Annotated in this window: 46 protein-coding genes, 1 tRNA gene and 2 pseudogenes; 30 read left to right on the top strand and 19 right to left on the bottom strand. The window is 72.8% G+C overall.

Going from position 1 to position 57,671, the window contains the following annotated elements; genetic code table 11:
• Positions 1–36: 36 nt before the first annotated feature.
• Positions 37–543, bottom strand: coding sequence for a MarR family winged helix-turn-helix transcriptional regulator (locus B073_RS0109270; RefSeq protein WP_018537809.1), 507 nt, complete (start codon positions 541–543; stop codon positions 37–39).
• A gap of 117 nt (positions 544–660) precedes the next feature.
• Positions 661–2,799: an FUSC family protein gene (locus B073_RS42705; protein ID WP_018537808.1), complete on the bottom strand. Its 2,139-nt coding sequence runs from the start codon at positions 2,797–2,799 to the stop codon at positions 661–663.
• A gap of 157 nt (positions 2,800–2,956) precedes the next feature.
• Between B073_RS42705 and B073_RS39485 the strand changes: the two genes are divergently transcribed.
• Complete coding sequence (locus B073_RS39485) at positions 2,957–3,727, top strand: TetR/AcrR family transcriptional regulator (protein ID WP_018537807.1); 771 nt, start codon at positions 2,957–2,959, stop codon at positions 3,725–3,727.
• Between the two features lie 235 nt (positions 3,728–3,962).
• On the opposite strand, the gene B073_RS0109255 is transcribed toward B073_RS39485, so the two are convergent.
• Together B073_RS0109255 and B073_RS43735 are read right to left on the bottom strand one after the other, a co-directional pair.
• Entirely contained in the window at positions 3,963–4,271 is a 309-nt protein-coding gene (locus B073_RS0109255; RefSeq protein ID WP_018537806.1) for a hypothetical protein, read from the bottom strand.
• 177 nt (positions 4,272–4,448) lie between these two features.
• Positions 4,449–4,805 (bottom strand): hypothetical protein, encoded by a 357-nt coding sequence (locus B073_RS43735; protein ID WP_078507943.1) that lies wholly within the window; start codon positions 4,803–4,805, stop codon positions 4,449–4,451.
• A gap of 24 nt (positions 4,806–4,829) precedes the next feature.
• Here B073_RS43735 and B073_RS43730 point away from each other — a divergent pair.
• A pseudogene (locus tag B073_RS43730) lies at positions 4,830–5,471 on the top strand (NAD-dependent epimerase/dehydratase family protein); the annotation flags it as partial.
• Positions 5,472–5,686: 215 nt separating this feature from the next.
• On the opposite strand, the gene B073_RS0109240 reads toward B073_RS43730, so the two are convergent.
• The 3 genes from B073_RS0109240 to B073_RS0109230 form a co-directional block, all read right to left on the bottom strand.
• A complete protein-coding gene (locus B073_RS0109240) occupies positions 5,687–6,490 on the bottom strand; it encodes a DeoR/GlpR family DNA-binding transcription regulator (protein ID WP_026247212.1) in 804 nt (267 codons plus the stop codon).
• A gap of 268 nt (positions 6,491–6,758) precedes the next feature.
• Entirely contained in the window at positions 6,759–7,640 is an 882-nt protein-coding gene (locus tag B073_RS0109235) for a class II fructose-bisphosphate aldolase (RefSeq protein WP_018537803.1), read from the bottom strand.
• A gap of 150 nt (positions 7,641–7,790) precedes the next feature.
• A complete protein-coding gene (locus B073_RS0109230) occupies positions 7,791–8,696 on the bottom strand; it encodes an SIS domain-containing protein (protein WP_018537802.1) in 906 nt (301 codons plus the stop codon).
• A gap of 387 nt (positions 8,697–9,083) precedes the next feature.
• Between B073_RS0109230 and B073_RS0109225 the strand changes: the two genes are divergently transcribed.
• Complete coding sequence (locus B073_RS0109225) at positions 9,084–10,544, top strand: sugar porter family MFS transporter (protein ID WP_018537801.1); 1,461 nt, start codon at positions 9,084–9,086, stop codon at positions 10,542–10,544.
• 94 nt (positions 10,545–10,638) lie between these two features.
• Here B073_RS0109225 and B073_RS0109220 read toward each other — a convergent pair whose 3' ends face one another.
• Positions 10,639–10,938: a YciI family protein gene (locus tag B073_RS0109220; protein ID WP_018537800.1), complete on the bottom strand. Its 300-nt coding sequence runs from the start codon at positions 10,936–10,938 to the stop codon at positions 10,639–10,641.
• An 89-nt stretch (positions 10,939–11,027) separates the two neighbouring features.
• On the opposite strand from B073_RS0109220, the gene B073_RS0109215 reads away from it, so the two are divergent.
• Complete coding sequence (locus B073_RS0109215) at positions 11,028–11,750, top strand: endonuclease V (protein WP_037811310.1); 723 nt, start codon at positions 11,028–11,030, stop codon at positions 11,748–11,750.
• Positions 11,751–11,808: 58 nt separating this feature from the next.
• Here the strand turns inward: B073_RS0109215 and B073_RS0109210 are convergent, their stop codons facing one another.
• Positions 11,809–12,996, bottom strand: a complete 1,188-nt coding sequence (locus tag B073_RS0109210) for a saccharopine dehydrogenase family protein (protein ID WP_018537798.1) — start codon at positions 12,994–12,996, stop codon at positions 11,809–11,811.
• 241 nt (positions 12,997–13,237) lie between these two features.
• Here B073_RS0109210 and B073_RS0109205 point away from each other — a divergent pair, with 241 nt between their 5' ends.
• Entirely contained in the window at positions 13,238–14,770 is a 1,533-nt protein-coding gene (locus B073_RS0109205) for a sialate:H+ symport family MFS transporter (RefSeq protein ID WP_018537797.1), read from the top strand.
• A gap of 67 nt (positions 14,771–14,837) precedes the next feature.
• Here the strand turns inward: B073_RS0109205 and B073_RS0109200 are convergent, their stop codons facing one another.
• Positions 14,838–15,572, bottom strand: coding sequence for an MgtC/SapB family protein (locus B073_RS0109200; protein WP_018537796.1), 735 nt, complete (start codon positions 15,570–15,572; stop codon positions 14,838–14,840).
• Between the two features lie 443 nt (positions 15,573–16,015).
• On the opposite strand from B073_RS0109200, the gene B073_RS0109195 reads away from it, so the two are divergent.
• The 5 genes and pseudogenes from B073_RS0109195 (at position 16,016) to B073_RS0109170 (ending at position 22,945) form a co-directional block, all read left to right on the top strand.
• Complete coding sequence (locus B073_RS0109195; protein ID WP_018537795.1) at positions 16,016–17,152, top strand: CaiB/BaiF CoA transferase family protein; 1,137 nt, start codon at positions 16,016–16,018, stop codon at positions 17,150–17,152.
• Positions 17,152–18,170 (top strand): annotated as a pseudogene (locus tag B073_RS39475) (LLM class F420-dependent oxidoreductase). The gene B073_RS0109195 and the pseudogene B073_RS39475 overlap by 1 nt, the downstream one beginning before the upstream one ends.
• Positions 18,171–18,273: 103 nt before the next feature.
• Positions 18,274–19,416, top strand: coding sequence for an acyl-CoA dehydrogenase family protein (locus tag B073_RS0109180; RefSeq protein WP_018537792.1), 1,143 nt, complete (start codon positions 18,274–18,276; stop codon positions 19,414–19,416).
• A gap of 86 nt (positions 19,417–19,502) precedes the next feature.
• Positions 19,503–20,717, top strand: coding sequence for an acetyl-CoA C-acetyltransferase (locus B073_RS0109175; RefSeq protein WP_018537791.1), 1,215 nt, complete (start codon positions 19,503–19,505; stop codon positions 20,715–20,717).
• Positions 20,718–20,749: 32 nt separating this feature from the next.
• A complete protein-coding gene (locus B073_RS0109170) occupies positions 20,750–22,945 on the top strand; it encodes a 3-hydroxyacyl-CoA dehydrogenase NAD-binding domain-containing protein (RefSeq protein WP_018537790.1) in 2,196 nt (731 codons plus the stop codon).
• 46 nt (positions 22,946–22,991) lie between these two features.
• On the opposite strand, the gene B073_RS39470 is transcribed toward B073_RS0109170, so the two are convergent.
• Positions 22,992–23,774, bottom strand: coding sequence for a MerR family transcriptional regulator (locus tag B073_RS39470; protein ID WP_018537789.1), 783 nt, complete (start codon positions 23,772–23,774; stop codon positions 22,992–22,994).
• A 133-nt stretch (positions 23,775–23,907) separates the two neighbouring features.
• On the opposite strand from B073_RS39470, the gene B073_RS0109160 reads away from it, so the two are divergent.
• Both B073_RS0109160 and B073_RS0109155 read left to right on the top strand, forming a co-directional pair.
• Positions 23,908–25,752 carry an AMP-dependent synthetase/ligase gene (locus B073_RS0109160; protein ID WP_018537788.1) on the top strand — a complete coding sequence of 615 codons (1,845 nt, stop codon included), beginning with the start codon at positions 23,908–23,910 and terminating at the stop codon, positions 25,750–25,752.
• 126 nt (positions 25,753–25,878) lie between these two features.
• Positions 25,879–27,330, top strand: coding sequence for an amino acid permease (locus tag B073_RS0109155; protein ID WP_018537787.1), 1,452 nt, complete (start codon positions 25,879–25,881; stop codon positions 27,328–27,330).
• A 103-nt stretch (positions 27,331–27,433) separates the two neighbouring features.
• Here B073_RS0109155 and sph read toward each other — a convergent pair whose 3' ends face one another.
• Positions 27,434–28,420 carry a sphingomyelin phosphodiesterase gene (sph, locus tag B073_RS0109150; RefSeq protein WP_018537786.1) on the bottom strand — a complete coding sequence of 329 codons (987 nt, stop codon included), beginning with the start codon at positions 28,418–28,420 and terminating at the stop codon, positions 27,434–27,436.
• Between the two features lie 174 nt (positions 28,421–28,594).
• Between sph and B073_RS43725 the strand changes: the two genes are divergently transcribed.
• The gene (locus tag B073_RS43725; RefSeq protein ID WP_234025029.1) at positions 28,595–29,092 is read left to right on the top strand and encodes an oxygenase MpaB family protein; all 498 of its coding nucleotides are present in this window, start codon (positions 28,595–28,597) and stop codon (positions 29,090–29,092) included.
• Between the two features lie 70 nt (positions 29,093–29,162).
• Positions 29,163–30,038 carry an oxygenase MpaB family protein gene (locus B073_RS0109140; RefSeq protein ID WP_199788121.1) on the top strand — a complete coding sequence of 292 codons (876 nt, stop codon included), beginning with the start codon at positions 29,163–29,165 and terminating at the stop codon, positions 30,036–30,038.
• A 53-nt stretch (positions 30,039–30,091) separates the two neighbouring features.
• On the opposite strand, the gene B073_RS0109135 is transcribed toward B073_RS0109140, so the two are convergent.
• The gene (locus B073_RS0109135; protein ID WP_018537783.1) at positions 30,092–31,579 is read right to left on the bottom strand and encodes a M1 family metallopeptidase; all 1,488 of its coding nucleotides are present in this window, start codon (positions 31,577–31,579) and stop codon (positions 30,092–30,094) included.
• A 177-nt stretch (positions 31,580–31,756) separates the two neighbouring features.
• On the opposite strand from B073_RS0109135, the gene B073_RS0109130 reads away from it, so the two are divergent.
• Positions 31,757–33,718 (top strand): Xaa-Pro dipeptidyl-peptidase, encoded by a 1,962-nt coding sequence (locus B073_RS0109130; protein ID WP_051093967.1) that lies wholly within the window; start codon positions 31,757–31,759, stop codon positions 33,716–33,718.
• A gap of 77 nt (positions 33,719–33,795) precedes the next feature.
• On the top strand, positions 33,796–35,139 hold the full coding sequence (locus tag B073_RS0109125; protein WP_018537781.1) for a M14 family zinc carboxypeptidase: 1,344 nt from the start codon (positions 33,796–33,798) through the stop codon (positions 35,137–35,139).
• A 79-nt stretch (positions 35,140–35,218) separates the two neighbouring features.
• Here the strand turns inward: B073_RS0109125 and B073_RS0109120 are convergent, their stop codons facing one another.
• Positions 35,219–36,274 carry an FAD-dependent oxidoreductase gene (locus tag B073_RS0109120; RefSeq protein WP_078507940.1) on the bottom strand — a complete coding sequence of 352 codons (1,056 nt, stop codon included), beginning with the start codon at positions 36,272–36,274 and terminating at the stop codon, positions 35,219–35,221.
• A gap of 251 nt (positions 36,275–36,525) precedes the next feature.
• On the opposite strand from B073_RS0109120, the gene B073_RS0109115 reads away from it, so the two are divergent.
• A complete protein-coding gene (locus B073_RS0109115; RefSeq protein WP_018537779.1) occupies positions 36,526–38,481 on the top strand; it encodes an FUSC family protein in 1,956 nt (651 codons plus the stop codon).
• Positions 38,482–38,533: 52 nt separating this feature from the next.
• Here B073_RS0109115 and B073_RS0109110 read toward each other — a convergent pair whose 3' ends face one another.
• From B073_RS0109110 to B073_RS0109100, 3 genes are all read right to left on the bottom strand, one after another.
• A complete protein-coding gene (locus B073_RS0109110) occupies positions 38,534–39,727 on the bottom strand; it encodes a Cmx/CmrA family chloramphenicol efflux MFS transporter (RefSeq protein ID WP_037811284.1) in 1,194 nt (397 codons plus the stop codon).
• A 403-nt stretch (positions 39,728–40,130) separates the two neighbouring features.
• A complete protein-coding gene (locus B073_RS0109105; RefSeq protein ID WP_018537777.1) occupies positions 40,131–42,575 on the bottom strand; it encodes a Tex family protein in 2,445 nt (814 codons plus the stop codon).
• A gap of 140 nt (positions 42,576–42,715) precedes the next feature.
• The gene (locus B073_RS0109100; protein ID WP_018537776.1) at positions 42,716–43,588 is read right to left on the bottom strand and encodes an SCO6745 family protein; all 873 of its coding nucleotides are present in this window, start codon (positions 43,586–43,588) and stop codon (positions 42,716–42,718) included.
• A 144-nt stretch (positions 43,589–43,732) separates the two neighbouring features.
• On the opposite strand from B073_RS0109100, the gene B073_RS0109095 reads away from it, so the two are divergent.
• Positions 43,733–44,692, top strand: coding sequence for a GlxA family transcriptional regulator (locus B073_RS0109095; RefSeq protein ID WP_018537775.1), 960 nt, complete (start codon positions 43,733–43,735; stop codon positions 44,690–44,692).
• A 50-nt stretch (positions 44,693–44,742) separates the two neighbouring features.
• The gene (locus B073_RS0109090) at positions 44,743–45,414 is read left to right on the top strand and encodes a DJ-1/PfpI family protein (protein ID WP_018537774.1); all 672 of its coding nucleotides are present in this window, start codon (positions 44,743–44,745) and stop codon (positions 45,412–45,414) included.
• 75 nt (positions 45,415–45,489) lie between these two features.
• Here B073_RS0109090 and B073_RS0109085 read toward each other — a convergent pair whose 3' ends face one another.
• On the bottom strand, positions 45,490–46,260 hold the full coding sequence (locus B073_RS0109085) for an enoyl-CoA hydratase/isomerase family protein (protein ID WP_018537773.1): 771 nt from the start codon (positions 46,258–46,260) through the stop codon (positions 45,490–45,492).
• A 53-nt stretch (positions 46,261–46,313) separates the two neighbouring features.
• On the opposite strand from B073_RS0109085, the gene B073_RS0109080 reads away from it, so the two are divergent.
• The 4 genes from B073_RS0109080 (at position 46,314) to B073_RS0109065 (ending at position 49,555) form a co-directional block, all read left to right on the top strand.
• The gene (locus B073_RS0109080) at positions 46,314–47,966 is read left to right on the top strand and encodes an ABC-F family ATP-binding cassette domain-containing protein (protein WP_018537772.1); all 1,653 of its coding nucleotides are present in this window, start codon (positions 46,314–46,316) and stop codon (positions 47,964–47,966) included.
• A gap of 81 nt (positions 47,967–48,047) precedes the next feature.
• Positions 48,048–48,121, top strand: a tRNA-Met gene (locus B073_RS0109075).
• Positions 48,122–48,262: 141 nt separating this feature from the next.
• Positions 48,263–48,850 (top strand): HdeD family acid-resistance protein, encoded by a 588-nt coding sequence (locus tag B073_RS0109070; protein ID WP_018537771.1) that lies wholly within the window; start codon positions 48,263–48,265, stop codon positions 48,848–48,850.
• Between the two features lie 213 nt (positions 48,851–49,063).
• Complete coding sequence (locus B073_RS0109065; RefSeq protein WP_018537770.1) at positions 49,064–49,555, top strand: ATP-binding protein; 492 nt, start codon at positions 49,064–49,066, stop codon at positions 49,553–49,555.
• Here B073_RS0109065 and idi read toward each other — a convergent pair.
• Entirely contained in the window at positions 49,530–50,141 is a 612-nt protein-coding gene (gene idi / locus B073_RS0109060) for an isopentenyl-diphosphate Delta-isomerase (protein ID WP_018537769.1), read from the bottom strand. The two genes, B073_RS0109065 and idi, sit on opposite strands and share 26 nt — an antisense overlap.
• A gap of 431 nt (positions 50,142–50,572) precedes the next feature.
• Between idi and B073_RS0109055 the strand changes: the two genes are divergently transcribed.
• The 7 genes from B073_RS0109055 to B073_RS0109025 all read left to right on the top strand — a co-directional run bounded on the left by B073_RS0109055 (position 50,573) and on the right by B073_RS0109025 (position 57,670).
• Positions 50,573–52,393 (top strand): DUF5941 domain-containing protein, encoded by a 1,821-nt coding sequence (locus B073_RS0109055; RefSeq protein WP_026247208.1) that lies wholly within the window; start codon positions 50,573–50,575, stop codon positions 52,391–52,393.
• On the top strand, positions 52,390–53,133 hold the full coding sequence (locus B073_RS0109050; protein ID WP_018537767.1) for a sugar phosphate nucleotidyltransferase: 744 nt from the start codon (positions 52,390–52,392) through the stop codon (positions 53,131–53,133). The genes B073_RS0109055 and B073_RS0109050 overlap by 4 nt, the downstream gene beginning before the upstream one ends.
• On the top strand, positions 53,121–54,182 hold the full coding sequence (locus B073_RS0109045) for an iron-containing alcohol dehydrogenase family protein (protein WP_018537766.1): 1,062 nt from the start codon (positions 53,121–53,123) through the stop codon (positions 54,180–54,182). Before B073_RS0109050 ends, B073_RS0109045 begins: the two co-directional genes overlap by 13 nt.
• Positions 54,160–54,939 (top strand): CDP-alcohol phosphatidyltransferase family protein, encoded by a 780-nt coding sequence (locus B073_RS0109040; RefSeq protein WP_051093966.1) that lies wholly within the window; start codon positions 54,160–54,162, stop codon positions 54,937–54,939. Before B073_RS0109045 ends, B073_RS0109040 begins: the two co-directional genes overlap by 23 nt.
• Positions 54,940–54,953: 14 nt before the next feature.
• Positions 54,954–55,844: a glycosyltransferase family 2 protein gene (locus B073_RS0109035; RefSeq protein ID WP_026247207.1), complete on the top strand. Its 891-nt coding sequence runs from the start codon at positions 54,954–54,956 to the stop codon at positions 55,842–55,844.
• A 76-nt stretch (positions 55,845–55,920) separates the two neighbouring features.
• The gene (locus B073_RS0109030; protein WP_018537763.1) at positions 55,921–56,850 is read left to right on the top strand and encodes an ABC transporter permease; all 930 of its coding nucleotides are present in this window, start codon (positions 55,921–55,923) and stop codon (positions 56,848–56,850) included.
• A gap of 16 nt (positions 56,851–56,866) precedes the next feature.
• Positions 56,867–57,670, top strand: coding sequence for an ABC transporter ATP-binding protein (locus B073_RS0109025; RefSeq protein WP_078507948.1), 804 nt, complete (start codon positions 56,867–56,869; stop codon positions 57,668–57,670).
• Position 57,671: the final 1 nt, after the last annotated feature.

Genomic DNA, 57,671 nt, shown 5'->3' with positions numbered 1-57,671 from the left:
CCTCGCGCCCTCCGGCCGTTCCAGCAGCCCCCGCCGTCAGTCCATCAGGCTCGCCAGTCGCCCCTCCAGTACCACCAGCAACTCGCTCAGCGCCGTGGAGAGTTCTTCCCGCCGTGCCTCCCCGATTCCCTCCAACAGTGCGGCCTCGTACCGCAGTTGCTCGGGCAGCAGCCGGTCGATGGTCTCCCGCCCCTCGTCGGTGAGCGAGAGGTGGGTGACCCGGCGGTCCCGGTCGTCCGGCCGGCGGCTGACCAACCCGCGCTCCTCCAACTGCCGGACGCGCTTGGTGACCGCCGCCCCCGAGGCGAAGGTCTCCCGCGCCACCCGGCCGGGCGTCAGCTCACGGTCCATCCGGCGCAGCGTGCCGAGGATGTCGAACTCGGGCCGGGTCAGCCCCGCCCGCCGCAGTGGCGCGTCGGCAGCCTGCTGCAGCAGCGCGGAACAGCGGTTGAGCCGTCCGATCACCGCCATCGGGCCGGTGTCCAGCCCGGGGTGCACCTGCTGCCACTGGCGCAGCACCCCAGCGACGATGTCCTCGGTCACCCGCACACTCCTCTCGGCCATCCCTCCGCCGGTATCCCGGTCGCCTACCGTCCTCATTGTGCCTGCTCAGGGCGGGGCCGAACCGTGCCCGCCCAGGGCCGGGCCGAGAGGCGTGTGTCAGGCGGCCAGGGCGGGCGCGGCCAGCCGCCGGACCAGGGCCGCCAGCGTCCGATGGCCCTCCTGCTCGGCGCGGGCGATCTGCTCCTCGGGGAGTGCCCGCTGCCACCACTCACCGGCCGCCACCTCGACGGCCTCCCGCAACTCGACCAGGGCCCCGCCGAGCCGGTCCCGCGCCCAACCTGCCTCATGCGCCCAGCGGACCCACTCGCCCTCGTCCGCCCAACGGGTCCCCTCAGCCCACCGGGTCTCATCTGCCCAACCGGCATTGCCCGCCCAACCGGCATCGCGGCCCTCGACTACTTCCTTCATCGCGTCGGCCCCGTCCGCCCCACCGGTTCCGTTCACCCCGTCCACCGTGTCCACGCCGGACCGCCCGGAGTGCCCGAACCGCTTCCCGGACCGCACCCCGGGCCCCGTGGCCAGCAGCCGGGATGCTGTCGCCTCCGCCTCCGTCACCCGCTCCAGCGCCAGATCGATCCGGTCGGCCGCCCGCCGGTTGGTGACCAGTACGCAGCAGACCAGCCCGACCGCCGCACCCACCACGGTGTCCAGCCACCGGTCGGCGATCAGCGTGCCGGCCGGCAGCGGTCGGCCGAACTCGGTCAGCAGCAGCGCCATCGGCGTCACACACACCGAGCCGAGCCAGTAGTTTCGGGTGATCGTGGCCTCCGCACCGAGCTGGAACGCCAGCGCCAGCGCGATCATCACGCCCGGCCCGATGTGGATCACCGGCAGCAGCGCGGTGAACAGGACCAGTCCGAGCAGGTTCCCGAGGGTGCGCTGGAAGGCGCGTTGCCAGGAGAGGGTGGTGTTGGCCTGGTAGATCGACGCCGCGGTCACCACGGCCCAGTACGGATGACCGACCCCCGCAGCCAACGAGGCCCAGCCCGCCAGGACGCACCCCACCGCGACCCGCGCCCCGATGGGCAGCAGCGGCGAACCGGGCCGGAGCCGTCCGACCACCGCCCGCACGCCCCGCGGCCGCCCGGGCACCGGCCGCCGCAGCCCTCGCGCGTCCGCCGCCCCCCGACCCCGTAGGTCGCCACGGGGTTCCACTCCCGTCCGCGGATGGCACCCCTCGACCTTTGCTGCATGCGACACACGCGACACAGTGGTCGTTGCACTCGGCTGCCGCAGCGCCGTGCCGGGCTCCAGCGCGACCCCGAACTCCCAGGCCACACCGGCCAGTTCCGCGGCCTCCGCGGCGGTCAATGTCACCTCGGGCAGCGGTCGTCCGCTCCGTAGCTCGCGCGCCCAGTCGCCGAACCGGTCGGCCTCTGCCGCCGCATCCCGAGGGACCCCGCCCAGCGCGGACTCCGCCCGCACCAGCAGCCGCTCCAGCCCCGCCCGTGCCGCGGCCTTCTCCGGCGTACGGGCCGGAACGAGGAACAGCGCGTGCCAGGCAGCGTTCACCGCCGCCGCGGTGGCGTGCCGGGCATGCACCACCCCGGCCACCTCAGCCGGCTCCGGAGCCACGGCGGGCTCCGCAGGCCCGGCCGGCCCCCCGTCCCTGGTCGATGCCGTGCCCCCGGCCGGCCGCGCGGCCTCGGCCTCCGCTCGCGCCCGCAGCAGCCCGGCGGCGGCCTCCAGCGCCCGCGCGGTGGCGATCCGCTCCGGCCCCTGCGGCCGTACCAGCGCCGGCGCCATGCACACCAGCCACGCGAACGCCCCGGTGGCCAGCGTCAGCCCGGTATGCGCCAGCACCTCCGCCGGCCGCTGTGGCACGAAGAACGCCGAGGCCGCGATGAACGTCAGGATCAGATTCCCCGGTGGCCCGATGCGCGTCGCATCGCACACCACCTTGTGCACCGCGGCGACCAGTGACGCCAGGACTACCAGCGCCGCGGCCGAGGTGATCAGCGACGCCGCGGTCAACGCGAAGGCGACGCTCGCCGCCATCCCGAGCACCACCCATGGCAGCGTCCGGGCCCGCGCCGCGTACGGCAGACCGTGCGCGTACAGCGCGCACATCGCCCCGGCGGAGGTGTAGAGCACCAGGTCGAGCCGCCCCAGGGCGAACAGCACCAGATCCGGGACGCCCAGTGCCACCACGGCACTGAGTGCCGGCTTGTGCCAGATGTCGACGGGCCGCCGCAGCCGCACCGTGCTCCGGACCGGCAGCGGCCGGAACCGCACCGGGGTCGCCCCGTCCGCCCCGTCCGCCCCGCCCGGCCCCCTGACGGTCGACTGCGCCGCCCTCGGCCGTCGTCCCGTGCCTCTGACCTGCTTCGCGGCGTGCTTGGCATGCTTCCCCATGCCCAAAACATTAGCAGGTGTTTTACAGGTAAAAGATATGCGTCGACTCACCCCGCCGACGCGCGACAATGTCCCCGTGCCAACCGCCAAGAACGCCAAAAACACCAAGCGTGAGCAGAGCCCCGAGACCGCCGATAGCGCTAAGGGCACCACACGGGGTGCCAAGAGTGCCAAGGACGCCAAGGGCGCCAAGAGCTCCGGGAAGGCGGAGTCGGCGACCGCGTCCGGTTCACCGGACCGCCGCCGCGAACTCCTGGACACCGCGGCGGAGGTGTTCGCCGCGCAGGGCTACAACGCGACCACCGTCCGCCAGATCGCGGACGCGGCGGGAATGCTCGCGGGCAGTCTCTACTACCACTTCGATTCCAAGGAATCGATGGTCGACGAGATCCTCGTGACCTTCCTGGACGAGCTGTGGGCCGGCTATGACGCGGTGCTGGCGGCCGGCCACGGGCCGCGGGAGACCATCGAGGCGCTGGTCACCGAGTCGTTCCGGGAGATCGACCGGCACCGTGCCGCGGTCGCGATCTACCAGAAGGAGGCCCGGCACCTCGCCACCCAGCCCCGCTTCGGCTATCTGACCGAATCCCGGCGGAAGTTCGAGCAACTGTGGCTCGGCACACTGGAGCGCGGCGTGGCCGAGGGCGTCTTCCGCGGCGACCTCGATCTCCGGCTGGCCTACCGCTTCCTGCGCGACACGGTCTGGGTCGCCGCGAGCTGGTACCGCCCGGAGGGCCGCCACACCCCAGGGGAAATCGCCCGCCAGTACCTCGCCATGGTCCTGGACGGCATCGCCCTCCCGGAGTGAACTGCCGGGTTTCTCTCACACCGACAGGGTTATGCGTACGGGGTGCGGCCAGGCCGTCCGGCCGGCTTGTACGGGCTGCCCTGTTGCCTTGTTGCTGCCTCGACCACGGGCCGCTGCGACCGGTGGCAGCCGCGCCGTGATCGGCAACAGGCGCGCTCCTCAGCTGGAGACGCCCTCGTTCCCGGTGCCGTTGCTCTCGACGTTCTTGTGTTCCCGACGCTCTTGCTCTCGACGTTCAGCAGGAGACGTTCTTGACGTACAGGGCCCGTGGCCCGGCTGCCGTGCCGTATCGCACGTCCTTCGTCGTTCCCTTGGGGAGCAGGCCGCGCCGATCCGCCTGGTGCGGGATGACGATCGAGTAGCAGGCCGGCCGCTGGGTGCACAGATTCGTCAGCCGGACGTAACGCTGACCGCCCGAGCTGAAGTACTTGCGCACCTTGGCACACCGCGGCACCTGGTCGGCCGCCGCCTGTGTCGCGGTGGCCAGCGTCAGTGAGGCCCCGCACACCACACCGGCCAGCGCTATGGACATGATCTTCCGCATCTGATGTCCCCCGTTCAACGCGCGGCCGCGGTCCGCCGCCCCGCCGTCATACGACGACCGGTGGTTCAGCTCCGCCCCAGCGCTTCGGTCTTCTTCGCGGCCTCCGCCGCCCCAGCTGTCATGGCTCGCCGAGCCCTGCCCGGCTCCGCCCCATTCTCCACACCCGCACCCTGGATTTCAGCCCCGGGCCGGTGCCTGGAGCTCGTCCACCCGCAAATAGGCCAAAGCCTGCCGCGTGAGCTCCGCCACATCGCCCGGCTCGTCCTGCCATGCCCAATGCTCCATGGCGACCGACAGCGCATCGATCAACGCACAGGCCGGCAGCCGTACTTCCATGCTGTCCTCGGCCGCTCCGGTGCGCGCCGCGAGCACCGGGACGAGCTGGTCCTGCATGTCCCGCCCCGCGGCCAGCCACCGCATCCGGATCGCGGGCACGCTGCCCATGACCCGGATCAGCCGCCGGGCCTTCTCCGGGTCGGCCAGCCTGCGCGCCGCCGCCGAGTCCTCACGAGCCCAGGCACGAGACCCGCGCACGTCGGACCGAACAAGGAGTCGCCCATGTCCCGCCGCACCTACCTCGTCACCGGCGCCACCTCCGGCATCGGCCGGGCCACCGCGACCCGGCTCCGAGACCGGGGCCACACCGTGCTCGGTGCCGACCTCAAGGGCACCGACATCGCAGCCGACCTCGCCACCCCCGCCGGCCGCGCCGAACTGGCCGATCGCGCCGCCGAGTTGACCGGCGGACGGCTGGACGCCGTGATCGCTTGCGCCGGACTGGCCCACTTCCGCCCCATCACCCTCCAGGTCAACTACTTCGGTACGGTCGCCACCCTTGAAGGGCTACGCCCCCTGCTCGCCGCCGGCACCGATCCCCGCGCCGTGCTCGTCTCCTCCGTGGCCGCCATCCACCCGCCGGACCCGGCGATCGTCGACGCTGCACCGGCCGGCGACGACGACCGGGCCGTCGGCGCCGCCCAGGCGGCCATCGACCGCGGCGAGGGCCACACCGTCTACGGCTCCTCCAAGCACGCCATCGCCCGCTTGCTCCGCCGCGCCGCCATCGCTGCTGACTGGGCGGGTGCCGGCCTACCGCTCGGCGCCGTCGCCCCCGGCACGGTCATCACACCGATGACCGCACCACTGCTCGGCGACCCCGTGATGCGCGAGGTCGTCGACGCCAGCGTGCCGATGCCGCTGCACGGTCACGCCCGTCCCGAGCGGATCGCTTCCGTTCTCACCTGGCTCACCTCCCCGGACAACCCCCCACGTCACCGGCCAGATCCTGTTCGTCGGCGGCGGCGCCGACGCCACCCTCCGCGGCGACACGGCCTGGTGACGCGCCGCCGGCCGGCCGCTGCCCCGGGCGCCCTCCGATGCCTGGCCGATCTCGGCGTGGCCGACGCCCCCCAGTGTCAGTCGCTCCCGGTCGGGCGCGCCGCCACCACCTTCAGCCCCCGCTCGGCGAACTCCCGGCGGGTCTCCTCCGCCACCGCGCCGTCGGTGATGAGGGTGTCGAAGACATCTGCGTCACCGACCCTCGCGAAGCACCGTTCGCCGATCTTCGACGAGTCCGCGACGATCACGGCCCGGCGGGCCCGCTCGGCCATGAGCCGGTTGATCCGCGCCTCCGCCTCGTCGTGCACCGTGGCCCCCATCATCGGGTCCACACCATTGGCCCCGATGAACGCGATGTCGATGGAGATCTGCTGGAGTACCAACTCGCTGAAGGGTCCCACCAGTTCATAGGAACGGGAGTGGGCCACGCCGCCCGTGAGCACGATCTTGATCTGCGGCCGGACGGCCAGCTCGTTGGCGATGTTGAGTGAGTTGGTGACGATGGTCAGATCCGGCTGCGGGCCCGCCTCGGCGAAGTCCGGCCGGGTGGCGAGCACCCGCGCGATCGCGGTGGTCGTCGTCCCGCCGCTCAGCCCGACCACGTCCCCGCGCTCCACCAGCCGCGCGGCCGCCTTGGCCACCGCCTCCTTCTCCGCCGAGCGGTGCCCCTGCTTGTAGCGGATCGGAAGGTCGTACGCCACCGAGCTCAGCACCGCCCCGCCCCGGGTGCGGACCAGCAGCTGCTGCTCGGCGAGGGCGTCCATGTCGCGCCGCATCGTGGCGGCGGAGACCTCCAGCGCGGTCGCCGCCTCCTCGACATCCACTCGGCCACGGTCCCCGAGCAGCTCGAGCAGTGCGTTCATTCGTTCATGGCGCTTCATGGCGCGAGCCTAATTCGTTCCCCGACCTGAAGTGCTTCCCAGCCCATGCTCCCGGCCTCACCTCGGCTTTCTCAGTCTTTTCGTGCAGTCCTTTCGTGCCCCCGGCCCTCATCCCCGCCGCGTGCTCGGGCGACGCAGAGCGGTACTCGTCACGCGCCCCGGAACCTCGCCCCGGTGGCCCGGTGGCCCGGTGGCCCGGTGGCCCGGTGGCCCGGTGGCCCGGTGGCCCGGTGGCCCGGTGGCCCGGTGGCCCGGTGGCCCGGTGGGCTCAGCCCCGCACCGTTGCCTCCGCAGCCTGCAGGTGGGAGGTCGTCACCGGAGTGTTCAGTACCTCCAGCAGCCGGGCGGCCTCCTGTGCCACCGCTTCCCGGGCCGGCTTGACGTACTTCCGGGAGTCGACCAGCGCCGGGTCCGAGGCCAGTGTGTGCCGTATTGAGCCGGTGAAGACGGAGACCAGATGCGTGGAGATATTGATCTTCGTCATGCCCGCGGCGATGGCCCGCCGGAGCTCGTCGTCCGGCACTCCGGACGAGCCGTGCAGAACCAGCGGCACCGGCAGAGTCCTGCGGAGTTCCGCGATCAGGTCCTTGTCCAGCTCGGCGGTGCGCTCCCGCATCGCATGGGAGGAGCCGACGGCGACGGCGAGCGCGTCCACCCGGGTGGCCCGGACGAAGGCCAGGGCTTCATCGGGATCCGTACGGGCTCCCGGCGCATGGACCCCGTCCTTCCCGCCGACCTCGCCGAGCTCCGCCTCGACATAGGCGCCCCGCTCATGGCACCAGGCGGCGAGCGCAGCGGTGGTGGTGACGTTCTGCTCGTAGGGGAGGGCGGAGGCGTCCACCATCACCGAGCGCACGCCCGCGGTGATGCCCTGGTGGACCAGTTCGGTGTCGGTGATGTGGTCGAGGTGGACCGCGATCCGGGCCGTCGACTCCTCGGCGAGGGCGAGCGTGGCCCTGGTGAGGGGGAGCAGACTGCCGTGATAGCGGATGCAGTTCTCGCTGATCTGGAGGATCAGCGGGATGCCGGTGCGCTCGGCGGCGGCGACCAGCGCCTCGGCGGTTTCCAGATGGATGACGTTGAAGGCCGCGGCACCGACCCGCGCGGCACGCGCGGCATCGACGATCGACGCGGTGGGAACGAGGGGCATGGTGACCTGACTCCCTTGCGGAAGGGGTGAGTTGATGTCGAGTGGGTGCAGTGGAGGAGGGGGCGGGGGAGGGGTGGTCGCGGTGAGGGGTCGGTGGACAGGCAGTCTGGTGGGCCGTGGCTCGTTCTCCGTTGGTCCACCGGAGCGGCCCTAGGACACGGTGGCTTCCTGGAGCATCACCGAGCGGGTCAGGCTGCGCGGATTGTCCGGGTCCAGGCCGCGTGCGCGTGCCCGTTCCAGGGCGACCCGCTGGACCAGCACCAGGTCGGCCAGCGGATCCCGGGCGTGGGACACGAAGCGCGCTCCGGTCCGTGCCACATCGGCCGCAAGCCCCTCCGGCGCCCGGCCGAAGAGCCAGGTCACCCGGCCGGGAGCCGCTATCGAAATGGGGCCGTGGCGGTACTCCATCGCCGGGTAGGACTCCGTCCAACTCTGCGACGCCTCCCGCATCTTGAGCGCCGCCTCGTTGGCCAGGCCGTACGTCCAGCCGGTGCCGAGGAACGCGAACTGCTCGGCGTCCACCCATTCCTTCTCCACCGGCGCCGTGAGCGCCTCCTCGGCGTCGGTCACCGCTCGTGCGACATCCTCACCCAGGTGGGCGCGCAGCAGCGTCAGTGCCGTGGTCGCGAAGCGGGTCTGCACCACCGACCGCTCGTCGGCGAACGGCAGCGCCACCGTCTCGTCGGACAGCTCGACCGCGGGCGTTTCGAGGTCGCCGAGCACCGTCACCGTCGGGATTCGGCCCTTGACCGCCTCCAGTACCCGCAGCACCTCGGTCGTGGTGCCCGAGCGGGTGATCGCCACGACCGCGTCATAGCCGCGGGCGGTGCCGAGGAACGCCTCCGAGGCCGGGAAGGCGTCCGTGACGCCCAGTCCCGCGCCCTCGCGCAGGGCCGCGTAGGACTGCGCCATGAACCATGACGTCCCGCAGCCGACGACGGCCACGCGCCGGCCGGCCTTGGGCAGCGGCCCGCCGATGGCGCCGATCCGTGCGGCCTCCCGCCACGTCTCCGGCTGACTGCGCAGTTCCTGCTCCATGTACGACATCTCGCTCATCGACACCCTCCCGTGGTCCGTGATCGGCGATCGAGGTTGCCGATCGATTGCTCTGAGAACTGAGAATGCATCTACTCTGCAACTTTTTGCTTCGTTAGATCTGACTCTACGCACTTTCGTGCAACCGTTCCATCCCTCGTGCGGGTGACGGCGGGCGACGAGGTGCGCCGTCGCATATGCAGGAACCGGCCGCGGCGTGGCGTGAAGGGGGTGCTGAGTGAAGCGAAAAGCGGGTAAGTGACTGTTGACAGCTGCGTGAAAGGTGCCCGATATTCGCAAGATCGGTCATGCGGCTCCGGTGGGTCCCGTCATGGCCGAGGGCGCGGTGCCTCGGCACCCGTCATGCAGTCACGCAGCAATGACGCTCCGTCGCACAAAGGACTTCCGATGTCCACTGCCCCGCTCTCCGCACCGCGCCCCTCACTCCCGACGCCACGCCGCGCGGGCCGGTGGTTCGCGCTCACCGGCGCCGTCGTCGGCGTCATCTACGGCTACGACACCGGCAGCATCTCCGGCGCCCTGGTCTTCCTCAGCAAGGACTTCGGCCTCACCGAGACCGAAAAGGGACTGGTCAACAGCATCCTGGTGCTCGGGTCGATCCTGGGCGCGCTGATCGGCGGCAAGCTCGCCGACGCCCTGGGCCGCCGGATCACGATGCTGATCGTCGCCGGCTCCTACGCGGTCTTCGTCGCGCTGTCCGCCGTCGCCCCCAACATCGAAGTGCTCGACGCCGTCCGCTTCCTGCTCGGCGCCGCCATCGGCATCTCGATCGTGGCGGCGCCCCTCTACGTCGCCGAATCGACCCCCGCCCGGATCCGGGGCGCCTCCGTCGCCTCCTACCAGGTGGCCACCGTCGTGGGCGTCGTCCTCACCTACTTCGTCAACTGGGGCCTGTCCGGCGGCGGTCACTGGCGCTGGATGCTCGGCCTCTCCGCGATCCCCGCGGCGCTCGTCGCGATCCCGCTGCTGCGTCTGCCGGACACCCCCCGCTGGTACGTCCTCAAGGGGCGTACCGAACGGGCCGTCGAGGTCATGGCGATGACCGACCCGGACGTCGACCCGCAGGCCGAGGTCGCCGCGGTGCGCGCCGCGCTGGCCGAGGAGAGTGGGGGCTCGGTGCGCTCACTGCTGCGCAAGCCGTACGCCCGCGCCGCGTTCTTCGTGGTCGGCCTCGGCTTCTTCTGCCAGATCACCGGCATCAACGCCGTGACGTACTACAGCCCGCAGATCTTCGAGGAGATGGGCTTCACCGGCAACGGCCAGAACTTCCTGTTGCCGTCCTTCGTCGAACTGGCCTCTCTTGCCGCCAGCGTGCTGGCGATCCTCATCATCGACCGCCTCGGCCGCAGGGTGGTGCTGCTGTCCGGGATCGGCACGATGGTGGCGATGCTCGCGGTGCTGACCGCCGTCTTCAGTGCGGGGAAGCTGCAGGGGGCCACCACCTGGGTGGGCTTCGTCGCGATCCTCCTGTTCACCGCCGCCTTCAACTTCGGCTTCGGGTCGCTGATCTGGGTCTATGCGAGCGAGGCGTTCCCCGCGCAGCTGCGCTCCACGGGGGCGTCGGTGATGCTCACCGCCGACCTGGTCGCCAACCTTCTGATCGCCCAGTTCTTCCCGTCGCTGATGGCCAGGGCCGGTGCCGCCGCGACCTTCGCGGGTCTGGGCGTGCTCGCACTCGCCGCCCTGCTGTTCGCGGCGTTCACCGCCCCCGAGACCAAGGGCCGCCACCTGGAGGAGATTCAGGGCTACTGGCGCAACGGCGGCCGCTGGCCCACTGCCGCCCCGCCCGGCCCGGTCAGTGCCGGGCCGCTCGGCGACTCGGCCGCGTCCCCTGCCGCGCCCTCGTAGGCCGCCCGCCGGGCCGAAGGAGCGCGCGCAGCGCAAGGCCCGGCCCACCGGAAAGCGTCCGGCGGGCCGGGCCTGCCTTGCGTGCGACGAGGGCTCAGGAGGGGAGCTGCTCCTTGTATTCCGCCAGGGCCGGCGCCGTCTTGGTCGCCACGAACTCGGTGATCCGGTACTCGCAGACCCCGGCGCGGACGAACGGGTCGTCGGCCGTGAGCTTCTCGGCGGTCGCCCGGTCGATTCCGGCGGCGATGATCACGCCCCCGTCCCGCGGGTTCTTCCGGCCGGACGCGATGAAGTGGCCGGCGGCGTACTCCTTCTCCAGCCACGCCACGTGGTCCGGGAGGGCGGCGTCGACGCGGTCGAGGGGGGCGATGTAGGTCAGCTCCAGTACGAACATGGCTGCAATATAGAGGAGGGGAGGCGGACGGCGGCGGTCGTATGCGGCCGTCCGGGCCGACGCGGCGGTTCGGTAGCGTTGCGGGCACCATGGACACTTCCGGAATCATCTCTCGCGCCGACGAGCTGCGGCACTGGCCGGCGGACGAGGCCGCGGCCCGCGCGGTCCAGGACCGGCTGCGCGCCCACGTACGGCTCGACGAGGCAGGCCCGGAGCCGGGCTTCGAGGGCACCGTGGTCGGTGTGGACGTCGCCTACGACGACGAGCGGGACGTGGTCGCCGCGGCCGCCGTCGCCCTCGACGCCCGTACGCTCGCGGTCGTCGACGAGGCCACCGCCGTCGGCCCGGTCTCCTTCCCCTACGTCCCCGGCCTGCTCGCCTTCCGGGAGATCCCCACGGTCCTCGCCGCACTGGACCGGCTCGCCCGGATACCCGACCTGGTCGTCTGCGACGGCTACGGGCTCGCCCATCCACGGCGGTTCGGCCTCGCCAGCCACCTCGGAGTGCTGACCGGCCTGCCCACCATCGGGGTCGCCAAGAACCCCTTCACCTTCCGGTACGAGGCACCCGGGCCGGAGCGCGGCGCCACCGCACCACTGTGGGACGACCGGCCGGTGGACGGCGAGCCCGAGGAGGTGGGACGTGCCCTGCGCACCCAGAGCGGCGTCAAACCGGTCTTCGTCTCCGTCGGCCACCGGGTGGACCTCGACCGGGCCTGTGCGCACACGCTCCGTCTGGCGCCGGCGTACCGGCTTCCGGAGACGACCCGGGCCGCCGACTCGCTGTGCCGCAGGGCGCTGGCGAACGCCTGACAGCCGGCCCCGGGGCGTGCCAAGTGCCGGACGGCAGGCGGCCTTTCCGACACAGGTCCTACCCCCGGACCACCCGGAAAGTGATCCCGGCGTCCTGGAGGCGGCGGGTCAGCGCGTCCCCCATGGCCACGGCCGTCGTCACCTGGCCCGCGGTCTCCGGGAGGTCGTCGAAGGCCAGGCTCAGCGCGCCCTCGGCGAGCATCTTCGCGGTCTCGTCGTAGCCGGGATCGCCGCCCGCGACCTCGGTGACCAGGCGGGTGCCGCCGCCCGAGGCCACGAACCGCACCGCGAACCAACTCCGCTCCCGCCGCTCCTGACTTGGCCCCTCGCCCGGTTGCAGCCGGCCGGACATCCAACGACGGGCGGGCGGTACCTGGGCGAGCGCGGACAGTGCCCCCGCTCCCAGCACGCCGGCCACCGCCGTCGGCAGCCGGCGCACCCCCGCGTAGTGGCGGTAGCGGAAGTCCGGCCCGTAGTGGTCGAGGGCGGCGGCGGAGCGGGCGACGATGCGCGGGTCCAGGGTCGGCAGGGGCACGCCCCAGGTGCGGGTCTCCCGGCTGCGGACGGGCGGGCCGAACGGGGCGCGCACCGTACGGCCGGCGGGCGGCGGTTCGGTCCGTCGCCGGGCCCGGGCGGCCCGGGCCATGGCGGCCGGGCGGGAGACCGCGGTCAGCGCCGAGGCGAGCGTCCCGCCGGAGAGCGTGGCGTTGGTCCGTACGAAGCCGTCGATGCGTACCGGGCCTCCCTTGGGGAGCAGCCCCACCGTGTAGTGCACCCCCAGGTCGTACGGGACGGAGTCGAAGCCGCAGGCGTGGACGAGCCGTGCCCCGGTGGCCCGGGCGGTGGCGTCGTGACGCAGGTACATCCGGTCGACGAACTCCGGCTCGCCCGTGAGGTCCAGGTAGTCGGTGCCGGCCGCGGCGCAGGCCGCGACCAGCGGTTCGCCGTGCAGCAGATAGGGCCCGACGGTGGTGGCCAGGACGCGGGTGGCGGCGGCGAGGGCGCGCAGCGAGTCCGGGTCGGCGCTGTCGGCCCGGAGCAGTGGGAGGTCCGCGCAGGCCGGGTCGACGGCCGCCAGCCGGTCGCGCAGCCGCTCCAGTTTGGCCGTGCTGCGTCCGGCCAGTGCCCATCGGCACTCCTCGGGGGCGTGCCGGGCCAGGTATTCCGCGGTGAGTGCGCCGGCGAATCCGGTCGCCCCGTACAGAACGAGGTCGTGGTCCCGTCCTGAAGTGTCCTGCCGTGGCATCTGCGTCCTCTCAGGTCCGGGGTCCGGGGGCCGGACCCTAAGGAGTCGTTGGCGTTACGTCAATGAACGGGTGGGAAGGCCGGGTTGGCGGTGGATGGGGAGCGGGGACGTGTGTCCCGTCTTGACGCGGTAGGGGAGCGGCGCGAGATTCGTGCGAGGAGAGGGGACGTCCGACGTCTGGTATGGCCGGGTAAGTGGGGTGGGTGGGCCGGGCGGCTGCTGGAGGAGGTCGGTTCCCACGATGACGCATCCCGTGGACACCGCGGGGCGGACGCCGCGCCGCGCCTGGTATCACGAGGTCACCCCGGGCCAGTGGAAGGCGCTGTCCGCCGCCTGGCTCGGGTACCTGCTGGACGGCTTCGACTTCGTGCTGATCACGCTGGTGCTGACCGAGGTCGCCGACGACTTCCGCCTGGACCCCGCCACCGCCGCCTCCCTCGTCTCCGCCGCCTTCATCACCCGCTGGCTGGGCGGCGCGCTCCTGGGCGCGCTGGGCGACCGACACGGCCGGAGAGCGGCCATGATCACCAGTATCCTGCTCTACTCCCTGGGTACCTTCGCCTGCGGATTCGCCTGGGACTACACCAGCCTGTTCGTCGCCCGGCTGGTGATCGGGGTCGGTATGGCGGGGGAGTACAGCACCAGCGTGACCTACGTCCTGGAGAGTTGGCCGAGCCGGCTGCGCAACCGGGCCTCCGGATTCCTGATCTCCGGTTACGCGGCCGGTACGGTCGTCGCCGCCCAGCTGTACGCCTGGGTGGTGCCTGTCTGGGGCTGGCGCTGGATGTTCTGGATCGGGGTACTGCCCGTCTTGGTCGCCCTGTGGATGCGCCGCTCGCTGCCGGAAGCCGGGGACTGGCAGGCCGAGGTCGCGGCCGCCGGGGGAGGAAACGGGGCGGGGCATGCGGAGCGCCCGAATCCGTTCCGGTCGTTGTTCAGCGGCCGGCTTCGACGCCTGGCCAACACCGCGGTTGCGACGGTCGCGTCCGGCGCGCTGTTCTGCACCTTCACCCCGTTCGGCGCGGGGTTCGTGCCGTGGGCGGCCACGGTCGCCGCGCTGTGCCTGGTCGCCTTCACCGTCCAACTGGGCGGGCGCCGGGGTTGGCTGCTGTACGTCTCCTTGATGGTGACGGTGTTCTGCGCGTTCCTCTACAGCTGGCCGGTGCAGGCCCTGCTGCCCACCTATCTGAAGTCCGATCTGGGCTACACGCCCCGGCAGGTCGGCGACGTGATGTTCTTCGCGGGGTTCGGGACCATGGCCGGCTGCTGGCTGGCCGGGTTCACCGGTGATCTGCTTGGCACCCGGCGCGCCTATGCGTACACCCTGCTGGCCTCGCTGGTGTTTGTGTTCCCGGTGTTCGCGGTGCGCGGGAGTCTGGTGGGGCTGGGGGTGCTGATCTTCGTCCTGCTGGCGCTGAGTCAGGGCATCTCCGGGATCCTGCCGAAGTACCTCGCGGGGCACTTCCCGACCGGGTTCCGCGCCGCGTCACTGGGCTTCGTCTACAACGTGGGGGCGCTGGGCGGCGCGGTGGCGCCGGTCCTCGGGGCGCAGCTCGCCCGCGGCATGCCCCTGGGGCGGGCGCTGGCGATCCTCACCTTCGGGCTGACGCTGCTGGTCGTCGTCCTGGTGGGCGGCGACGTCCCGCGGCGGCTGGCACGGCTGGTGGGCCGTCAGGTGCCCGGCGACCTGCTGGTGTCGGGGCCGCGGTGCGGGACGGGCGCGGAGGGTGGGGCGGATGCCGTGCGGGGGGACGCTTCGTCCGGTGCGGGGTAGTGACGGGCGGGCGGCGCGCACGGGGGGAGGGGCGCCCTACGTCAACGCGGGCGTGGCCGCCGCCGGGTCACTCCGTGCTGTCGCCGTGCCGCCCCAGTGCGACCCCGCGGACGCCGTCCATCTCCGTCAGGGCCTCCACCAGAGGGTGCGCCGATCCGCTGCCCTCCAGACGGAGCAGCACCTCGGCCGCCGTCCGGACCTCGTCCGTGCCGGTCTCCACCTGGACGTCGACGACCCGGAACCCGCTGCCCGTGCACAGCTCCAACATCCGGCCCAGCAGTCCGTGTTGTGCCTGGTAGGTCAGGCGCAGTTCGACCCGGTCGAAGGAGGGCCCGGAGGTGATCCGCTCCGACACCACGGAGAAGCCGCGCACGATCAGGAAGTGCGCCGCGGTCGCGCCGATGCCGAGCAGCGGCAGCCCGCCTCCGCAGGCCATGCCGATGGCGCAGGTCAGCCAGATGGTGGCGGCCGTCGTCAGGCCCCGGACCGCGTCCTTACGCACGAAGATCAGCCCACCGCCGATGAAGCCGATGCCGGAGACGACCTGCGCGGCGACCCGGGACGGGTCCAGCGCCACGCCGTCGGTGCCCAGCAGTGCGCCGAAGCCGTGGATCGAGACTTCCATGAACAGGGCGCTGCCCACCCCGACGAGGGTGTGGGTGCGCAGTCCGGCGCTTTTCTGCCGGGCCTCGCGCTCCAGCCCGATGAGTGAGGACAGCAGCAGGGCTATGGCCAGCTCGGCGAACTGACGCAGTCCCTGACCGGCGTGGATGTCGAACAGTGCGGCGGCGAGATGAGACATGGCGGCATTGTCCCTCCGCCGGCCCGGCGTGCGGCGCTCCGCGGGCCGTTGTCAGTGGCCGCGGTTAGCGTTGAGGGCGATGGGCGGCGCGGACGTACGCGCAGCTCGCCGGTGGCATCGCAGGCGGTGCAGGACGGGGGAGCGGACGTGGAGGACGGCATGGCAAAGGCGGCAGCGCACGATGCGCCAGGGGCGCGGGCACGGGTCTGCGCGCCCGGCCGCCGGATAGCCGCCGGGATGCTCATCGACCGGCTCGGCGGGGGATAGCGGCGCGGCGGCAGCAGGCGCGCGAAGGCCCGTGGCGGCGATGGCAGTTGAGCATCGTCGGTGCGGGCCTTGTTCATTGACGGCCACTTGGCAGGGGGCTTGTGGAAAGTGGAACACGTTCTTAACATCGCGAGTGTTACATCAGAAGTGTCACAGTGCGGAAGGCATGGGGCGCGATGACGCAGTCAGGGAACGGCCCGCTCGGCGGGGTGCGGGTGGTGGAGCTCGCCGGCATCGGCCCCGGCCCGTTCGCGGCCATGCTGCTCGCGGACCTCGGCGCCGACGTCGTGCGTGTCGACCGCCCCGGCGGCGCCGGACTGCGCATCGACCCGGCCGCCGACCTCACCAACCGCAACAAGCGCTCGGTGCTGGTGGATCTCAAGCAGCCCGCCGGCGTGGCGCAGGTCCTGGACCTGGCCGAGCGCGCCGACGTCCTGATCGAGGGCTATCGCCCGGGGGTGGCCGAGCGGCTGGGCGTCGGCCCCGAGCCCTGCCTGGCGCGCAACCCCCGCCTGGTCTACGGCCGGATGACCGGCTGGGGACAGCAGGGCCCGCTCTCCGCCACCGCCGGCCATGACATCGCCTATATCGCCATCACCGGCGCCCTCGGCATGATCGGCCCGCCCGACGGCCCGCCCGCCGTCCCCGCCAATCTGCTGGGCGACTACGCCGGCGGCTCGCTCTATCTCGTCATCGGCGTCCTCGCGGCCCTCCAGCACGCCCGCGCCGACGGCGGGGCGGGCCAGGTCGTGGACGCCGCGATCGTCGACGGCACGGCCCATCTGACGGCGATGATCCACGGCATGCTGGCGGCCGGCGGCTGGCAGGACCGGCGCGGCGCCAATCTGCTCGACGGCGGCACGCCGTTCTACGGCACCTACGAGACGGCCGACGGCGGCTATATGGCCGTCGGCGCGCTGGAGCAGCGGTTCTACGCCGAGTTCATCCGCCTGCTCGGCATCGAGGACGACGTCCCCGGCCGGGACGACCTCGCCGCCTGGGGCGAGCTCCGCACCGCCATCGCCGCCCGCTTCCGGACCCGTACGCGGGCGGAGTGGACCGCCGTCTTCGAGGAGTCCGACGCCTGTGTGGCGCCCGTGCTCTCGCTGCGCGAGGCACCCGGGCACCCGCATCTGGCCGCCCGCGGCACCTTCACCGAGCACGCCGGCCTCACCCAGCCCGCGCCCGCACCCCGCTTCTCGGCCACGCCGGGCACGCTCCGCAGACCTCCCGCCCAGCCCGGAGCGGACACCGAAGAGGTCGCCCGCGACTGGCGCGTCCCCAGCCTGGAGCGGAAGGAGGCGGCCCGCTGATGGAACTCTCCACCACCCTCCCGTACGCGGCCGATCCGCGCCGCGCCGCCGAAGAGGCCGCCGCGCTCGAACGCGCCGGCGTGGACGCCATCTGGGTCGCCGAGGCATACGGCTTCGACGCACCCACCATCATGGGCTTCCTGGCCGCCCGCACCGAGCGCGCCCGGATCGGCTCGGCCATCCTCGACGTCTACTCCCGCACCCCCGCCCTGATCGCCCAGACCGCCGCCGGGCTCGACGCCCTCTCCGGCGGCCGCGCCCTGCTCGGCCTGGGCGCCTCCGGCCCGCAGGTCGTCGAGAGCTGGCACGGCACACCGTACGACCGCCCCCTGGGCCGTACCCGCGAGACCATCGAGCTGTGCCGCCGCATCTGGCGCCGTGAGGTGATCGACCACCACGGCATCACCGACATGCCGTTGCCCCCGGAGAAGGGCGGCCGGTTCGGCAAGCCGCTGAAGATCCTCTCCCGCCCGGTACGCCCCGGAATCCCGGTCTATGTCGCAGCTCTTGGGCCCGCCAACGTCCGGATGACCGCCGAGCTCGCCGACGGCCGGCTGCCCGCCCTCTTCGTCCCGGAGCGGGCCGCCGACGTCTGGGGCGGCCCGCTGGCCGAGGGCACCGCCCGCCGCGACCCCGCGCTCGGCCCCTGCAGACCGTCGCCGGCGGCCTGCTCGCCATCGGGGACGACGCCGCCGCGGCCCGCGACCTGGCCCGCTCGACGATCGCGCGCTACGTCGGCGGCATGGGCGCCAGGGGCCGGAACCTCTACCACGACCTCGCCGTCGCCTACGGCTACGAACAGGCCGCACACACCATCCAGGAGCTCTACCTCGCCGGCCGGAAGCGGGAGGCCGAGGCCGCGGTGCCGGCCGAGCTCTGCGAGCGGGTGTCGCTGTGCGGGCCCGCCGGGTACGTGCGCGAGAGGATCGCCGCGTATCGCGAGGCCGGCGTGACGATGCTCAACGTCCAGCCCATGGGCCCCGATCCCGTCAAGCTCGTCGAGACCGTCAAGAACTGACTCTGAGGGGACCGGGCACGAGGAAGCGCCCACCGGGGGACACCCCGGGCCCCGGCCGAGCAGCCCCGCCGACCACCCAGGACATCCCCGAAGGGACAGCAGAGTGAAGCGCCAGATCTTCACCGAGGACCACGACGCCTTCCGCGAGACGGTGCGCACCTTCCTCGCCAAGGAGGTGACGCCCCACTACGACAAGTGGGAGAAGGACGGCATCGTCAGCCGGGACGCCTGGCGAGCCGCCGGCCGGCAGGGGCTCCTGGGCCTGGCCGTGCCCGAGGAGTACGGCGGCGGGGGCACCACCGACTTCCGCTACAGCGCCGTCCTGGCCGAGGAGTTCACCCGCGCCGGCACCCCCGGCTTCGCCATCGGGCTGCACAACGACATCGTCGGCCCCTATCTGACCTCGCTCGCCACCGAGGAGCAGAAGCGCCGCTGGCTGCCCGGCTTCTGCAGCGGCGAGACCATCACCGCCATCGCGATGACCGAGCCCGGCGCCGGCTCCGACCTCCAGGGCATCCGCACCACCGCCGAGGACCGCGGCGACCACTGGATCCTCAACGGCTCCAAGACCTTCATCTCCAACGGCATCCTCGCCGACCTCGTCATCGTCGTCGCCAAGACCACCCCCGAGGGCGGTGCGCACGGCCTGAGCCTGCTGGTCGTCGAGCGCGGGGCGGACGGCTTTGCACGCGGCCGCAACCTCGACAAGATCGGCCAGAAGTCCCAGGACACCGCCGAGCTGTTCTTCAACGACGTGCGGGTCCCCAAGGAGAACCTCCTCGGCGAACTCAACGGCGCGTTCGTGCACCTGATGACCAACCTCGCCCAGGAGCGGATGGCGATAGCGGTCGCCGGGATAGCCGCCGCCGAGCACCTGCTGGAGATCACCACCGGATACGTCAAGGAGCGCGAGGCGTTCGGCCGGCCGCTCGCCAAGCTCCAGCACATCCGGTTCGAGATCGCCGAGATGGCCACCGAGTGCGCGGTCACCCGCACCTTCCTCGACCGCTGCATCGCCGACCACTCCGCGGGCGCCCTCGACGCCGTGCACGCCTCCATGGCCAAGTGGTGGGCCACCGAACTGCAGAAGCGGGTGGCCGACCGCTGCCTCCAACTCCACGGCGGATACGGCTACATGACCGAATACCCCGTTGCCCGGGCCTTCACCGACGGCCGCATCCAGACCATCTACGGAGGGACGACCGAGATCATGAAGGAGATCATCGGCCGCTCCCTGCTCGGCTAACCGTCCCGACCGTGTCTTCCCAGGGCCGTGACATCAGCGGCTGACGCCGCGGGCCACCGACCCCCGGCCGACAGAAAGGCTTTTCAGTGAGCACCGAAGCGTATGTGTACGACGCGATCCGCACCCCTCGCGGCCGCGGCAAGGCCAACGGCGCGCTGCACGGCACCAAGCCGATCGACCTGGTCGTCGGCCTGATCCACGAGGTGCGGCGGCGCTTCCCCGACCTGGACCCGGCCGCGATCGACGACATCGTGCTGGGCGTCGTCGGACCGGTCGGTGACCAGGGCTCGGACATCGCCCGGATCGCCGCGATCGCCGCCGGCCTGCCCGACACCGTCGCCGGCGTACAGGAGAACCGCTTCTGTGCCTCCGGCCTCGAAGCCGTCAACATGGCCGCCGCCAAGGTCCGTTCCGGCTGGGAGGACCTCGTCCTGGCCGGCGGCGTCGAGTCGATGTCGCGCGTCCCGATGGCCTCCGACGGCGGTGCCTGGTTCGCCGACCCGATGACCAACTTCGACACCGGCTTCGTCCCGCAGGGCATCAGCGCCGACCTCATCGCCACCATCGAGGGCTACACCCGCCGCGATGTCGACGAGTACGCCGCGCTCTCCCAGGAGCGGGCCGCCGCGGCATGGAAGGACGCCCGCTTCGAGCGCTCCGTCGTCCCCGTCCTGGACCGCAACGGCCTGGTCGTCCTCGACCACGACGAGCATCTGCGCCCCGGCACCACCGCCGACTCGCTGGCCGGCCTGAAGCCGTCGTTCGCCGCCATCGGCGACGCCGGCGGCTTTGACGCGGTCGCCCTGCAGAAGTACCACTGGGTCGAGAAGATCGACCACGTCCACCACGCCGGCAACTCCTCCGGCATCGTGGACGGCGCGGCCCTGGTCGCCATCGGCTCCAAGGAGGTCGGCGAGCGCTACGGCCTGACCCCGCGGGCCCGCATCGTCTCCGCCGCGGTCTCCGGCTCCGAGCCGACGATCATGCTCACCGGGCCCGCGCCGGCCAGCCGCAAGGCTCTGGCCAAGGCCGGACTGACCATCGACGACATCGACCTGGTCGAGATCAACGAGGCGTTCGCCGCGGTCGTCCTGCGCTTCGTCAAGGACATGGGCCTCAGCCTGGACAAGGTCAACGTCAACGGCGGCGCCATCGCCCTGGGCCATCCGCTCGGCGCCACCGGCGCGATGATCCTCGGCACCCTCGTCGACGAGCTGGAGCGCCAGGACAAGCGCTACGGCCTGGCCACCCTCTGCGTCGGCGGCGGCATGGGCGTCGCCACCGTCGTCGAGCGCCTCTGACCCTCGTCCCACCCCACTACGGAGTACCGACCATGAGTGAATCCACCACCATCCGCTGGGAACAGGACGAGACCGGCATCGTCACCCTGGTCCTGGACGACCCCGACCAGTCCGCCAACACCATGAACAGCGCCTTCAAGGCTTCCCTCACCGCGGTTGCCGACCGCCTGGAGGCCGAGCAGGACGGTATCCGCGGCGTCATCTTCACCTCCGCCAAGAAGACCTTCTTCGCCGGCGGCGACCTGCACGACCTGATCGCCGTCACCCCCGACCAGGCGCAGCAGGCGTTCGAGGCGGGCAACGGCATCAAGCGCGATCTGCGCCGGGTCGAGACGCTCGGCAAGCCGGTCGTCGCCGCGATCAACGGCGCGGCGCTGGGCGGCGGTTACGAGATCGCCCTCGCCTGCCACCACCGCGTCGCCCTGGACACCCCCGGCACCAAGATCGGCCTGCCCGAGGTCACCCTCGGCCTGCTGCCCGCCGCCGGCGGCGTCACCCGCACCGTCCGGCTGCTGGGCATCACCGACGCGCTGCTGAAGGTCCTCCTCCAGGGCACCCAGTACAACGCCACCCGAGCCAAGGACAACGGGCTGATCCACGAGGTCGCCGGGACCCCCGAGGAACTTCTCGCCAAGGCCCGGGAGTTCATCGACGCCCACCCCGAGTCCCAGCAGCCCTGGGACGCCAAGGGTTACAAGATCCCCGGCGGTACCCCGGCCCACCCGAAGTTCGCCGCCAACCTCCCGGCGTTCCCCGCCAACCTCAAGAAGCAGCTGGGCGGCGCGCCCTACCCGGCACCGCGCAACATCCTCGCTGCCGCCGTCGAGGGCTCCCAGGTCGACTTCGAGACCGCCCAGACCATCGAGGCGCGCTACTTCGTCGAACTGGTCGCCGGCCAGGTCTCCAAGAACATGATCCAGGCGTTCTTCTTCGACCTCCAGGCCGTCAACGCGGGGCGCAGCCGCCCCAAGGGCGTCGAGCCCCGCACGGTCCGGAAGGTCGGCGTCCTGGGCGCCGGCATGATGGGCGCCGGCATCGCCTACGCCTGCGCCAAGGCGGGCATCGAGGTCGTCCTCAAGGACGTCACCCCGGAGGCGGCCGAGCGCGGCAAGGAGTACTCCGCGGGGCTGCTGGCCAAGGCACTGGCCAAGGGGCGGACGACGGAGGCGAAGCGCGACGAGCTGCTGGCGCGGATCACGCCCACCGCCGAGCCCGCCGACCTCGCCGGCTGCGACGCGGTCATCGAGGCGGTCTTCGAGGACGTCGCCCTCAAGCACAAGGTGTTCAAGGAGGTCCAGCACCTCGTCGCGCCCGACGCGCTGCTGTGCTCCAACACCTCCACCCTGCCCATCACACTGCTGGCCGAAGGCGTCGAGCGGGACGCCGACTTCATCGGCCTGCACTTCTTCTCACCGGTCGACAAGATGCCGCTGGTGGAGATCATCAAGGGCGAGCGGACCGGCGACGAGGCGCTGGCCCGCGCCTTCGACCTGGTACGCCAGATCAAGAAGACCCCGATCGTCGTCAACGACTCGCGCGGCTTCTTCACCTCCCGCGTCATCGGCCAGTTCATCAACGAGGGCGTGGCGATGATCGGCGAGGGCCTCGACCCGGCCTCCGTCGAACAGGCCGCCGCCCAGGCCGGCTACCCGGCCAAGGTGCTCTCCCTGATGGACGAGCTGACCCTCACCCTCCCCCGCAAGATCCGCAACGAGACCCGGCGCGCCGTCGAAGAGGCCGGCGGCACCTGGGAGCCGCACCCGGCCGACGCCGTCATCGACCGCATGGTGGACGAGTTCGGGCGCACCGGGCGCAGCGGCGGTGCCGGCTTCTACGAGTACGGCGAGGACGGCAGGCGGGCCGGCCTGTGGCCGGGTCTGCGCGAGCACTTCCAACGGCAGGGCGCCGCCGTCCCGTTCGTCGACATGCAGGAGCGGATGCTGTTCTCCGAGGCGCTGGACGCCGTCCGCTGCCTGGAGGAGGGCGTGCTGACCTCCGTCGCCGACGCCAACATCGGCTCCATTCTCGGCATCGGCTTCCCTGGATGGACCGGCGGCGTGCTCCAGTACATCAACGGATACCGCGGCGGGCCGGGACGGGAGGAACTCGTCGGGCTGCCCGGGTTCGTGGCCCGTGCCCGGGAGCTCCAGGCGGCCTACGGCGAGCGGTTCGCGCCCTCGCCGCTGCTGGTCGAAAAGGCCGAGCGCGGCGAGAAGTTCGCCGACTGAGCCGACTGAGCCGAGCGAGCGGGGCGGGCCGCGGTGGCCCGCCCCCTCACCGCTCGCGCGGGCCGCCGTCGTCGCCGTGGCCCGCGCGTTCCGCCGGACGGCCGTGTTCGCCGCTGCCGAGCCACTCCCGCAGCTCTTCCTTCATCGATCGCTGGAAGGCGGTGACCAGTGCCTGGACCACTATCGGCTGCATATGCGCCGACAGCGACTTCATCCGCGCCATCTCCTCCGCGTCCGGCCCGCCGTCCCGGTACGGCTCCCATACCTCGTCCTTGAAGAGCCGGCCGAGTTCACGGGCCGCCGAGCGGGTGTGCTCGATGACGACGGTGCGCGCCGCCAGGATCGTCTCCAGCGCGATCGGCACGTCGAGCAGGCGTGTCCCCAGGTGCAGCAGCCCGGGATCGACCCGGAAGACCTCTGGCTCCTCGGTCCGCACCAGGACGTTCATCGCCGCCAGCCGGTCGAGGTCCTCCTCGGTCAGCTCCCGGCCGACCCGCCGTTCCAGTTGCTCGCGGGTGGCGTCCTCCGCCTGGTCCGGGATCCAGCTCGCCACCAGGGCGCGGTGGATGGCCAGGTCCTGGGCGCTGAGATCTGGCGGCAGCTGCGCCAGATAGCGTTCGATGGCGGACAGTGTCAGGCCCTGGTGCTGGAGTTCCTCGATGAGCGCGAGCCGCGAGAGGTGGTCCGGTCCGTAGCGGCCCACCCGGCGCGGGCCGATCTCGGGCGGCGGCAGCAGACCGCGGGTGCTGTAGAAGCGGATCGTGCGGACCGTGACGCCCGCGCGGGCGGCGAGTTCGTCGACGGTCAGGCCGGTGGCGGACTCCATCATGTTCAACAGTATTGCTGTCTCACCAGTCCTGTGAAACCTTCTTCACCGCTCAGCGCGCAGCCAGGCTCCCTTCGGGCCGGGCCTGGGTCCTCCGTACGGTCCGCAGATCAGGCCCACATCTCGGGAGGCCGCCATGACCACGCTCCTGCGTATGCCAGCCGCACCGGACGAACTCACGCTGCCCGCCCTGCTGTTGCGCAACGCCGAGGACCACGCCGAACGGCCGGCCCTCTCCTGGCGGGCGCCGGACGGCGGCCGGCGGACGCTCGGCTGGGCGGCGGCCCGCCGGCGGATCGCCGAGCTGGCCGCCGGGTTCGTGGCGCTCGGCGTCCGGCGCGGGGAGATCGTCCTGCTCATGATGGGCAACCGCCCCGAGCACTGGCTCGGCGACCTCGCCCTGGTGCACCTGGGCGCGGTGCCCGTCACGGTCTACGGCACCGCCGCCCCGGGTCAGATCGCCCATATCGTCCGGCACAGCCGGGCCCGCCTGGCCGTGGTCGAGGGCCCGCGGGAGCGGGCGCGCTGGGAGCCGCTGCTCGACGACCCGGCGGCCCGGCTGGAGCGGCTGGTCGTCGTCGAGCCCGCGGACGGGCCGCCGGGCGCGCACCCCGGGGCGGCAAACCGGTGCGAGAGCTTCGCCGCGGTGGTGGCCCGCGGCGCCGAGGCGTACGACCCCGCGGCGTTCGAGGCGGCCTGGCGGCGGGGCGACGCCGGCGACACCCTCACCGTCGTCTACACCGCCGGCACGACCGGCGACCCCAAGGGCGTGGTGATCACCCACCGCCAGGTGCTGCTGAACGCGGTGGCGCTGGACGGGGTGGTCGAGCTGCCGGACCATGCCGCGCACCTCTGCTACCTGCCGTTCGCGCATATCGCCGAGCGGATGCTGGGCCTGTACCTGCCGGTCTTCCGGGCCGCGCACGTCCACCTCTGCGCGGACCCGGCGGAGGTCGCGCCGGCCGTCCGCGAGCTGCGGCCGGCGCAGTTCTTCGGGGTGCCGCGGGTGTGGGAGAAGCTGGCGGCGGCCCTGCGGGCGGCACTGGCGGAGCTGCCGGTGGAGCGGCAGGAGGCGGTGGCGGCGGCCGCGGAGACGGCCCGGGCCCAGGTCGCGTGCCGGGAGCGCGGCGAGCGGCCGTCCGCCGAGCTGGCGGCCGCGTATGCGACGGCCAAGGCGCGGGTGCTGGACCCGCTGCTGGCGGTGGCGGGCTTCGACCGGCTGGTGTGGACGGCGAGCGCCTCCGCGCCGATGCCCCCGGAGGTGGTGCGGTTCTGGGCCGGCTTCGGCATCGTGATCATGGACGCGTGGGGGCTCACCGAGACGGTGGGGGTGGCGACGACCAACGGGCCCGGGGGCTTCCGGCTGGGTTCGGTGGGCCGGCCGCTCGCCGGACTGGAGGTGCGGACGGCCGCCGACGGCGAGATCGAGGTGCGCGGCCGGACGGTGTGCGCGGGGTATCTCCGGGCGGACGGGACGGTGGAGCCGGCCACGGGCGCGGACGGCTGGTTCCGCACCGGCGACCTCGGCCGGATCGACGGGGACGGCTTCCTGTGGCTGACCGGCCGCAAGAAGGAAATGATCGTGACCTCGACCGGCAAGAACGTCTCGCCCGCGCTGGTCGAGAACGCCCTCAAGGAGCACCCCCTCGTCGGGCAGGCGATGGTGCACGGCGACGGCCGGTCGTATCTGGTGGCGCTGCTGGTGCTGGATCCGGAGCTGGCCCCGGCCTGGGCGGCCCGGCACGGGATCGCCGGAAGCCTGCCGGAACTGGCCCGCCATCCGGCCGTCCGCGAGGAGGTCGAGCGGGGCGTGGCGGCGGCGAATTCCCGGCTGAATCGGACGGAACAGGTCAAGCGATTTTCGTTGTTGGGCGAGGAATGGCGGCCGGAAAGTGGCGAACTTACGCCCTCGCTGAAGCTTCGCCGCCGTGTTATTCGCCACAAATATGGACAAATCCTGGAGCGAATGTACGCCATGTGATCTCGCACACAGACGGGGGGCCGTAACTCGTGGAAGGTGTGCGACTGACCGTTCGCGCGATCCGCGGTGCCGGTCACGTTCAAGCGCTCCGAAAGTGAGATACCAGTAGTGAGCACAGAAACCGTCGTGGATGAAGGCCAGCGGTCATCGGACGGGGGAAGCGGGATCCGGCAGGATGCGGGCGACGCCGGATACAGCAAGGGCCTCAAGGGCCGGCACATCAACATGATCGCCATCGGCGGCGCGATCGGCACCGGCCTCTTCCTGGGCGCCGGCGGCCGACTGCACTCCGCCGGCCCCGCGCTGGCCGTCGCCTACGCGGTCTGCGGCCTGTTCGCCTTCTTCGTCGTCCGGGCCCTCGGCGAATTGGTGGTGCACCGCCCGTCGTCCGGCTCCTTCGTCTCCTACGCCCGGGAGTTCCTGGGTGAGAAGGGCGCCTACGCCGCGGGCTGGATGTACGTGGTCAACTGGTCGACCACCGGTATCGCCGACATCACCGCGATCGCTCTCTACACGCACTACTGGAGCCTGTTCACCAGCATTCCGCAGTGGGTGATGGCGCTGATAGCGCTGGCGGTGGTGCTCTCGATCAACCTGATCTCGGTGAAGATCTTCGGTGAGATGGAGTTCTGGTTCGCGATCATCAAGGTCGCGGCGCTGGTCGTCTTCATGTTCATCGGGATCTTCCTGCTGGCCACTCACCACCCCGTCGACGGTCACACTCCGGGCCTGAACCTGATCACCGACCACGGCGGTATCTTCCCGACCGGTCTGCTCCCCGTGGTGATCGTGCTCCAGGGCGTCGTGTTCGCCTACTCCGCGGTCGAGCTGGTCGGTGTCACCGCAGGTGAGACGAGCGAGCCGCAGAAGGTCGTGCCCAAGGCCGTGAACTCGATCATGTGGCGGGTCGGCATCTTCTACGTCGGCTCGGTGGTCCTGCTCGCGATGCTGCTGCCGTGGAACATGTTCAGCGCCAACGAGAGCCCGTTCGTCACCGTGCTGTCCCACGTCGGCATCCCGCACGCCGGCGACGTGATGAACCTCGTCGTGCTCACCGCGGCGATGTCCAGCCTGAACTCCGGGCTGTACTCCACCGGCCGCATCCTGCGCTCGATGTCGATGGCGGGCTCCGCGCCGAAGTTCGCCGGGCGGATGAACCGCAACCAGGTGCCCTACGGCGGCATCATGCTCACCTCCACGGTGTGTGTGCTCGGTGTCGGGCTCAACTACTGGCTGCCGGGCAAGGCGTTCGAGATCGTGATCAACATCGCGGCGCTGGGCATCATCAGCACCTGGTGCACGATCATGGTCTGCCACATGGTGTTCGTCCGCCGTGCCAAGGAGGGCCTGGTGGAGCGGCCGCGCTTCCGCCTGCCGGGCACGCCGGTCACCGACATCGCCACCATCGTCTTCCTGCTCGGCGTCATCGTGCTGATGTGGTTCGACGACGGCGTCGGCCGGCAGACCGTGTTGCTGATCCCGGTCCTCGCCGCCGCGCTGGTCGGCGGCTGGTACGCGGTCCGCGGCCGGGTCGGCCGGATCGCCGCGGACCGCGAACTCGCCCAGCAGGCCGAGTAGCCGCGCGAGGGCGCCCCGCACACCGGAGGGCGGCCGCGGAGGACCGGAAGGTCCCCGCGGCCGCCCTCGTGCGTGCACGACGCGCCGGGCTCCGGGGCCGGGCTCAGCCGCCGATCACCGGGTAGTGGTCGGAGAGGTTGGTGTAGGTGTAGTCCTTGCCCCAGCTGGAGACGGTCCAGGGGTCCGACTGCTCCTGGACCACCGTGTTCCGCCAACCGGCGGGCCGGGCATGGCCGTTGCGGAACAGCACGTAGTCCAGGTCCTCGCGGGGGTCGTCCGGGTAGCGGTACGCGGCGATCGAGTTCTCCCGGGTGTCGAAGGAGTACGGGTGGCCGGTGCGGCTGTCCGCGGGGGCCAGGTCGGCGTTGGCCAGCAGGGCGTCGTACTCACTGCCGTGGGAGTCGATGTTCATGTCGCCGGCGACCATGATCTCCTCGTCCGCCGGGATGTTCCTGGCGTCGAGGAAGGCGCCCAGCTCCTTGAGCTGCTTGGCACGGTCGGCGGCCGCCTCGCCGGCCTTGCAGCCCGAGTCGGTGGACTGGGTGTGGGTGCCGACGACATGCACCTTGGTGCCGTTGACGTCCAACACCGCGTACACGAAGCCCTTGTTGGAGTAGGAGTCCGAACCGCAGGCGTCCTTGTAGATGTACTGCTCCTTGCGCAGCACCGGCCACTTGCTCAGCAGCGTCACCCCGCCGTCCTCTGGAGCGACGGCCGAGTAGGCGCCGCCGGTGGCGTCCCAGCCGCTGCGGCTGCGGCCGACGACCGGGGTCTGGTGCGGGTACTCCGCGGCGGCCTGGGCCTTCAGCGCGTCCGAGGAGGAGTTGTCGAAGGCTTCCTGGAGGACGACGACGTCGTTGCCGTGGAAGAAGTCCGCGGACGCGATGGCCCGGGCCCGGTGGTCCTGGCCCCAGTTGGGGTAGAGGTTCTTGCTCATGAGGAAGGTGTTGTAGGTGAGCACCTTGAGCCGGGGCGCGCTCGCGGCCGACGGGACCGCGGCGGACGCGGTGGGGGACGCGACGGCCAGCGTGGCGGCGAGGGCCGCGGCGATCACGGCGGCCCGGGATGTGCGCGGCGCGGAGTGCGGCACGGAAACTCCCTGTGGAGGTGGGGGCGTGGGGGTGTGAACCGACGCCGCACATCAAACCAGCTGGGGTTACTTCTAGGTAACCTCCCGGCGGGCAGAAGATGGACAACGCGAAGCGGTTGACGACGAAGGGGCCGACGGGGGACGAAGGGCAGCCGGTGGCCTGGGCGTTGGGGTGTGCGCCGGTGTCGGCGGTGCGCTGACCGGGCGGATCCGGGTCGGCAGCAAGGACGAGTCGGTGCAAGCGGGTGCTGCTGCGGGAGTACCGGCGGTTCGTCGCGGCGGTGGACGCGACGTCGGCCGGGTCTGGGCCTGAGCGAGCGTCATCTCCCGCCCGACCGGGACGCGTTCTGCGCCTGCTACGACGGGGTGGTGGCCGGGCGACTGGAGCTCAACGGCGCGGTCCGCGACGTCCCGGCGGAGCCGGCCCGGCCGCAGAAGCCGCCGGTGTGGTGGGTCCCGGCCGCGCTCTGGCGGCCGTCCGCCGCACTCGCCGCCCACTACGCGCTGCTGGTCACCGTCGGTGTACTGCCGCCCGTCCTCGGTGAGCGGTTCGGGCTCGCCCGGACCGACCGTCAGGCGCGCTGGCTGCGGCGGTTCGCCCGGGTGGTGCGCTGCCTGATGGCGCCGGTGCCGCCGCTGCGGATCGCCCCCGCGCTGTTCCTGGCCTACTGAACACCCGCCGCCCCGGCACGGACCCGCGGACCAGTCGTCCCCTGGGAGCGGCCGTATGATGAGTAGGCGTATGAGTACGGTACAAACACTCCCAAAACGCACGGACCCCGCACCCCCGCCGCCCGGCGGCGTGCTCTGGTCACTGGTCGGGGACATCAGATCGCTGCTGACTCTGCCCGCCGCGCTGACGATGCAGGTGGCGCACCCCGCCGTGGGCGCGGGCGTGGACGACCACTCGGTCTTCCGCACCGACCCCTGGGGCCGCGGCGAACGCTCCCTGGCCTCGCTCCAGCTATGGGTCTACGGCGGGGCGGAGGCGGCCGAGGAGGGCCGGCGGCTGCGGAAGCTGCACCGCTCCATCCAGGGCGCCGACGCCTACGGCCGGAAATACCACGCGCTCACCCCCGCCTACTACGCCTGGGTGCACGCCACGGGCTACCCCGTCTTCCGGCACGCCCAGCGCTACCTCGGCCGCCCGTTCACCCCGGCACAGGAACGGCAGCTCTACGCGGAATGGCTCCAGGTCGGCCGGATCCTCGGCATCCACGACCGGGACATGCCGCAGACCATCGAGGAGTTCTGGCCGTACTACCGCAAGGTCCTCGACACCGAGATCGAGGAGACGGCGGTGGTGCGGGACCTGACCGCCACCGACCGCCCGCTGCCGGCCCCGGACCGCGGCCCCTGGTGGGTGCTGCTGCCGCTGCGGCTGGTCTGGCCGGTGCTCAAACCGGGCTTCGCCCGCCTCCGCCGGTTCGTCACCATCGGGCTGATGCCGCCGGACGCCCGGCGCGCCATCGGCCTGCCCTGGACCGACGCCCAGGAGCGCCGGCTGCGCCGCCTGGGGCTGGCGGTGCGGCTGGTGGTGCCGATACTGCCGGAGCGGCTGCGGTTCATGCCGATCGCGCGGCGGGCCCGCCGGGAACACCGGGCGGGCCGCCGCTGACGCACCGGCGGGCGGAGCCGGGCGCGCACCCGGACCCCGCCCGCCGCTCCCGGTCAGTGCCCGTCGTGCACGTCGTGGGTGGCCGCGATCTGCTTCCACGACTTCGGCTGGGCGACCAGGCCGCGCGCGGCGAACGCCCGCGCGCCCGCGCCGGCGGCCGGCCTGCTCGGCTGGTACAGCCAGGTGTCGAAGAACCCGGCCAGCGACTGCCCGGACTTCTTCTCGGCGAACTTCACGAAGTCCCCGATCGCGGCGTTGCCGTACCGGTGCTCCGTCGGCCAGGACTTGAGGATGTCGAAGAACGCCTTGTCGCCGACCTTGTTGCGCAGCGCCTGGAGGGCCAGCGCGCCGCGGTCGTAGACCGCCGAGTCGAACTGCTTGTCCGCGCCCGGGTCGCCCGGCTTCACCGTCCAGAAGGGGTCGCCGGCCGGGTGCTGGGCGTAGACGTAGTCCGCCAGTTGCTGCGCGGTGCCCTCGCCCTCCTTCTCCGACCACAGCCACTGGCTGTACGCGGCGAAGCCCTCGTTGAGCCAGATGTCCTTCCAGTCCTTCAGCGACACGCTGTCGCCGTACCACTGGTGGGCCAGCTCGTGCACCACGACCGAGACGTTGGTGCCGTTGTCGAACGCCTTCCGGCCGTAGAACGGCCGGGTCTGGGTCTCCAGCGCGTAGTGCGCCGGGACGTTGGGGACATAGCCGCCGACCGAGTTGAACGGATAGGGGCCGAAGACGCTCTCCAGCCACTCGGTGACCTCGGCGGTGCGCTCGATGCTCGCCCGCGCCGACCCGAGGTTGGCGCCCAGGTCCGGGCTGACCGCGTTGATCACCGGCACGCCGTCCGCGGTGGTGCCGGTGGTGATGTCGAACTTGCCGATCGCCAGCGTCGTCAGGTACGTCGCCTGCGGCTTGTCCGAGCGCCAGTTGTAGCGCGTCCAGCCGAGCTTGGAGGTCTTCGAGGCCAGCACGCCGTTGCTGAGCGCCTGGGTGCCGTCCGGGACGGCGATGGAGATGTCGTACGTCGCCTTGTCGGAGGGGTGGTCGTTGCTGGGGAACCACCACACCGCCGAGTCCGGTTCCTGCGCCACCACCCCGCCGTCCGGCGTCCGTGCCCAGGCGGTGAAGCCGTCGATCTTCAGCTCGGAGGGCTTGCCGGCGTAGCGGACCACCACGCTGATGTCCTTGCCCTTCTCCAGCGGCGTGGCCGGAGTGACCTCCAGCTCGTGCAGCCCGGAGGTGGCGAAGGCGGCCTTCTTGCCGTTGACCCGGATCTCGCTGACCTTCAGCCCGAAGTCCAGGTTGAAGCGGGAGAGGTCCTGTGTGGTCCGGGCCAGCAGGGTCGCCGTGCCCTCCAACAGGTCCGTCTTCGGCTGGTACTTCAGCCGCAGATCGTAGTGGGAGACGCGGTACCCGCCGTTGCCGCTGTAGGGGTAGTAGCTGTCGCCCGCACCCGGGGCGCCGGGCGTGAAGTCTGCAGCTGATGCCGGGATTGCCAGCAGCAGGCTGAGCGCGGCCGCGCCCGGGACCAGGAGTCTGTGACGCACGAGTCCTCCAACTCGTAGGGGAGGTCGATCTCCTACGGACCCTATGTACGCACCGACGCCCGCGTCATGTCCATGGCCACATCCGACACATGACCGACATCTCGCCGACATGCGTCCCGGACCACCCCCTTCTGCACAGGAGTTGACCCGCGCTACCGTCCGCCCGTGACAATACGTATGGGACCTCCCCACACCCCATGGAAAACGCTCGTCGGCGCGGCCGTGCTCGCGCTCCTCGCCCTGCTCGCCGCCCCCGGCGCGGCGAGCGCGGCCCCCGCCCCCCGGGAGAGCAAGCCCGTCTACTCCTACGACCGCGCCATTCGCGAGACGGTCTGGGTGGACACCGGCCTCGACGGCGACGGCGACGGCCGCACCGACCGGGTCGCCGTCGACATCATCCGGCCCTCCGAGCCCGCCCACCAGGGCCGCCGAATCCCCGTGATCATGGACGCCAGCCCCTACTACTCCTGCTGCGGCCGCGGCAACGAGAGCCAGAAGAAGACCTACGACGCCCACGGCCGCCCGGTACAGTTCCCGCTCTTCTACGACAACTACTTCGTGCCCCGCGGCTATGCGACGGTCCTCGTCGACCTGGCCGGAACCAATCGCTCCGACGGCTGCATCGACGTCGGCGGACGCTCGGACGTCCAGTCCGCCAAGGCCGTCGTCGACTGGCTGAACGGCCGGGGACGCGGCTACACCGCCCGCAGCGGCGGGAAACCCGTCACCGCCGGCTGGTCCAACGGCAACACCGGGATGATCGGCAAGAGTTGGGACGGCACCATCGCCAACGGTGTCGCCGCCACCGGCGTCCCCGGCCTGAAGACCATCGTGCCGATCGCCGGCATCACCTCCTGGTACGACTACTACTTCGCCCAGGGCGCCCCGCTCTACGACGGCGGCCCCGACGGCCTGGCCGCCGCGGTCGAGAGCCCCGCCGCGCACAAGAACTGCGCCGCCGTCCAGCGCAAGCTCAAGGAGGGCGCCCCGCGCAACGGCGACTGGACCGGCCTGTGGACCGAACGGGACTACGTCCGCGCCGCCGCCAAGGTCCGCGCCAGCGTCTTCCTCGTCCACGGCATGCAGGACCTCAACGTCCGCACCAAGCACTTCGGCCAGTGGTGGGACACGCTCGCCCGGCACGGCGTCCAGCGCAAGATCTGGCTCTCCCAGACCGGCCACGTCGACCCCTTCGACTACCGCCGCGCCGACTGGGTGCGCACCCTCCACCAGTGGTTCGACCACTACCTGATGGGCTACGACAACGGCATCGAGCGGGCCCCGATGGCCGACGTCGAACGCGCCCCCGACACCTGGACCACCGACGCCCGCTGGCCCGCGAAGGGCACCGCCACGGTCCCGCTGTACCCGCGCACCGGCAGCACCGCCGGCGTCGGCGCCCTGGGCGCCCGCCCCGCGCCGGCCGGTCAGAAGGCGGCGTTCACCGACGACCCGGCGCTCGACGAGGCCGACTGGGCCGGCGCCGTCGACCGCCCGACCCCGGCCAAGGCAGGCTTCACCACCGGCCCGCTGACCGCACCACTGCGGCTCTCCGGCGCCGGCACGGTGACCGTCACCGCCACCCCCAGCACCACCAGCGCCCACCTCTCCGCCGTCCTCGTCGACCTCGGCCCGGACACCATCCGCAACTATGCCGGCGACGGCGAGGGCATCGTCACCCGCGGCACCAGCAGCTGCTGGGGCGCCGGCACCCGCGGCGACACCGGCTGCTTCAAGGACACCGCGGCCGACACCACCAAGGTCGGCTTCACCGTCTTCAGCCGCGGCTGGGCCGACCTCGGCCACGCCACCGACCCGCGCCACGGCCACCCGCTCACGCCCGGCAAGCCCTACACCCTCACCCTGCAACTCGCCGCGAGCGACCACATCGTCCCTGCCGGGCACCGGCTCGCGCTCATCGTGGCCGGCACCGACGCCCATCTGATCGACCCGCCCGCCTCCCGCCCCACCCTCACCCTCGACCTGGCCCGCACCGCGGCCCGGCTGCCGGTGACCGGTGGCGCCCCGGCCCTGTCCCGGGCCACCGCGGGCACCTCGCCGGCCCTCCGCCCGACCGGGACCGCCCTCAAGGGCATCGCCCCGCCGCCGGCCCCCAGCCGGCTCCCGTACGGAGACTGACCGGAAGTGACCGGCCAGGGCCGCCCCGCGCGCACGGGGCGGCCCACCACCTTCGCTGCCGACCCCGGAGGCACCACGTGGCACCTCTCGGCTCACTCCGCTCCCGCGGCCTCGCCCTCGGCACCCTGGCCGCCGCCCTCACCGTCGCCTTCAACCCGTTCCCACCCGCCCGGGCCACCCCAACTCCCTTGCCCCGTACGGGATTCGAGACCAGTCACGGCGCCCGCTGGACCAGCGAGGCCGAGGAGACGGCGTTCCTGGCGGCCGTCGCCCGGGCCCCCGGCGCCCCGACCCCGGTCCGCATCGACCGGATCGGCACCACCGCACAGGGCCGCCCGCTGCGCCTGGTCCGCCTCGGCGCCCCCGCCCTCCGGCGTCCCGCCGACGGCCGGCGCGCCGACTCCGTGCTGCTGGTCTGCTCCCAGCACGGCGACGAACCCGCCGGCCGCGAAGCCTGCCTGACCACCGTCCGCGACCTCGCCTACGCCAGGGACCCGGCCACCCGGAACCTCCTGGCGCACACCGGCGTCCTGGTCGTGCCCACCGCCAACCCCGACGGCCGGGCCGCCGACAGCCGCGGCAACGCCGACGGCACCGACATCAACCGCGACCATGTGGCGCTGACCACCCCCGAGGCCCGCGCAATCGCCACGGTGCTCCGCGACCACCACCCCGACACCGTCTACGACCTGCACGAATACACCCCCAAGGCGCCGTACTACACCAAGGACCTGCTCTCCCTGTGGCCGCGCAACCGCAACACCGCGGCCCCCGTCCACCGCGAATCGGCCGCTCTGTCCGAGGACTTCGTCGCCCCCGCCGCCCGCGCGGCCGGTTTCAGCACCGGCGTCTACGGCATCTGGACCGATCCCGTCACCGGCGCCCCCGTCAAACAGGTCGCCGGCGACGGCCAGGAGCGCATCCTGCGCAACACCGCCGGGATCAAGGGCTCCGTCGGGCTGCTCGTGGAAACCCGCGTCGACCCCCTCACCGCAGCCGAGAAGGCCGACCCGGCGCGGAACAACCGGCGCCGTGTGACCTCCCAACGCGCCGCCCTCAAAGGGCTGTTCACCTTCCTCGTCCGGCACCGCGGACGCATCGAGGCGGCCACCGCGGTGGCCCGCACGGCCGGCCTGGCCGACCGCGGCCCCGTCTACCTCGGCGGCGCCGACAACGAACCCCCGGCCCCGGACCGCGTCTTGACGCATCCACCGCGCGCCTACCGCCTCGACCCGGCACGGTTCGCCCGCGCCGAAGCCGTACTGGCCGCGCACGGCGTGCACTGGCGGCGGGACCCCGACGGCGGCGCCACCGTCCCGCTCCGCCAGCCGCTGCGCGCCCTGATCCCGCTCCTGCTGGACGCGCGGGCCGACCATCCCGTCGTGGCCGGCACACCGGTGGAGGGGCGGGACGACGGGTGAACGGGCGGGTCGGCGAGGGCGCTGCTGACGGGTATCCGTGGAGGACCCCAGGTTCGCCGCCACCGCGCCCCCGAGGCGATCAGGACGGCGCGAGCCCGTCCCGCACCAGTCGCAGGACCTCGTCCGCGCACCCCCAGGAGACGGTCACCCCGGCGCCCCCGTGGCCGTAGTTGTGCACGCAGACCGTCCCGTCCGGCAGGCGCTCTGCCGTGAGCCGCACCGCCGGGCGGGCCGGGCGCAGGCCCACCCGGTGCGCCAGCACCCGGGCCCGCGCCACCCGAGGGAAGAACCGGGCGCAGCGCGCCACGATCGCCTCCGCCACCGCCGGATCGGGCTCCCGCGACCAGGCCCCCACCCGCGCCGTCCCGCCCAGGACCAGCCCGAACGGCTGCGGCAGGAGATACGTCGAGTCCGCCGCGTCCGCCGCGCCCTCGTCGGCGGCGGTGAACCACTCCTCGACGCCCGGGTTCTCGACGATCACCAACTGCCCCTGGACGGGATGGACCGCGGGATCGGGGACCAGCTCGCGGGTGCCGAGCCCGGAGCAGTTCACCACCGCCCGGACGCCGTCGGCCGCCTCCGCCAGCGACGCCACCGGGCGCGCCACCACCGTCCCGCCGGCCGCCGCCAGCCGCCGCTCCAGATAGCGCAGGTGCACCGGCATCTCCACCAGCGGGGTCCGGGCCCGCCAGCCCGCGGCGCAGCCCGGCGGGAGCTCCCCGGCGCGGGCCCGCCGCAGCCCCGGGACCGCCGCGTACCAGGCGCCGAGCCCGTCGGCGGGCAGCGCGTCAGCGCCGGACGCCCCCGGCCCGTCCGCCATGGTGCCCGTCACCAGCCGCGCCCCGGTCTCCGCCGGCCGACCGGCGAGGGCGGTGAGCACCTCCAGGGAGCGCAGCGACCACCGGACCGCGTCGTCGTACGGCCGGATCCGGTACGGCCAGCACAGGCCGCCGGCGACCGCCGAGGTCGTCGCACCGGCGGCCTCCCGGGCGACCACCCGCACCGCGTACCCGGCCTCGGCGAGCACGATCGCCGAGGTCAGGCCGATCACCCCGGCGCCGACCACGCATACCTCCGGTGGTGCCGACTCCGGGGCCGCCGGGCCGCCCGTTTCCCCCGACCGCTCGTTCGTCATCTCCGCAGCCTCCCCTGCTCCCGGATCCGATGGTCCGCCTGTGATCTTCTCCACCTGTGATCCGCGCGTAACCCTCCGGCAGCGGGCCGGACAGAACCGGACCTTAGGCTGGTAGGGCCCCGGTGGACCGGCTCGCGCCGCGCCACCACCGGGCCCCGGCACCGTCGGCCGATGACGCCCCTCGGATCCGCCCGCGCGACCCCGCGCCGCGCGCCCCGTATTCCGTGCCCCTGCCATCGCCGAGGAGACCCATGCCCCGCCACCGGCGCGCCGTGCCCGCCTGGCTCGCCCACCCCTTCCGCTGGCAGCGGCTGCCCGTGCCCTGGGCCGCGGTGGCCCGCGGCGCGCTGTGCGCGGGACCGCTGCTGGCCGTGGGGATCGCCGCCGGGCGTCCGGCCGCCGGAGTGCTCGCCGCCCTCGGCTCGATGCTGGCGGGCGTCAACGACCGCCCCGGCACCCGGCGCACCGGCATCGTCCACATCGGCCTGCCGGCGCTGGCCACCGCGTTCGGGATGCTGGTCGGCGCCTCCCTGCGGGCCGCCGACGCGGGCTGGTGGACGGTGCCGGCGCTCTGCGCGGTCGGCTTCGTCTCCGGCGCGGGCAGCGTGGCCGGCCCGGTGCGCTCCACCGCCGGGATGCAGATGCTGGCCGCCACCGTCCTCGGCGCCGGCATGCCGCTGCCCGGCGCGCCCTGGACCAAGGCCCTCTACGTCCTCGCCGGCTGCCTGTGGCTGCTCCTGCTGCGGCTCGCGCTGCGCTCCCCGCGCCCGGCGGGCGGCCCGCTCAGCGGGGAACGGGCGGTCGTCGCCACGGTCTTCGACGCGCTCGCCGATGCGCTGGCGGCGGTCGGTGGGCCGGGCGCGGAGCCCGCCCGGCGCCGGCTCACCGCCGCCCTGGACCGCGCCGACGAGGCACTGCGGCTGCGCCGGCTCACCAGCCGCCTGCTGCGCCGGCCGGCCCGTCCCGAGGAACTGCTGCTCGCCGAGCGGTTCGCCGCGGCCACCGCGCTCTGCGAGGCCAGCGTCGCCCTCCTGTGGGAGGCCCGGCCGCTGCCGCCGCGGGTCGCCGCGAGCCCTCGTCGGTTCGCCCGGGCGCTGCGCACCGGACAGCCGCCGGGCCGGCTCTCCGCCCCGGAGAACAGCTCCGCCGCCCGCGGTGCCTTCGACCACGCCCTGCTGGACGCCGCGGTCGCCTTCGCCCGCGAACGGCCGCTGCCGGAGACCGGCGAGCGCACCCCGCCCGCCCGGCCGACGGGGACCCGCGGGGCGCTCGGCCCGGCCGCCCGGGACTACGGGCTGCGGGTCGCCCTCTGCATCGGCGCCAGCGCGGCGGTGGCCCTGCTGCTGCGCGCCGACCACTGGTACTGGCTCCCGGCGACCGTCACGTTCCTCGTCAAGCCCGACCTGGGCCCGCTGTTCTCCCGTACGGTCAACCGCTTCGCCGGCACCGCGGCCGGTGTCCTGGTCTTCGCGGCGGCCGCGGCACTGCTGTCCGGGAGCTGGTGGCCCGCGGTGTTCGCCGGTGCGGGCGGCGCACTCCTGCCGTTCGCCACCCGGCACTTCGCCCTCCAGACCAGCGCGATCACCGTGATGGTGCTGTCCTTCGTCTACGTCGGAGGCGCCCCCGAGGCCGCCGGCGAGCGACTCGTCGACACCTCCCTCGCCTGCGCCATCGTGCTCGTCGTCGGGCATCTGCCACGGCTGGCCGACCCGCGCCGCCGGGTCGGCCCGCGGGTCACGGAGGCGCTGCGGAGCACCGAGCGCTTTCTGCACCACGTCCTTGCGCCCCGGCCCGCCGCCGACCCGGCCGGAACCGGTGCCGTCGCCGCCCGCCGGCTGGCGCTGCGCCGGGACGCCTACCGGACGCTGGCCCAGGCCCGGGCCGCCGCGGAGACCGCCGCCGCGGAGTTCCGCCCCGGCCGCGACCCCGGCACCGACTGGCCGACCGTGGTCGCCGCCGCGGAACGCATCGTCGACGCCGCCACCGCCTGCGCCGTCCGCCTCGACCGCGGCGCCCACCGCCCGGGCCCGGACGAGGCCGCACGGCTCTGCCAGGCGCTCCTGGCGATGGCCGACGCCCTGGAGGACCCCCGCCGCCGCCCGCCCGGCACCCCGCAGCCGGAACTGCGCCCGGTCCCGGACTGCGCCACCCTCACCGACGTCGCCGCCGAACTGGAGCGACTGCGCGGCTACGCGGCCGCCCGCTGACCACGGGGCCCCGGCCGCGGAGCCGCGCGGCCAGGGCCCCGGTTCCCGCGCGTCACGGAGCGGGCGCCGGCACCTTCCCGGCGTCGCCGGCCGCCCGCTGACGCCTCCGCAGCCGTACGCCCTCCGCCGCCCCGCCGAGCGCCAGCGCCACGGCCACCAGCAGGGCGCTGACCCACAGCGGCGCGCGGTAGCCGAAGCCCGCGGCGAGGGCGACCCCGCCCCACCAAGGCCCGGTCGCGGCGCCCACGTTGAGCGCGGCGGTCGCGAAACCCCCGCCCAGCGTGGGCGCTTCGACCGCCGCGTAGAGCACCTGCGCGATCAGCGTGGAGCCGACCGCGAACGACAGCGTCCCCTGGACGAGGACCAGTACGACGGCGGCCACCGCGTTCCCGGCCGTCAGCGCGAACACCACCCAGCCCACGAGCAGCGCCCCGCCCCCGACGGCGAGCACCGCCCGGGGCCGCCGGTCGGCCAGCCGCCCGCCGGCCGTGACACCGGCGAACGAGCCCAGCCCGAACAGCGCCAGCACCACCGGCACCCCGCCCGCACCGAAGCCGGTGACGCCGGTGACCAGCGGCGCGAGATAGGTGAAGGTGCAGAACGTGGCGCCGTTGACCAGCGCCCCCAGCAGCAGCGTCACCAGCAGCCGCGGACGGCGCAGCGCCCGCAGCTCACCGCGCGCACCCGCCCCGGACCCGGCCGGACCGCCCGGCACCGACACCACGACGGCGACCACGGCCGGCAGCGACACCGCGGCCACCGCCCAGAACGCCGCACGCCAGCCCCACTCCTGCCCCAGCACGGCACCGGCCGGGACGCCCGCGATACAGGCCAGCGTCGTACCGCCCAACAGGATCGAGGTGGCCCGGCCCTTGGCGTCCGGCGGGGCCATCGCCGCCGCGGTCGCCAGCGCCACCGCCAGGAACCCGGCGTTGGCCAGCGCCGCCACCACCCGGGTCGCCAGCAGTACCGCAAAGCTGGTGGTCACCGCGCCCAGGACGTGCACCAGCAGAAAGGCGACCAGGAAGACCAGCAGGGCGCGCCGCCGCGGCCAGCGCCGGCTCAGCAGCGCCATAAGCGGCGCCCCGACGATCATCCCGGCCGCGAACGCCGAGGTCAGCGCCCCGGCGGCCGGTATGGACACCTGGAGATCGGCGGCGATGTCCGGGATCAGCCCGGACAGCATGAACTCCGACGTGCCCTGTGCGAACACCGCCAGCGCGAGCATGTAGAGAGCCAATGGCACAGAAGCGAATGGCATAGAGAAGTCTCCGCAACCACATGGGTCCGGCACGGGATGCCGACGGGCGGCGTCGGTGGAGCCGACGGCGCGTCGGTACGGCCGGTGAAAGGAAGCGGCAGCCCCGGCTACCGCGATGACAAGACCTGCCCGATGAGGCGGTCCGGTGGCGGAGAACGACGAACGGCCACCGGACGACGCCCGGTGGCTAGCGTCTTGAGGACTCGGGGCTGGACATGATCCGCAGGCTAACCGCCCGGCCCGGCAGCCGTCCACGCAATTAGGGCGCCTCTGACGGATCTCCGTGGCGTCCACGGAGATCCGTCAGAAGCGCCCTAGTGAGCAGCAGACGACGGACGGGCGGCGGCGGAACTCCCGTCCCGCCGCCGCCCGTCGGGGCCGCGAAGGCTCAGCGGCCGCCCTTGCCGTCCAGCAGCCCGGCCCGCCGCAGCGCGTCCGCCATCGCGTCGTTGACCGGCCCGGCGTCCCGGCCGCCGCCACGGCGCTCGCCGCCCCGCTGGCCGCCGCCCTGCCGCTGCCGCGGCGCACCGCCCCGGCCGCCGCCGCGCCGTTCGCCGCCGCGTCCTTCACCACCGCGCCGTTCACCGCCACCGCGTCGCTCGCCGCCGCCGGCCGGCGCGGCCTTCCCCGGCTCGTCCTCCAGCCGCAGGGTCAGCGAGATCCGCTTCCGCGGGATGTCCACGTCGAGCACCTTGACCCGCACGATGTCGCCGGGCTTGACCACGTCCCGCGGGTCCTTGACGAAGGTCTTCGACATCGCCGAGACGTGCACCAGCCCGTCCTGGTGGACGCCCACGTCCACGAACGCCCCGAAGGCGGCGACGTTGGTCACCACACCCTCCAGGAGCATCCCCGGCGCCAGGTCGCCGATCTTCTCCACGCCCTCCTTGAAGGTCGCGGTCCGAAACTCCGGCCGCGGGTCGCGGCCCGGCTTCTCCAGCTCCTGGAGGATGTCGCCGACCGTCGGCAGACCGAAGGAGTCGTCGACGAAGTCCGCCGCCCGCAGACCGCGCAGCACCGCGGTGTTGCCGATCAGTTCGGCGACCTCGCTCTTGGCCGCCTGCACGATCCGGCGCACCACCGGATACGCCTCCGGGTGCACGCTGGAGGCGTCCAGCGGGTCGTCACCGTCCCGGATCCGCAGGAAGCCCGCGCACTGCTCGTACGCCTTGGGGCCCAGCCGCGGCACGTCCTTGAGGGCCTTGCGCGAGCGGAACGGGCCGTTGCCGTCCCGGTGGGCGACGATGTTCTCGGCCAGGCCCGAGCTGATGCCGGAGACCCGGGCGAGCAGCGGCGCGGAGGCGGTGTTGACGTCCACACCGACACCGTTCACACAGTCCTCGACCACCGCGTCCAGCGACCGCGACAGCTTGGTCTCGGCCAGGTCGTGCTGGTACTGGCCGACGCCGATCGACTTGGGGTCGATCTTGACCAGCTCGGCCAGCGGGTCCTGCAGGCGTCGCGCGATGGACACCGCGCCGCGCAGCGACACGTCCAGGTCCGGCAGCTCCTGGGAGGCGAACGCGGAGGCGGAGTACACCGAGGCACCGGCCTCGGACACCATCACCTTCGTCAGCTTCAACTCCGGCTGTGCGGCGATGAGTTCGGCGGCGAGCTTGTCGGTCTCCCGGGAGGCGGTGCCGTTGCCGATCGCGATCAGCTCGACGCCGTGCTCGCGCGCCAGCCGCGCCAGGGTGGCCAGCGCCGCGTCCCACTTCTGCTGCGGCACATGCGGGTAGATCGTCTCGGTCGCCGCCACCTTGCCGGTCGCGTCCACCACGGCGACCTTCACGCCCGTACGGAAACCGGGGTCCAGGCCCATCGTGGCGCGCGTCCCGGCGGGCGCCGCCAGCAGCAGATCGCGCAGGTTCGCGGCGAAGACCCGGACCGCCTCGTCCTCGGCGGCCTGCCGCAGCCGCAGTCGCAGATCGATCCCGAGGTGCACCTGCACGCGCGTGCGCCAGGCCCAACGGACCGTGTCCTGCAGCCACTTGTCGGCCGGCCGGCCCCGGTCGGCGATCCCGAAGCGGTGCGCGATGGACCGCTCGTACGCGCTGGGCCCCTCGCCCGCCTCCGCCGGGTCCTCCGGCTCCAGGGTGAGGTCGAGGACGTCCTCCTTCTCACCGCGCAGCATCGCCAGCACCCGGTGCGAGGGCAGCTCGGTGAACGGCTCGGCGAAGTCGAAGTAGTCGGCGAACTTGGCGCCTTCCTCCTCCTTGCCGGCGCGCACCTTCGCCGCGACCCGGCCGCGCGACCACATCCGCTCGCGCAGCTCGCCGATCAGGTCCGCGTCCTCGCTGAACCGCTCGGTGAGGATGGCCCGCGCGCCCTCCAGGGCCGCGGCCGGATCGGCGACGCCCTTGTCCGCGTCGACGAACGCCGCGGCGGCCGCGGACGGTTCCACCGACGGGTCGTCGAGCAGCCCGTCGGCCAGCGGCTCCAGCCCCGCCTCCCGGGCGATCTGCGCCTTGGTGCGCCGCTTCGGCTTGAACGGCAGATAGATGTCCTCCAGCCGGGCCTTGGACTCGGCACCGCGGATCTGCGCCTCCAGCGCGGCGTCCAGCTTGCCCTGCGACCGCACGGACTCCAGGACGGCGGCCCGCCGCTCCTCCAGCTCCCGCAGATAGCGCAGCCGCTCCTCCAGGGAGCGCAGCTGCGCGTCGTCGAGCAACTCGGTCGCTTCCTTGCGGTAGCGCGCGATGAACGGGACGGTCGAGCCGCCGTCGAGCAGTTCGACAGCAGCCTTCACCTGCCGCTCCCTGACGCCGAGCTCGTCGGCGATCCGCGCTTCGATGGACCCGAGGGTTCCGATGGGCTCAGTGGCTGCCGTCACGTTGATCCTGCCCGCCTTCCAGCGACTTTCCTGAGCCTGCATTGTGCCGCTTGGCGACCCGGACTGTCGCACCGCCCGGCCGGGAACGCCGGGGTGTGAGAAGACGCACCACACCCCGGCGGCCCGGACGGGCCGATGCGTCACTCCTTGCCGAACAGGGCGGCGGGGAACGCCCCGGACTCCATCAGGAGGGCGGCGAACGCGCCCGCCAGTTCGGTCAGCCGGGCCACGCCCGCCGCCCCCAGGTGCTCGTAGGGCGCCCGGTCCAGCCGGTCCGTCGTCCGCTCCAGCTCCTTGCGCAGCTCCACACCGGCCTCGGTCAGCTCGCCCCCGGCGGTCAGCAGCCCGCGGTCGCGCAGCCGCTCCTGTGCCGCCGTCAGCTCCTCGTCCGACCAGCCGCGGGTCGCCTTGACGCCGCGGTAGTTCATCCCGCGGCCGCTGGCGGTGTGCGAGACCAGGGCCTCCACCGGGTCCAGCTCGGCGTCCGTCAGGGCGATGAGATGGCCGTCGCCGCGGTGTTCGCGCAGCAGCGTCGCGGCGTGCCAGTAGGCGAGGTGCGGGGCGTCCGGCACCGGCAGGTCGGCGTGGGCGGAGTACAGCGGCCGCGAGTACCGGGTGCAGCCCTCGGCGGCCCGCAGGGCGAGCTTCGCCGCCTCCGCCATCTCCGGCGACCCGACCGCCTCCGCGCCGAGCTGCCGGCGCAGGCTGCCGTCCACCGCCCGCAGCCGGGCGTCCAGGACGACCTGCGGCGCGGCGACCGTCCACACCTGCGGGACGTGCTGCGCGACCAGCTCATGACTGAAGGAGAAGAAGGTGGCGGTGACCGTCCCGGGACCCACCGCGCCCATCGGCGCGCTCCGGGCGGCGAGATAACCGGCCCGGCTGTTCTCCACGCCCACCGCGGTCAGTTCGGCGGAGAGTTCCGGGGCGAAGTAGTGCGCGGAGTGGAGGGGGTTGAGGGCGTTGTGGCAGTGCCGTCCGGCCCGTTCGGGCAGTGCGCTGGAAGACGTCATGCGAGCAGGTTACCGACCCGTTGGTATGGCGCCATCCCCTGGTCCGCACCCACTCCGCCGAGGCCGGCTCCGCTTCCGCGCATGGCAGGAAAGGTGGGAAACCCGTCATTGCCGCCATCCGCCTCGCCGACCAGGATGAACGGTATGGAACAGCGCGACGTGCTGGTCGTCCTCTACGACGACGTGCAGAGCCTCGATGTGACCGGACCGGTCGAGGTCTTCGACGGCGCCGGGCGGGGCGTCCCGGGCGCCTACCGCATCCGCACCGCCACCCTGGACGGCGCCCCGGTCCGTACCACCAGCGGCCTCACCCTCGTCCCCGACCTCGCGCTGGCCGCCGCCGAGCCCCCGCACACCCTCCTTGTCCCCGGCGGCTACGGCACCGGCAACCCCGATCCGCGGCTGGTCGACTGGCTGCGCACGCACGCCCCGCGGACCCGCCGCCAGGTCTCGGTGTGCAGCGGCGCCTTCCTGCTGGCCGCGGCCGGCCTGCTGGACGGCCGCCGCGCCACCACCCACTGGAGCCTGTGCGCCGACCTCGCCGCCGACTACCCGGCGGTCCGCGTCGACCCCGAGCCGATCTACGTCCGCGACGGCACCGTGGCGACCTCCGCGGGCGTCACCGCCGGCATCGACCTGGCACTGGCCCTCGTCGAGGAGGACCTGGGCCGCGACCTCGCGCTGGCCGTCGCCCGCCACCTCGTCGTCTTCCTCCGCCGGCCCGGCAACCAGACCCAGTTCAGCGCCCAGCTCGCCGCGCAGACCGCGGAGCGCCGCCCGCTGCGCGACGTGCAGCAGTGGATCACCGAGCACCCGGCCGCGGACCTCTCCGTCGAGGCCCTGGCCGGCCGCGCCCGGCTCTCCCCGCGCCACTTCGCCCGCGCCTTCCGCGACGAGACCGGCATGACCCCCGGCCGCTACGTCGACCGGGTCCGTCTGGAGGCCGCCCGGCGGCGCCTGGAGGACACCGCCGACGGCATCGAGCAGATCTCCCGGCACTGCGGCTACGGCACCCCCGAGGCGATGCGCCGCGCCTTCCTCCGCGTCCTCGGCGCCTCCCCGGCCGAGTACCGCCGCCGCTTCCACCCCGCACCACCCCCCTGAACCACTGCCACCCCGACCACCCGACCAGGAACTCAGGAACGAGGCACCCCATGCAGATCGCCGTCCTCCTCTACGACCGCTTCACCGCCCTCGACGCCATCGGCCCCTACGAGACCCTCGGCCTGCTCCCGGGCGCCGAGGTCGTCTTCGTCGCCGAGCGCGCGGGCGTCCACCGCAGCGACAAGGGCTCCCTCGGCGTGGTCGTGGACGCCACGCTGGACGACGTCACCGCGCCGGACGTCCTCGTCGTCCCCGGCGGCCCCGGCCAGAACGCGCTCATGGAGGACGGCCCGCTGCACGAGTGGCTCCGCGCCGTGGACGCCGGCACCACCTGGACCACCTCGGTCTGCACCGGCTCGCTGATCCTCGCCGCAGCTGGCCTCCTCAAGGGCCGCCGGGCCACCTCCCACTGGCTCGCGCTGGACCAACTGCCCGGCTACGGCGCCGAGCCGACGGGGGAGCGGGTGGTCTTCGACGGCAAGTACGTCACCGCCGCCGGCGTCTCCTCCGGCATCGACATGGGACTGGCCCTGGCCGGCCGGATCGCCGGCGACACCGTCGCCCAGACCATCCAGCTCGGCATCGAGTACGACCCGCAGCCGCCCTACGACGCCGGCGCCCCCGACAAGGCCCCCGCCGAGGTCGTTGCCGCCCTGCGGGAACACAGCCGCTCCATCCTGTCCGGCGACCGCTGGCGGGATCAGGCCCTCGGGGAGAAGTGACGAACCGTCACTCAGGGTGGGAGTATCGGCACGCATAGATGACGCCACGTCAAGAAGGCGCCGATCAGCCGCGGTTCACCCCTCGGGCCAGATGAACCGCGGCGCCCGCCGCTCCAGGAAGGCCGCGGCCCCCTCCGCGGTCTCCCCGCTCTCCCGCGCCTGCGCCGCCCAGTACGCCCCGCGCGCCGCCGCCTCCTCGGGCGGCACGTCCCAGGTCCCGTCGGCCAGCTCCTTCGCCGCGGTCTGGGTCAGCAGCGACCGGCTCGCCAGAACGGCACCGAACTCCGCGACCCGCTTGTCCAACTCGCCCTCGGGCACCACCTCGTCCACCAGCCCGGTCCGCAGCGCCCGCGCACAGTCGATCAACTCGCCCGAGAACAGCAGGTACTTGGCGGCCGACAACCCCACCAGCCGGACCAGCCGCCGGGTCGCGGACGCCGGATAGGCCACCCCCAGCTTGGCCGGCGTCACCCCGAACAGCGCCCCCTCCTCCGCGAACCGCAGATCGCAGGCGGCCGCCAACTGCGCGCCACCGCCCACGCAGTAGCCGCGCACCGCGGCCACCGTCGGCCGCGGAAACGCCGCCAGCGCCTCCTCGGCCGCCACCGCCAGCCCCTGCGACCCGTCCGCCCCGTCCCGCAGCGACCCGATGTCCGCCCCCGCGCAGAACGTCCCGCCGTCGCCGGTCAGCACCAGGGCCCGCACGGCGCGGTCACCCGCCAGCCGCGCCAGCAGCGGCGGCAGCTCCCGCCACATCGGGACGGTCATCGCATTGCGCTTGCCCGTGTTGCTGATCGTGACGGTCGCCGTACCGCCGCCGACATGCGTCTTCAGACCCGGTTCCATGCCCGGATATTAGAGCGACCGCCGGGCGCGTGGCCGGATACGATCGACGCCTGATGTCCGCAACCCTCGTCGCCAAAGACCTCGCCGCCGGCCACGGCGAGCGCGTCCTGTTCTCCGGTCTCGACCTGGTCGTCGCCCCCGGAGACGTGATCGGCCTGGTCGGTGCCAACGGCGCCGGCAAGTCCACCCTGCTGCGCGTGCTCGCCGGGCTGGCGCGCCCGGAGCAGGGCGCCCTCGCGCTCAGCCCGCCGGCCGCCACCGTCGGCCACCTCCCGCAGGAGCCCGACCGCCGCCCCGGGGAGTCGGTCCGCGCCTTCCTCGCCCGCCGCACCGGCGTGGCCGAGGCCCAGCGCGCCCTGGACGCCACCACCGAGGCCCTGGCCGAAGGGCGCCCCGGCGCCGACGACGCCTACGCCACGGCCCTGGAGCGCTGGCTCGCCCTCGGCGCCGCCGACCTCGACGAGCGCGCCGAGGAGACCGCCGCCCAGCTCGGCCTGGCGGTCGGCCTCGACCAGCCGATGACCACTCTCTCCGGCGGCCAGGCCGCCCGCGCCTCGCTCGCCTCGCTGCTGCTCTCCCGCTACGACGTCTTCCTTCTCGACGAGCCCACCAACGACCTCGACCTGGACGGCCTGGACCGCCTGGAGACCTTCGTCACCGGCCTGCGCGCCGGCACCGTCCTGGTCAGCCACGACCGTGAGTTCCTGGCCCGCACGGTCACCCGCGTCGTCGAGCTCGACCTCGCCCAGCAGCAGGTCAACGCCTACGGCGGCGGCTACACCGCGTATCTGGAGGAGCGCGAGCGGGCCCGCCGGCACGCCCGCGAGCGCTATGACGAGTACGCCGACACCAAGGCGGCCCTGGAGGTCCGTGCGCACACCCAGCGCAACTGGATGGAGAAGGGCGTCCGCAACGCCCGCCGCAAGGCCACCGACAACGACAAGATCGGCCGCAAGGGCCGGGTCGAGGCCACCGAGAAGCAGGCCGCCAAGGCCAAGCAGACCCAGCGCCTGATCGAGCGGCTGGAGGTCGTCGAGGAGCCCCGCAAGGAGTGGGAGCTGCGGATGGAGATCGCCGCGGCGCCGCGGGCCGGCGCGGTGGTGGCCACCCTCCGGCAGGCCGTGGTCCGCCGTGGCGACTTCCGCTTCGGCCCGGTCGACCTCCAGATCGACTGGGCGGACCGGGTCGCCATCACCGGCCCCAACGGTTCCGGCAAGTCCACCCTGCTCGCCGCCCTCCTGGGCCGGCTGCCGCTGGACTCCGGCGCGGCCGCGCTCGGCCCCGGCGTGGTGGTCGGCGAGATCGACCAGGCCCGCGGCCAGCTCTTCCGGGGCGACGGCGACACCACGCTCATGGACGCCTTTCGGGCCGCCGTCCCGGACCTGGCACCCGCCGACGTGCGCACCCTCCTGGCCAAGTTCGGCCTCAAGGCGGCCCATGTGCTGCGCCCGGCGGGCACCCTCTCACCGGGGGAGCGGACCCGGGCGGCGCTGGCCCTCCTCCAGGGCCGCGGGGTCAACCTCCTGGTGCTCGACGAGCCCACCAACCACCTCGACCTCCCGGCCATCGAGCAACTGGAGTCCGCGCTCGCCTCGTATCCGGGCACCCTGCTGCTGGTCACCCACGACCGCCGGATGCTGTCGGCGGTGCACACCACGCGCCGGATCGGGGTCGACGCTGGCCGGATCACCGACCGGCAGGTCTGACCAGGCAGAAGGCGGCCGAGAGCCCGCTCCGGTTTTCGATTTGGCTCTGGAGACGGGACCCCGTAAGGTAATCCGAGCCGACGCGGGGTGGAGCAGCTCGGTAGCTCGCTGGGCTCATAACCCAGAGGTCGCAGGTTCAAATCCTGTCCCCGCTACTCAGAAGAACAGCAGGCCCGGTGCATCACGCACCGGGCCTGCTGTCATTGGCGCCTCCATGGCACGCCCCGCTCACCCTGCCCTCTCCTCGCATACGGGGTATACCGGGAAAAACGGTCCCCTTGCGCGAGGAGGCGGCGATGCGCGGCAGGTCCAGATCTTCCCGGCGCAGTCCGGCGGCCCGGCTGGGGCGCAGCTTCGGGCTGCTCGCGATCCTCGGCGCCGTCCTCGTCCTGGCCGGAATCGTGGGGCTGGTCTACGTCGGCGTGGCCACGCTCACCACGATGCTGCTCTTCGGCTGGCTGCTGCTGATCGGCGGCGTGGTCGGGCTGGCGCACGCCGTCCAGTCCCGCGGCTCCAACTTCTTCTGGCTCGCGGTGATCGTCGCGGCGCTGAACATCGCCGCCGGCGTGGTGGTGATCCGCCGGCCCGACGCCGGCGCCGCCGCGCTGACCATGTTCGCCGCCCTGCTCTTCCTGACCGGCGGACTGTTCCGGCTGGCCGGCGCAGTGGTGGTGCGCGGACCGCAGTTCGGCTGGACCCTGCTCCAGGGCGTGATCGGCCTCCTGCTGGGCATCCTGGTGCTCGCCGACTGGCCGCAGAGCAGCCTCTACGTCATCGGCTGCTTCTTCTCGCTGGCGCTGCTCTTCGACGGGCTGGGCCTGCTCGCCATGGGGATCGGCGGCCGGCGCGTGATCGGTATGGTGGAGGGCGGCAGAGCGGGGTGATCGTGGCTTGATCCCTACCCCGGCCGCGGCGGTTTCCGCGGGGGTCCGGCGCCCGGCTCCCGGCTTCGGCAAAGAAACGCGAAGGAAAGCCGCCGCAACGCGTCGCGCGCCCCATCAAATCCGCCAGAATCGGCCAAATGCCGTCGATAGGCGCTGACTTGCGTTCAGGAGCCCGGCCCGGACCGGACCATTCTCAACACTCGTCCTGTGAGGATGCCTTCCGGACCCCCCGCAGAACCCCCCGAGGAGCTGACCTCCCCGCTCGCGTACGAAGGTGTCTGGCGGTTCACCGCCCCGGCACTGGAGGCGTCGGTGCCCCACGCGCGCCACGCGGTCCGGGATCTGCTCGTCGAACAGTGTGTGCCGGTCGCCGACGCCATCCTGGACGGGTTGCTGCTGATCGTCTCCGAACTGGTCACCAACGCCGTCCGGCACGCCGCGCTGCTCTCGCCCCAGATCGCCGTCCAGCTCACCATCGGCGCCAACTGGCTGCGGATCGCCGTCGAGGACGACCACCCCTACCGCCCCAAGGCACTGGAGGCGGACGAGGACGACGTCGGCGGCCGCGGCCTGTGGCTGGTCAAGGTGCTCACCGCGGAGGCGGGCGGCAAGTGCGACGTGGAGCACACGCCGGGCGGCGGCAAGGCCATCTGGGCCGAGCTGCCGCTGGCCCCGCTCGCTACCAGCCCGCCGACTGTCCGGTGAGCTCGCGGACCGCCGGACGGGCCGCGTCCAGCACGGTCATGAACCACGCGGAGAACGGCACCCGGGCATGCCGCTCGGCCAGCTCCTCCGGCGTGACGAACGCGAACTCGGCGATCTCCTCGGGATCCGGCGCAGGCTCGGCCCGCAGCAGCCCCACGAACAGGTGGTTGTACTCCTGCTCCACCAGACCGGAGGCCGGATCGGGGTGGTTGTAGCGGACCGTCCCCGCCTCGGCCAGCAGCGCCGGGGCCACGCCCAGCTCCTCCGCGGTCCGCCGGGCCGCCGCCGCGAACGGCGTCTCGCCCGGATACGGGTGCCCGCAGCAGGTGTTGGACCACACGCCGGGGGAGTGGTACTTCGACAGCGCCCGGCGCTGGAGCAGCAGCCGCCCCTTCTCGTCGAAGAGGAAGACCGAGAACGCCCGGTGCAGCTGCCCCGGAGGCTGGTGCGCCGCGAGCTTCTCCGCGGTGCCGATCGTCGCGCCGTCCTCGTCGACCAGCTCCAGCATGATCGGCTCGGCGGCGCCGCCCGGCGCGCCCACCGCAGAGGTTCCGGCGGTCTGTGCGTTGGCAGGTGTGATCGGCATGCCCATCCTTGTCGTCGGTCGTCGACGTCAAGTCTGCCCCACCAGCACTCCTATCACTGGCAGAGCACCGCCCGCCGCCGCGCGTCCACGCACCGCGCACGCCGCCCCGGGAGCCGCGCGCGCCCCGGCATGGCCCTCGCCACAGCACCGCCCCGGCAACCGTGACCAGCCCCCGCATAACCGGCACCCGAGCCGGCGGCCAGTTGTTCCGGCCCGCCCCGATCCACCATGATGATCTCGGCAGGCTCAGCCGACGGTCACCCGATCGAGTGGTGAATACGTGGTGAACGGCCGCATCCCGCGATCGGATAGCCTCTGCCGACGTGCCTCCCGCCCCCAGGGACCGGGTGTGCCACGCCCGCCGCCCGGGTAGTTCGTGCCGAATGCGGACCGACCGGCGCTGCTCGTCAGCATCCAAGGAGTGAGTTCGTCTGTCGACCGCCATCCTCACCGGTCCGCCGGTCGCCGGGTCGTCGCTCGAAGCCGACCTGCGCACACTGGGTTTTGACGTCCGTACGGCCGGTGACCCCGCCGACGCCACCGCGCTGCTCGCCGAGGTGCCCGCCCAGGAGCGGGTCGCCCTGGTGGACCCCCGCTTCGTCGGCCACCTGCACGCCCTGCGGCTCGCCCTGACCGACCCCCGCTTCCCGGCCGCCGCGGTGCCCGGCGTGCTCTCGGTCCAGGCCGGGGCCCGCGCCGCGCTGGACCGCGCGGCCGGCCGCATCCCGGTCGGCGCCGGCACCGCCCACCTGACCGACATGCTCACCGACACCCTCACCGAGGCGCTCGACCGCGCCGACATCGGCCTGCACCGCGTCGAGCCGGGCAGCCTGGTCGCCACCCTCGCGCTGACCCCCGCCCAGCGGGAGGAGGCCCGCGAGGCGGTCGCCGCCGTCGACGACGAGGCGGTCCGGCTGCGCACCGCCGTCAAGTCCCGCGACGGCTTCTTCACCACCTTCTGCATCAGCCCCTACTCGCGCTACCTCGCCCGCTGGTGCGCGCGCCGCGGCCTCACGCCCAACCAGGTCACCACCGCGTCCCTGCTCACCGCGCTGATCGCGGCGGGCAGCGCGGCCACCGGTACCCGCGGCGGCTTCGTCGCCGCCGGCGTGCTGCTGCTGCTCTCCTTCGTCCTGGACTGCACCGACGGGCAGCTCGCCCGCTACTCGCTCCAGTACTCGACGCTGGGCGCCTGGCTGGACGCCACCTTCGACCGCGCCAAGGAGTACGCGTACTACGCGGGGCTCGCCCTCGGGGCGGCCCGGGGCGGCGACGACGTGTGGGCGCTGGCGCTCGGCGCGATGATCCTCCAGACCTGCCGGCACGTCGTCGACTTTGCCTTCAACGAGGGCAGCGAATTCGAAGGCGGCGCCGGAGCGGCCGGCCCCGCGGTGGCGCTCTCCGACCGGCTCGACAGCGTCGGCTGGACGGTCTGGGTGCGCCGCATGATCGTGCTGCCCATCGGCGAACGCTGGGCCATGATCGCCGTGCTGACCGCGCTGACCACCCCGCGCATCGTCTTCTACGCCCTGCTCGTCGGCTGCGCGCTGGCCGCCTGCTACACCACGGCCGGCCGGGTGCTGCGCTCCCGGGCCCGCCGCGCCCGGCGCACCGACCGGGCTGCCCGCGCACTCGCGGACCTCGCCGACTACGGGCCGCTGGTCGAGCTGCTCACCGGCGGCGGCCGGGGCCGGGCCCGGAGCGGTTCCCTCCTGGCACCCGTTATGGCGTTTCTCTCGTCCGCGGTGCTGCTGGTATGGGTGATCTCCCAGCCGGGCCCCGCCTCGTGGCTCACCGTCGGCGTCGCGGTCTGCTCCGCGCTGCTGGCCGCCGCGGCGCTGTCCCGCCCGCTCAAGGGCGCCCTGGACTGGCTCGTCCCGCCCTTCTTCCGGGCCGGCGAGTACCTCACCGTCCTGGTGCTGGCCGCCCGGGCGGACGTCCACGGAGCGCTGCCCGCGGCGTACGGGCTGATCGCGGCGGTCGCCTACCATCACTACGACACGGTCTACCGCATCCGCGGTGGCACCGGGGCCCCACCGCGGTGGCTGGTCCGGGCGACCGGCGGGCACGAGGGACGGATCCTCGTGATCACCGTCCTGGCCGCCCTGCTGCCCGCCACAGGTTTCACGATCGCGCTCACGGCACTCGCTGTGGTCCTGGCGCTGCTGGTGCTCGCCGAGAGCATCCGCTTCTGGGTGGCCGCCCACACACACGGTGCACCCGCCGTACACGATGAAGGAGAACCCGCATGATCGGCCTCGTGCTGGCCGCCGGCGCCGGACGGCGTCTGCGCCCCTACACCGACACCCTGCCCAAGGCTCTGGTGCCGGTCGACGGGGAGACCACGATCCTCGACCTGACCCTCGGCAACTTCGCCGAGATCGGCCTGACCGAGGTCGCGATCATCGTCGGCTACCGCAAGGAGGCCGTGTACGAGCGCCGGGAGGCCCTGGAGCAGAAGTACGGCCTCAAGATCACCCTCATCGACAACGACAAGGCCGAGGAGTGGAACAACGCCTACTCCCTGTGGTGCGCCCGTGACGTCATCGCGGCCCACGACTCGGTGATCCTCGCCAACGGCGACACCGTGCACCCGGTCTCCGTCGAGAAGACGCTGCTCGCCGCCCGCGGCAACGGCCAGAAGATCATCCTCGCGCTGGACACCGTCAAGCAGCTCGCCGACGAGGAGATGAAGGTCGTCACCGACCCCGCGAAGGGCGTGCAGAAGATCACCAAGCTGATGGACCCCGCCGAGGCGACCGGCGAGTACATCGGCGTCACCCTCATCGAGGGCGAGGCCGCCGCCGAGCTGGCCGACGCCCTGAAGACCACCTTCGAGCGGGACCCCGACCTCTACTACGAGGACGGCTACCAGGAGCTGGTCAACCGCGGCTTCAAGGTCGACGTGGCGCCGATCGGCGACGTCAAGTGGGTCGAGATCGACAACCACGACGACCTCGCGAAGGGCCGTGACATCGCATGCCAGTACTGACCCGCCTCATCCCGTCCCCGGTTGTCGTCGACATCAGCGCCGGCGCCCTGGACGACCTGGCGGGTCTGCTGGCCGACCAGCGCATCTCGGCTTCCGGCAAGCTCGCCATCGCGATCAGCGGCGGCTCGGGGGCCCGGCTGCGCCGGCGGCTGGCCCCCGCCCTGCCGGGCGCCGAGTGGTACGAGGTCGGCGGCGGCACCCTGGACGACGCGATCAAGCTCGCCGACGCCATGAAGAAGGGGCACTACGACGCGGTCGTGGGCCTGGGCGGCGGCAAGATCATCGACTGTGCGAAGTTCGCCGCGGCGCGCATCGGCCTGCCGCTGGTGGCGGTCGCCACCAACCTCTCGCACGACGGGCTGTGCTCGCCGGTCGCCACCCTCGACAACGACGCGGGCCGCGGCTCCTACGGCGTGCCCAACCCGATCGCCGTGGTCATCGACCTCGACATCATCCGCGAGGCCCCGGTCCGCTTCGTCCGCTCCGGCATCGGCGACGCGATCTCCAACATCTCCGCGGTCGCGGACTGGGAGCTGTCGCACCGGGAGACCGGCGAGGCCATCGACGGGCTGGCCGCGGCCATGGCCCGGCAGGCCGGCGAGGCCGTGCTCCGCCACCCCGGCGGCGTCGGCGAGGACGGTTTCCTCCAGGTGCTGGCCGAGGGCCTGGTGCTGACCGGCATCTCGATGTCGGTGGCCGGCGACAGCCGCCCGGCCTCCGGCGCCTGCCACGAGATCAACCACGCCTTCGACATCCTCTTCCCCAAGCGGGCGGCGAGCCACGGCGAGCAGTGCGGCCTCGGCGCCGCCTTCGCCACCCACCTGCGCGGCGACCGGGAGACCTCGGCGCTGATGGTCGAGGTGCTCCAGCGCCACGGCCTGCCGGTCACCCCGGGCGACATGGGCTTCACCGACGAGGAGTTCGTGCAGGCCGTCGAGTTCGCCCCGAAGACCCGTCCAGGGCGCTACACGATCCTGGAGCACCTGGACCTGTCCACCGACCAGATCAGGGACGCATACGCCGACTATGCCGAAACCATCAGTAGCTGAGCTCCGCCCGGTCGTTCACCCCGAGGGCGTGAAGGACCGGCGCAGCGGGGAGCACTGGGCCGGCCGCCTCTACATGCGGGAGATCTCGCTCCGCTGCGACCGGTACCTGGTCAACACCCGGGTCACGCCCAACCAGCTGACCTACGTGATGACCGTCTTCGGCGTGCTCGCGGCCCCGGCGCTGCTGGTGCCGGGCATCTGGGGCGCGGTGCTCGGCGTGGTCATGGTGCAGCTCTACCTCCTCTTCGACTGCATCGACGGCGAGGTCGCGCGCTGGAAGAAGCAGTTCTCGCTCGGCGGGGTCTACCTCGACCGGGTCGGGGCCTACCTCTGCGACGCCGCGGTGCTCGTCGGCTTCGGCCTGCGCGCCGCGGACCTGTGGGGCCCCGGGCGGATCGACTGGCTCTGGGCGTTCCTGGGCACCCTGGCCGCCCTCGGCGCGATCCTGATCAAGGCCGAGACCGACCTCGTCGGCGTCGCCCGCCACCAGGGCGGCCTGCCGCCGGTCAAGGAGGCGGCGGCCGAGCCGCGTTCCTCCGGCATGGCGCTGGCCCGTAGGGCCGCCGCGGCCCTGAAGTTCCACCGGCTGATCCTCGGCATCGAGGCGTCCCTGCTGATCCTGGTCCTGGCGGTCGTGGACGCGGTGCGCGGCGACCTGTTCTTCTCCCGGCTCGGCGTCGCGGTGCTGGCCGGCATCGCGCTGCTGCAGACTCTGCTGCACCTCGTGTCCATCCTCGCCTCCAGCAGGCTCAAGTGACCGCGGCGGCCACCATGCGGCTCGGTGCGGTTGTCCTGACCATGGGCAACCGCCCCGACGAGCTGCGCGCGCTGCTGGAGTCCGTCGCCAAACAGGACGGCGAGCCGATCGAGGTGGTGGTGGTCGGCAACGGCGCGCCACTGCCCGAGCTGGCCGTGCCCGGGCTGGTGGTGCGGACCGTCGAGCTGCCGGAGAACGTCGGCATACCGGCCGGCCGCAACGTCGGCATCGAGGCGTTCCGAACCGACGGCCGGGACGGCTTCGTCGTCGATGCCCTGATGTTCCTCGACGACGACGGACTGCTGCCCCGCGCCGACACCGCCGAGCTGTGCCGCGAGGCGTTCGCCGCCGACCCGGAGTTGGGGATCATCAGCTTCCGGATCGCCGACCCGGACACCGGCGTGACCCAGCGCCGGCACGTCCCCCGGCTGCGCGCCTCCGACCCGCTGCGCTCCTCGCGCGTGACCACCTTCCTCGGCGGCGCCAACGCGGTCCGCACCGCGGTGTTCGCCCAGGTCGGCGGCCTGCCCGACGAGTTCTTCTACGCCCATGAGGAGACCGACCTGGCCTGGCGCGCGCTCGACGCCGGCTGGCTGGTCGACTACCGGGCGGACATGATTTTGCACCACCCCACCACGGCCCCGGCCCGGCACGCGGTCTACCACCGGATGGTGGCCCGCAACCGGGTCTGGCTGGCCCGCCGCAACCTCCCCGCCCCGCTGGTTCCGGTCTACCTCGGTGTCTGGTTCCTGCTCACCCTCGCCCGCCGGCCGTCGCTGCCGGGGCTCCGGGCCTGGCTGGGCGGTTTCCGCGAGGGCTGGGCCACCCCGTGCGGTCCCCGGCGCCCCATGAAGTGGGCTACCGTTTGGCGACTGAGCCGGCTGGGCCGCCCTCCCATCATCTGACAAGCTCGTATCTGAGAGCATCAGGCGCGAGCCGGGGCGTCCCCGGCAGCGCACCTTGAGGACGAAAGTGTCAACTGTGAGCGAGACCACGCACGACAGTGCGGTCGCCATGAGTGCCCCGCCATCCGCCGACGAAGGACTCACGCCCCTTCAGCGTGCCCAGAAGTACGGGCTGGCGCAGAGCGGGGCCCGGCCCGGCCTTACGGAGTACATCCGCCAGCTGTGGCACCGCCGGCATTTCATCTCGGCCTTCTCCAGCGCCAAGCTGACCGCGCAGTTCAGCCAGGCCAAGCTGGGCCAGGTCTGGCAGGTGGCGACGCCGCTGCTGAACGCGCTCGTCTACTACTTCATCTTCGGCCTGCTGATCGGCACCCGGAAGGGCGTCCCGGACTACGTCCCGTTCCTGGTGACCGGTGTCTTCATCTTCACCTTCACCCAGAGCTCGGTGATGGCCGGTACGCGGGCGATCTCCGGCAACCTCGGCCTGGTGCGGGCGCTGCACTTCCCGCGAGCCTGCCTGCCGATCTCGTTCTGTCTCATGCAGCTCCAGCAACTGCTGTTCTCCATGGGCGTGCTGGTGGTCATCCTGCTGGCCTTCGGGCAGGTGCCCACCTGGTCCTGGCTGCTGGTGCTGCCCGCGCTGCTGCTCCAGTTCGTGTTCAACACCGGCCTGGCGATGATCATGGCGCGGCTCGGCAGCAAGACCCCGGACCTGGCGCAGCTGATGCCCTTCATCATGCGGACGTGGATGTACGCGTCCGGCGTGATGTTCAGCATCAGCGTGATCATGAAGGGCAAGCACGTCCCGCACTGGGTCGAGGTGCTGCTCTACGGCAACCCCGCCGCGGTCTACATCGACCTGATCCGCTTCGCGCTGATCGACAGCTTCAAGGCGAGCCAGCTCCCGCCGCACGTGTGGGCGTTCGCCGTCGGCTGGGCGCTGCTGGTCGGCGTCGCGGGCTTTGTGTACTTCTGGAAGGCTGAGGAGCGGTACGGACGTGGCTGAGCAGGTAGCCGAGCAGGTGGCCCAGCAGGTGGAAGGCGTCCAGTCGACGACGCCGGCGCAGGAGCGCATCCCGACCGTGATCGCGGACGAGCTGCACATCGTGTACCGCGTCTACGGCACCGGTGCGGGCAAGGGCAGCGCCACCGCGGCGCTCAACCGGATCGTCCGGCGGCGCCCCTCTGTGGGCGTGCGGGAGGTGCACGCGGTCAAGGGGGTCTCCTTCACCGCCTACCGCGGCGAGTCGATCGGCCTGATCGGTTCGAACGGCTCCGGCAAGTCGACGCTCCTCAAGGCGGTCGCCGGGCTGCTGCCCGCCGAGCGCGGCAAGGTCTACACCCACGGCCAGCCCTCGCTGCTGGGCGTGAACGCGGCCCTGATGAACGACCTGACCGGCGAGAAGAACGTCATCCTGGGCGGTCTGGCGATGGGCATGTCCCGCGAGCAGGTCCGCGAGCGCTACGACGGCATCGTCGAATTCTCCGGCATCAACGAGAAGGGCGACTTCATCTCGCTGCCGATGCGGACCTACTCGTCCGGTATGGCGGCCCGGCTGCGGTTCTCCATCGCGGCCGCCAAGGACCACGACGTGCTGCTGATCGACGAGGCGCTGGCCACCGGCGACCGCGCCTTCCAGAAGCGCTCCGAGGCCCGCATCCGCGAACTGCGCAAGGAAGCGGGTACGGTCTTCCTCGTCAGCCACAACAACAACTCGATCCGGGACACCTGCGACCGCGTGCTGTGGCTGGAGCGGGGCGAGCTGCTGATGGACGGCCCGACGGACGAGGTCATCAAGGCGTACGAGAAGGAGACGGGCAAATAGC

The organism is Streptomyces sp. MspMP-M5, assembly GCF_000373585.1.
Classification (GTDB): Bacteria; Actinomycetota; Actinomycetes; order Streptomycetales; family Streptomycetaceae; genus Streptomyces.
Note: the sequence above shows the minus strand (reverse complement) of the source record. Positions and strands in the feature narration are given on the sequence as shown.

Bases quoted from the DNA above. Each gene is read 5' to 3' on its own strand.
- B073_RS39485 (WP_018537807.1), top strand. From the start codon at position 2,957: ATGCGTCGACTCACCCCGCCGACGCGCGACAATGTCCCCGTGCCAACC.
- B073_RS0109255 (WP_018537806.1), bottom strand. From the start codon at position 4,271: ATGCGGAAGATCATGTCCATAGCGCTGGCCGGTGTGGTGTGCGGGGCC.
- B073_RS0109240 (WP_026247212.1), bottom strand. From the start codon at position 6,490: ATGAAGCGCCATGAACGAATGAACGCACTGCTCGAGCTGCTCGGGGAC.
- B073_RS0109235 (WP_018537803.1), bottom strand. From the start codon at position 7,640: ATGCCCCTCGTTCCCACCGCGTCGATCGTCGATGCCGCGCGTGCCGCG.
- B073_RS0109230 (WP_018537802.1), bottom strand. From the start codon at position 8,696: ATGAGCGAGATGTCGTACATGGAGCAGGAACTGCGCAGTCAGCCGGAG.
- B073_RS0109225 (WP_018537801.1), top strand. From the start codon at position 9,084: ATGTCCACTGCCCCGCTCTCCGCACCGCGCCCCTCACTCCCGACGCCA.
- B073_RS0109220 (WP_018537800.1), bottom strand. From the start codon at position 10,938: ATGTTCGTACTGGAGCTGACCTACATCGCCCCCCTCGACCGCGTCGAC.
- B073_RS0109215 (WP_037811310.1), top strand. From the start codon at position 11,028: ATGGACACTTCCGGAATCATCTCTCGCGCCGACGAGCTGCGGCACTGG.
- B073_RS0109210 (WP_018537798.1), bottom strand. From the start codon at position 12,996: ATGCCACGGCAGGACACTTCAGGACGGGACCACGACCTCGTTCTGTAC.
- B073_RS0109205 (WP_018537797.1), top strand. From the start codon at position 13,238: ATGACGCATCCCGTGGACACCGCGGGGCGGACGCCGCGCCGCGCCTGG.
- B073_RS0109200 (WP_018537796.1), bottom strand. From the start codon at position 15,572: ATGTCTCATCTCGCCGCCGCACTGTTCGACATCCACGCCGGTCAGGGA.
- B073_RS0109195 (WP_018537795.1), top strand. From the start codon at position 16,016: ATGACGCAGTCAGGGAACGGCCCGCTCGGCGGGGTGCGGGTGGTGGAG.
- B073_RS0109170 (WP_018537790.1), top strand. From the start codon at position 20,750: ATGAGTGAATCCACCACCATCCGCTGGGAACAGGACGAGACCGGCATC.
- B073_RS39470 (WP_018537789.1), bottom strand. From the start codon at position 23,774: ATGATGGAGTCCGCCACCGGCCTGACCGTCGACGAACTCGCCGCCCGC.
- B073_RS0109160 (WP_018537788.1), top strand. From the start codon at position 23,908: ATGACCACGCTCCTGCGTATGCCAGCCGCACCGGACGAACTCACGCTG.
- B073_RS0109140 (WP_199788121.1), top strand. From the start codon at position 29,163: ATGAGTACGGTACAAACACTCCCAAAACGCACGGACCCCGCACCCCCG.
- B073_RS0109130 (WP_051093967.1), top strand. From the start codon at position 31,757: ATGGGACCTCCCCACACCCCATGGAAAACGCTCGTCGGCGCGGCCGTG.
- B073_RS0109120 (WP_078507940.1), bottom strand. From the start codon at position 36,274: ATGACGAACGAGCGGTCGGGGGAAACGGGCGGCCCGGCGGCCCCGGAG.
- B073_RS0109115 (WP_018537779.1), top strand. From the start codon at position 36,526: ATGCCCCGCCACCGGCGCGCCGTGCCCGCCTGGCTCGCCCACCCCTTC.
- B073_RS0109100 (WP_018537776.1), bottom strand. From the start codon at position 43,588: ATGACGTCTTCCAGCGCACTGCCCGAACGGGCCGGACGGCACTGCCAC.
- B073_RS0109095 (WP_018537775.1), top strand. From the start codon at position 43,733: ATGGAACAGCGCGACGTGCTGGTCGTCCTCTACGACGACGTGCAGAGC.
- B073_RS0109090 (WP_018537774.1), top strand. From the start codon at position 44,743: ATGCAGATCGCCGTCCTCCTCTACGACCGCTTCACCGCCCTCGACGCC.
- B073_RS0109085 (WP_018537773.1), bottom strand. From the start codon at position 46,260: ATGGAACCGGGTCTGAAGACGCATGTCGGCGGCGGTACGGCGACCGTC.
- B073_RS0109080 (WP_018537772.1), top strand. From the start codon at position 46,314: ATGTCCGCAACCCTCGTCGCCAAAGACCTCGCCGCCGGCCACGGCGAG.
- B073_RS0109070 (WP_018537771.1), top strand. From the start codon at position 48,263: ATGCGCGGCAGGTCCAGATCTTCCCGGCGCAGTCCGGCGGCCCGGCTG.
- B073_RS0109065 (WP_018537770.1), top strand. From the start codon at position 49,064: ATGCCTTCCGGACCCCCCGCAGAACCCCCCGAGGAGCTGACCTCCCCG.
- idi (WP_018537769.1), bottom strand. From the start codon at position 50,141: ATGCCGATCACACCTGCCAACGCACAGACCGCCGGAACCTCTGCGGTG.
- B073_RS0109050 (WP_018537767.1), top strand. From the start codon at position 52,390: ATGATCGGCCTCGTGCTGGCCGCCGGCGCCGGACGGCGTCTGCGCCCC.
- B073_RS0109045 (WP_018537766.1), top strand. From the start codon at position 53,121: ATGCCAGTACTGACCCGCCTCATCCCGTCCCCGGTTGTCGTCGACATC.
- B073_RS0109040 (WP_051093966.1), top strand. From the start codon at position 54,160: ATGCCGAAACCATCAGTAGCTGAGCTCCGCCCGGTCGTTCACCCCGAG.
- B073_RS0109035 (WP_026247207.1), top strand. From the start codon at position 54,954: ATGCGGCTCGGTGCGGTTGTCCTGACCATGGGCAACCGCCCCGACGAG.